Annotated in this window: 54 protein-coding genes, 1 tRNA gene and 1 pseudogene (1 of these 56 only partly in view); 31 read left to right on the forward strand and 25 right to left on the reverse strand. The window is 69.6% G+C overall.

The genetic code is table 11. From position 1 onward, the window contains the following. A pseudogene (locus tag HUS56_RS17135) lies at positions 1-285 on the forward strand (hypothetical protein); the annotation flags it as partial. Positions 286-426: 141 nt separating this feature from the next. Continuing rightward, positions 427-1,371, forward strand: a complete 945-nt coding sequence (locus HUS56_RS08040) for a phosphodiesterase (RefSeq protein ID WP_173922900.1) — start codon at positions 427-429, stop codon at positions 1,369-1,371. Between the two features lie 325 nt (positions 1,372-1,696). Here HUS56_RS08040 and HUS56_RS08045 read toward each other — a convergent pair whose 3' ends face one another. Next, entirely contained in the window at positions 1,697-3,316 is a 1,620-nt protein-coding gene (locus tag HUS56_RS08045; protein WP_173923152.1) for a stealth family protein, read from the reverse strand. Between the two features lie 277 nt (positions 3,317-3,593). Here HUS56_RS08045 and HUS56_RS08050 point away from each other — a divergent pair, with 277 nt between their 5' ends. From HUS56_RS08050 to HUS56_RS08065, 4 genes are all read left to right on the forward strand, one after another. Continuing rightward, positions 3,594-4,667, forward strand: a complete 1,074-nt coding sequence (locus tag HUS56_RS08050) for a phosphate ABC transporter substrate-binding protein PstS (protein ID WP_173922901.1) — start codon at positions 3,594-3,596, stop codon at positions 4,665-4,667. A gap of 111 nt (positions 4,668-4,778) precedes the next feature. After that, the gene (locus HUS56_RS08055; RefSeq protein WP_173922902.1) at positions 4,779-5,732 is read left to right on the forward strand and encodes a bile acid:sodium symporter family protein; all 954 of its coding nucleotides are present in this window, start codon (positions 4,779-4,781) and stop codon (positions 5,730-5,732) included. A gap of 48 nt (positions 5,733-5,780) precedes the next feature. Further along, complete coding sequence (locus tag HUS56_RS08060) at positions 5,781-6,587, forward strand: hypothetical protein (RefSeq protein WP_173922903.1); 807 nt, start codon at positions 5,781-5,783, stop codon at positions 6,585-6,587. 28 nt (positions 6,588-6,615) lie between these two features. After that, positions 6,616-7,113 (forward strand): FBP domain-containing protein, encoded by a 498-nt coding sequence (locus HUS56_RS08065; protein WP_173922904.1) that lies wholly within the window; start codon positions 6,616-6,618, stop codon positions 7,111-7,113. Positions 7,114-7,119: 6 nt separating this feature from the next. Here the strand turns inward: HUS56_RS08065 and HUS56_RS08070 are convergent, their stop codons facing one another. The 3 genes from HUS56_RS08070 to HUS56_RS08080 all read right to left on the reverse strand — a co-directional run bounded on the left by HUS56_RS08070 (position 7,120) and on the right by HUS56_RS08080 (position 8,660). Continuing rightward, a complete protein-coding gene (locus HUS56_RS08070; RefSeq protein WP_173922905.1) occupies positions 7,120-7,890 on the reverse strand; it encodes an SGNH/GDSL hydrolase family protein in 771 nt (256 codons plus the stop codon). Between the two features lie 47 nt (positions 7,891-7,937). Then, on the reverse strand, positions 7,938-8,132 hold the full coding sequence (locus HUS56_RS08075; RefSeq protein WP_173922906.1) for a DUF1918 domain-containing protein: 195 nt from the start codon (positions 8,130-8,132) through the stop codon (positions 7,938-7,940). Between the two features lie 78 nt (positions 8,133-8,210). After that, entirely contained in the window at positions 8,211-8,660 is a 450-nt protein-coding gene (locus HUS56_RS08080) for an SgcJ/EcaC family oxidoreductase (protein ID WP_217423963.1), read from the reverse strand. An 80-nt stretch (positions 8,661-8,740) separates the two neighbouring features. On the opposite strand from HUS56_RS08080, the gene HUS56_RS08085 reads away from it, so the two are divergent. Next, entirely contained in the window at positions 8,741-9,343 is a 603-nt protein-coding gene (locus HUS56_RS08085; RefSeq protein WP_173922907.1) for a PadR family transcriptional regulator, read from the forward strand. An 8-nt stretch (positions 9,344-9,351) separates the two neighbouring features. Here the strand turns inward: HUS56_RS08085 and HUS56_RS08090 are convergent, their stop codons facing one another. After that, on the reverse strand, positions 9,352-10,956 hold the full coding sequence (locus tag HUS56_RS08090) for a PucR family transcriptional regulator ligand-binding domain-containing protein (protein WP_254431358.1): 1,605 nt from the start codon (positions 10,954-10,956) through the stop codon (positions 9,352-9,354). A gap of 200 nt (positions 10,957-11,156) precedes the next feature. Here HUS56_RS08090 and gabT point away from each other — a divergent pair, with 200 nt between their 5' ends. The 14 genes from gabT to HUS56_RS08160 all read left to right on the forward strand — a co-directional run bounded on the left by gabT (position 11,157) and on the right by HUS56_RS08160 (position 26,738). After that, positions 11,157-12,515: a 4-aminobutyrate--2-oxoglutarate transaminase gene (gene gabT / locus HUS56_RS08095; RefSeq protein WP_173922908.1), complete on the forward strand. Its 1,359-nt coding sequence runs from the start codon at positions 11,157-11,159 to the stop codon at positions 12,513-12,515. A 103-nt stretch (positions 12,516-12,618) separates the two neighbouring features. Continuing rightward, positions 12,619-14,097 carry an NAD-dependent succinate-semialdehyde dehydrogenase gene (locus HUS56_RS08100; protein WP_173922909.1) on the forward strand — a complete coding sequence of 493 codons (1,479 nt, stop codon included), beginning with the start codon at positions 12,619-12,621 and terminating at the stop codon, positions 14,095-14,097. 275 nt (positions 14,098-14,372) lie between these two features. Next, positions 14,373-15,758: an NAD(P)/FAD-dependent oxidoreductase gene (locus HUS56_RS08105; RefSeq protein WP_173922910.1), complete on the forward strand. Its 1,386-nt coding sequence runs from the start codon at positions 14,373-14,375 to the stop codon at positions 15,756-15,758. A gap of 81 nt (positions 15,759-15,839) precedes the next feature. Beyond that, positions 15,840-16,334: a DUF937 domain-containing protein gene (locus HUS56_RS08110; RefSeq protein ID WP_173922911.1), complete on the forward strand. Its 495-nt coding sequence runs from the start codon at positions 15,840-15,842 to the stop codon at positions 16,332-16,334. A gap of 172 nt (positions 16,335-16,506) precedes the next feature. Further along, positions 16,507-16,953 carry a MaoC family dehydratase N-terminal domain-containing protein gene (locus tag HUS56_RS08115; RefSeq protein ID WP_173922912.1) on the forward strand — a complete coding sequence of 149 codons (447 nt, stop codon included), beginning with the start codon at positions 16,507-16,509 and terminating at the stop codon, positions 16,951-16,953. After that, positions 16,953-17,393 (forward strand): MaoC family dehydratase, encoded by a 441-nt coding sequence (locus tag HUS56_RS08120; protein WP_173922913.1) that lies wholly within the window; start codon positions 16,953-16,955, stop codon positions 17,391-17,393. Before HUS56_RS08115 ends, HUS56_RS08120 begins: the two co-directional genes overlap by 1 nt. A gap of 1 nt (position 17,394) precedes the next feature. Then, positions 17,395-18,606: a UDP-N-acetylmuramate dehydrogenase gene (locus tag HUS56_RS08125; RefSeq protein ID WP_173922914.1), complete on the forward strand. Its 1,212-nt coding sequence runs from the start codon at positions 17,395-17,397 to the stop codon at positions 18,604-18,606. A gap of 79 nt (positions 18,607-18,685) precedes the next feature. After that, the gene (locus HUS56_RS08130) at positions 18,686-19,546 is read left to right on the forward strand and encodes a PaaX family transcriptional regulator C-terminal domain-containing protein (RefSeq protein WP_173922915.1); all 861 of its coding nucleotides are present in this window, start codon (positions 18,686-18,688) and stop codon (positions 19,544-19,546) included. Positions 19,547-19,656: 110 nt separating this feature from the next. Continuing rightward, positions 19,657-22,026, forward strand: a complete 2,370-nt coding sequence (locus HUS56_RS08135; protein ID WP_173922916.1) for a DUF6351 family protein — start codon at positions 19,657-19,659, stop codon at positions 22,024-22,026. A gap of 272 nt (positions 22,027-22,298) precedes the next feature. Further along, positions 22,299-23,282, forward strand: a complete 984-nt coding sequence (locus HUS56_RS08140; RefSeq protein ID WP_173922917.1) for an ABC transporter substrate-binding protein — start codon at positions 22,299-22,301, stop codon at positions 23,280-23,282. 217 nt (positions 23,283-23,499) lie between these two features. Next, positions 23,500-24,267, forward strand: a complete 768-nt coding sequence (locus tag HUS56_RS08145; RefSeq protein WP_254431359.1) for an ABC transporter permease — start codon at positions 23,500-23,502, stop codon at positions 24,265-24,267. Further along, a complete protein-coding gene (locus HUS56_RS08150) occupies positions 24,264-25,088 on the forward strand; it encodes an ABC transporter permease (protein WP_173922919.1) in 825 nt (274 codons plus the stop codon). Before HUS56_RS08145 ends, HUS56_RS08150 begins: the two co-directional genes overlap by 4 nt. A 43-nt stretch (positions 25,089-25,131) precedes the next feature. Next, positions 25,132-25,890 (forward strand): ABC transporter ATP-binding protein, encoded by a 759-nt coding sequence (locus HUS56_RS08155; protein WP_254431381.1) that lies wholly within the window; start codon positions 25,132-25,134, stop codon positions 25,888-25,890. Continuing rightward, on the forward strand, positions 25,887-26,738 hold the full coding sequence (locus HUS56_RS08160) for a PaaX family transcriptional regulator C-terminal domain-containing protein (protein ID WP_217423964.1): 852 nt from the start codon (positions 25,887-25,889) through the stop codon (positions 26,736-26,738). The genes HUS56_RS08155 and HUS56_RS08160 overlap by 4 nt, the downstream gene beginning before the upstream one ends. Before the next feature lie 46 nt (positions 26,739-26,784). Here HUS56_RS08160 and menE read toward each other — a convergent pair whose 3' ends face one another. From menE to HUS56_RS08185, 5 genes are all read right to left on the reverse strand, one after another. Next, a complete protein-coding gene (menE, locus tag HUS56_RS08165; RefSeq protein ID WP_173922921.1) occupies positions 26,785-28,305 on the reverse strand; it encodes an o-succinylbenzoate--CoA ligase in 1,521 nt (506 codons plus the stop codon). Positions 28,306-28,399: 94 nt separating this feature from the next. Continuing rightward, on the reverse strand, positions 28,400-28,852 hold the full coding sequence (locus tag HUS56_RS08170) for a MaoC family dehydratase (RefSeq protein WP_173922922.1): 453 nt from the start codon (positions 28,850-28,852) through the stop codon (positions 28,400-28,402). Between the two features lie 28 nt (positions 28,853-28,880). Then, positions 28,881-30,077 carry an acyl-CoA dehydrogenase family protein gene (locus tag HUS56_RS08175; protein WP_173922923.1) on the reverse strand — a complete coding sequence of 399 codons (1,197 nt, stop codon included), beginning with the start codon at positions 30,075-30,077 and terminating at the stop codon, positions 28,881-28,883. Beyond that, a complete protein-coding gene (locus HUS56_RS08180) occupies positions 30,074-30,961 on the reverse strand; it encodes an amidohydrolase family protein (RefSeq protein WP_173922924.1) in 888 nt (295 codons plus the stop codon). The genes HUS56_RS08175 and HUS56_RS08180 overlap by 4 nt, the downstream gene beginning before the upstream one ends. Before the next feature lie 16 nt (positions 30,962-30,977). Next, the gene (locus HUS56_RS08185; protein WP_173922925.1) at positions 30,978-31,907 is read right to left on the reverse strand and encodes an SDR family NAD(P)-dependent oxidoreductase; all 930 of its coding nucleotides are present in this window, start codon (positions 31,905-31,907) and stop codon (positions 30,978-30,980) included. 93 nt (positions 31,908-32,000) lie between these two features. On the opposite strand from HUS56_RS08185, the gene HUS56_RS08190 reads away from it, so the two are divergent. Next, the gene (locus tag HUS56_RS08190) at positions 32,001-32,468 is read left to right on the forward strand and encodes a MarR family winged helix-turn-helix transcriptional regulator (protein ID WP_173922926.1); all 468 of its coding nucleotides are present in this window, start codon (positions 32,001-32,003) and stop codon (positions 32,466-32,468) included. Between the two features lie 76 nt (positions 32,469-32,544). Here the strand turns inward: HUS56_RS08190 and HUS56_RS08195 are convergent, their stop codons facing one another. The 7 genes from HUS56_RS08195 to HUS56_RS08225 all read right to left on the reverse strand — a co-directional run bounded on the left by HUS56_RS08195 (position 32,545) and on the right by HUS56_RS08225 (position 39,021). Then, a complete protein-coding gene (locus tag HUS56_RS08195; RefSeq protein WP_254431360.1) occupies positions 32,545-34,128 on the reverse strand; it encodes a phosphatase PAP2 family protein in 1,584 nt (527 codons plus the stop codon). 31 nt (positions 34,129-34,159) lie between these two features. Then, positions 34,160-34,561, reverse strand: coding sequence for an NUDIX hydrolase (locus HUS56_RS08200; RefSeq protein WP_173922927.1), 402 nt, complete (start codon positions 34,559-34,561; stop codon positions 34,160-34,162). Between the two features lie 61 nt (positions 34,562-34,622). After that, a complete protein-coding gene (locus HUS56_RS08205; RefSeq protein ID WP_173922928.1) occupies positions 34,623-35,249 on the reverse strand; it encodes a response regulator transcription factor in 627 nt (208 codons plus the stop codon). Next, complete coding sequence (locus tag HUS56_RS08210; RefSeq protein WP_173922929.1) at positions 35,246-36,397, reverse strand: sensor histidine kinase; 1,152 nt, start codon at positions 36,395-36,397, stop codon at positions 35,246-35,248. Before HUS56_RS08210 ends, HUS56_RS08205 begins: the two co-directional genes overlap by 4 nt. Positions 36,398-36,455: 58 nt before the next feature. Then, complete coding sequence (locus tag HUS56_RS08215) at positions 36,456-37,253, reverse strand: ABC transporter permease (protein ID WP_173923157.1); 798 nt, start codon at positions 37,251-37,253, stop codon at positions 36,456-36,458. Positions 37,254-37,255: 2 nt separating this feature from the next. Beyond that, positions 37,256-38,140: an ABC transporter ATP-binding protein gene (locus tag HUS56_RS08220; RefSeq protein ID WP_173922930.1), complete on the reverse strand. Its 885-nt coding sequence runs from the start codon at positions 38,138-38,140 to the stop codon at positions 37,256-37,258. Between the two features lie 80 nt (positions 38,141-38,220). Next, a complete protein-coding gene (locus HUS56_RS08225; RefSeq protein ID WP_173922931.1) occupies positions 38,221-39,021 on the reverse strand; it encodes a LysE/ArgO family amino acid transporter in 801 nt (266 codons plus the stop codon). A 71-nt stretch (positions 39,022-39,092) separates the two neighbouring features. Between HUS56_RS08225 and HUS56_RS08230 the strand changes: the two genes are divergently transcribed. Together HUS56_RS08230 and HUS56_RS08235 are read left to right on the forward strand one after the other, a co-directional pair. Then, complete coding sequence (locus tag HUS56_RS08230; protein WP_173922932.1) at positions 39,093-40,013, forward strand: LysR family transcriptional regulator ArgP; 921 nt, start codon at positions 39,093-39,095, stop codon at positions 40,011-40,013. 104 nt (positions 40,014-40,117) lie between these two features. Next, a complete protein-coding gene (locus HUS56_RS08235) occupies positions 40,118-40,300 on the forward strand; it encodes a CsbD family protein (protein ID WP_173922933.1) in 183 nt (60 codons plus the stop codon). 110 nt (positions 40,301-40,410) lie between these two features. Here HUS56_RS08235 and HUS56_RS08240 read toward each other — a convergent pair whose 3' ends face one another. Continuing rightward, complete coding sequence (locus HUS56_RS08240) at positions 40,411-40,626, reverse strand: dodecin (RefSeq protein WP_173922934.1); 216 nt, start codon at positions 40,624-40,626, stop codon at positions 40,411-40,413. Positions 40,627-40,851: 225 nt separating this feature from the next. Here HUS56_RS08240 and HUS56_RS08245 point away from each other — a divergent pair, with 225 nt between their 5' ends. Next, the gene (locus tag HUS56_RS08245; RefSeq protein ID WP_173922935.1) at positions 40,852-42,339 is read left to right on the forward strand and encodes an amidohydrolase family protein; all 1,488 of its coding nucleotides are present in this window, start codon (positions 40,852-40,854) and stop codon (positions 42,337-42,339) included. Positions 42,340-42,487: 148 nt separating this feature from the next. Here HUS56_RS08245 and HUS56_RS08250 read toward each other — a convergent pair whose 3' ends face one another. Together HUS56_RS08250 and HUS56_RS08255 are read right to left on the reverse strand one after the other, a co-directional pair. Further along, on the reverse strand, positions 42,488-44,119 hold the full coding sequence (locus HUS56_RS08250; protein ID WP_173922936.1) for an FAD-dependent monooxygenase: 1,632 nt from the start codon (positions 44,117-44,119) through the stop codon (positions 42,488-42,490). Between the two features lie 191 nt (positions 44,120-44,310). Next, positions 44,311-45,528, reverse strand: coding sequence for a pyridoxal phosphate-dependent aminotransferase (locus tag HUS56_RS08255; protein ID WP_173922937.1), 1,218 nt, complete (start codon positions 45,526-45,528; stop codon positions 44,311-44,313). Between the two features lie 87 nt (positions 45,529-45,615). On the opposite strand from HUS56_RS08255, the gene HUS56_RS08260 reads away from it, so the two are divergent. Further along, positions 45,616-48,663 (forward strand): hypothetical protein, encoded by a 3,048-nt coding sequence (locus HUS56_RS08260; protein WP_173922938.1) that lies wholly within the window; start codon positions 45,616-45,618, stop codon positions 48,661-48,663. A 12-nt stretch (positions 48,664-48,675) separates the two neighbouring features. On the opposite strand, the gene dgt is transcribed toward HUS56_RS08260, so the two are convergent. Next, on the reverse strand, positions 48,676-50,193 hold the full coding sequence (gene dgt / locus HUS56_RS08265; protein ID WP_173922939.1) for a dGTP triphosphohydrolase: 1,518 nt from the start codon (positions 50,191-50,193) through the stop codon (positions 48,676-48,678). Between the two features lie 8 nt (positions 50,194-50,201). After that, positions 50,202-50,645 (reverse strand): hypothetical protein, encoded by a 444-nt coding sequence (locus HUS56_RS08270; protein ID WP_173922940.1) that lies wholly within the window; start codon positions 50,643-50,645, stop codon positions 50,202-50,204. Between the two features lie 304 nt (positions 50,646-50,949). Here HUS56_RS08270 and HUS56_RS08275 point away from each other — a divergent pair. The 3 genes from HUS56_RS08275 to nusG all read left to right on the forward strand — a co-directional run bounded on the left by HUS56_RS08275 (position 50,950) and on the right by nusG (position 52,328). Then, positions 50,950-51,022 (forward strand) — tRNA-Trp (locus HUS56_RS08275). Between the two features lie 40 nt (positions 51,023-51,062). Beyond that, on the forward strand, positions 51,063-51,338 hold the full coding sequence (gene secE, locus HUS56_RS08280) for a preprotein translocase subunit SecE (protein WP_173922941.1): 276 nt from the start codon (positions 51,063-51,065) through the stop codon (positions 51,336-51,338). 63 nt (positions 51,339-51,401) lie between these two features. Beyond that, positions 51,402-52,328, forward strand: coding sequence for a transcription termination/antitermination protein NusG (gene nusG / locus HUS56_RS08285; protein WP_173922942.1), 927 nt, complete (start codon positions 51,402-51,404; stop codon positions 52,326-52,328). A gap of 56 nt (positions 52,329-52,384) precedes the next feature. Here nusG and HUS56_RS08290 read toward each other — a convergent pair whose 3' ends face one another. After that, a complete protein-coding gene (locus HUS56_RS08290; RefSeq protein WP_173922943.1) occupies positions 52,385-53,446 on the reverse strand; it encodes an IS110 family transposase in 1,062 nt (353 codons plus the stop codon). A 599-nt stretch (positions 53,447-54,045) separates the two neighbouring features. Between HUS56_RS08290 and rplK the strand changes: the two genes are divergently transcribed. Next, the gene (gene rplK, locus HUS56_RS08295; RefSeq protein ID WP_173922944.1) at positions 54,046-54,474 is read left to right on the forward strand and encodes a 50S ribosomal protein L11; all 429 of its coding nucleotides are present in this window, start codon (positions 54,046-54,048) and stop codon (positions 54,472-54,474) included. A gap of 149 nt (positions 54,475-54,623) precedes the next feature. After that, a complete protein-coding gene (gene rplA / locus HUS56_RS08300; RefSeq protein ID WP_173922945.1) occupies positions 54,624-55,313 on the forward strand; it encodes a 50S ribosomal protein L1 in 690 nt (229 codons plus the stop codon). Positions 55,314-55,378: 65 nt separating this feature from the next. On the opposite strand, the gene HUS56_RS08305 is transcribed toward rplA, so the two are convergent. Continuing rightward, positions 55,379-55,618 (reverse strand): hypothetical protein, encoded by a 240-nt coding sequence (locus HUS56_RS08305; protein ID WP_173922946.1) that lies wholly within the window; start codon positions 55,616-55,618, stop codon positions 55,379-55,381. A 99-nt stretch (positions 55,619-55,717) separates the two neighbouring features. Continuing rightward, positions 55,718-56,214, reverse strand: the 3' portion of a protein-coding gene (locus tag HUS56_RS08310) for an alpha/beta fold hydrolase (protein WP_173922947.1). Its footprint extends 283 nt past the window's final position; only the last 497 of its 780 coding nucleotides appear in the window; its start codon lies off the right edge, out of view — the gene reads right to left on this strand; it ends in the stop codon at positions 55,718-55,720.

Genomic DNA, 56,214 nt, shown 5'->3' on the forward strand with positions numbered 1-56,214 from the left:
ACGTCGGGCCCGCCTTCGCCCGCGCCGGCGTCCCCGGGCCCGCTGCCCCCGATCCCCCCCCCCCCGGCGCCGCCCGCCGAGCTGCCGCCGCTGCCGGCTCCCGGGTCCGAACCTGATTCCGGGCCCTCGCCGGCCGTGGCCCCGCCGACCGACAGCGCACCCGAGCCCGAGCCCGAGCTCGAGGCGGAACCCGAGCCCACGAAGAAGCCGGGTCGCGACACCGCCCCCGGTCAGCTCAAGAAGAAGAATCCGGGTGAAGTCGGCGGGACCGACGACGACGGCTGATTCCGGCACCGTCGCCATCGCGCCACGCGCCGTGTACAGCTTCGGCACATGCCGAGTTCATGACCCGTTCAGATTCACGTGTTCGGCTAGGTTGAGCCCGACGCCCGCAGCGCGTCAACCGCAACCGATGGGAACCCCCAAGTGACCATTCGAACGGCCGAGTACCCGAGGCCGGATCATTTCCTGCTCCACATCAGCGACACGCACCTGCTCGCGGGCGGGGGCCGGCTCTACGATCGCGTCTCGAGCGAGTACCACCTGCAGTCGCTGTTCGACGAATTCGAGGCTTCCCGAGCTCGGCCTGAGGCCATCGTCTTCACCGGCGACCTCGCCGATCGGGGCGAACCCGATGCGTACGACCGCATTCGCCGTATCGTCGACCCGGTCGCCGAGCGGCTCGGTGCCCAGGCGATCTGGGTCATGGGCAACCACGACGATCGGGCGGCGTTCCGACGCGGGCTGCTCGCGGATCGCATCGGCGCGCAGCGACCAGTCGATCGCGTCGATGACGTCAACGGGTTGCGCGTGATCACCCTGGACTCGACGGTGCCGGGCCACCACCACGGCGAGGTCGCGCCCGAGCAACTCGACTGGCTCGCCGAGGAGCTCTCGATCCCCGCGCCGCACGGCACGATCCTCGCGATGCACCATCCGCCCGTGCCGAGCGTGCTCGACCTCGCCGTGTCGGTGGAACTGCGGGATCAGGCGGAGCTCGCCGAGGTGGTCGAGGGCAGCGACATCCGTTCGATCATCGCCGGGCACCTGCACTACTCGTCGACCGCGACGTTCGCGGGGGTGCCGGTCTCGGTCGCGTCCGCCAGCTGCTACACGCAGGACCTCAACGTGCCGGTGGGCGGTACGCGCGGTCGCGACGGCGCCCGGGCGTTCAACCTCGTGCACGTGTACCCGACGACGGTGCTGCATTCGGTCGTGCCGCTCGGCTCGTTCCCGGCGCTCGACTTCATCGACGCCGACGAGAGCGCCCGTCGGCTGCTCGCGTCGGGCGTTCGCATCCCCGATGCCGCGACGCCGGCGGCGCCGAAGGAGCCGCCCTTCACCATGCCGATCCCCGTGCTCGCCGGCTGACGCCTACCCCGTCATCGAGGAGCGCCCGGCGCCAGCCCGGTCGTCGAGTAGCGCCCGGCGCAGCCGGACGCGTATCGAGACGTTGCCCGAGGATCTCGATACGCGTCGCCTCCGGCGGCGCTACTCGATCACCGCCGGGCGCGCATCAGGGATCTCGATACGCGTCGCCTCCGGCGGCGCTACTCGATCACCGCGCGGCGCAGCCGTCGCCTCCGGCGGCGCTACTCGATCACCGGGCGGCGCAGCCGTCGCCTCCGGCGGCGCTACTCGATCACCGGGCGGCGCAGCCGTCGCCTCCGGCGGCGCTACTCGATCACCGGGCTTCCTACGCCGTGAGCTCGGGCACGGATGCCGCTGCGTCGTCGTCGTCCGCGGCATCCGCGACCGTCTTCTCCCACGGCGCCGGGAACGGGAAGTATCGCTCGAGGAAGTCGGTGACGGCCGCGGTGCGTTCCTCGACGGGGATCTCGGGACGGCTGCCGTCGTTGAGGCAGAACATGTCCTGGTCGCGGCGCTTGAGCAGGCGCCGCATCGCGGGCAGGGCCGAGCGCAGCGTGGTCTCGATGTACTTGACGCGGGCGTCGGTCTGCACGACGGCGCGCCCGGTCAGCAGCCCGTAGTAGTGGTACAGCGAGTTCGTCACCGAGATGTCGGTGGCCGAGCGGAAGGCGCTCGCGGCGGTACGGCGGAACTCCTCGGGGAAGGCCGCCTCGAGCTCGGCCATGACGCTGCGCCGCAGCGGGGCCGCGCAGTGCTCGAGGTGCCGGGTGGTGATCTTGCCGAATCGCTCGCGCAGCAGCGCGCGGTTCACGCGTGCGGCGTTCTCGAATCCGCTGCGCATGGGGTGCGTCTCGCCGAGCCCGATGCGGGTCGTCGCCTCGACGAACTTCGTCACGCCGCCGGGTGAGAAGAAGAGGTCGGGCGACACCGGCCGCCCGAAGAACATGTCGTCGTTCGAGTAGAGGAAGTGCTCGGCGAGACCGTCGATGTGATGCAGCTGGCTCTCGACGGCGTGCGAGTTGTGCGTGGGCAGCACCGAGGGGTCGGCGAACATCTCCTCGCTGCGCACGATGGTGACCTTCGGATGCTTGCCCAGCCACGCAGGTGCCGGCGAGTCGGTCGCGATGAAGATGCGGCGCACCCACGGCGCGAACATGTGCACCGAGCGCAGGGCGTACTTCAGTTCGTCGATCTGCCGGTACCGCGCCTCGGAGTCGTCGCCCTCGCCGACGACGTAGTGCTGCATGCGCTTCGCCCGCTCGCGGAGGAACTCATCGCTCGAGCCGTCGACCCAGGAGAACACCATGTCGATGTCGAAGTCGATGTCGCTCGCGAGCGGCGCGAACATGTTCTGGAGCGTCGGCCACTCGCGGCCGTGCAGGTGCACGGTGTCTTCCAGCGCTTCGGAGCGGGGGAGCGTGCGCCGCATGAGGGCGTTCTCGACGGGCGCCGTGATCATGTCGTCGCCGAAGCGCCAGAGTTCGAGCTGCACGCCGGTCTCGGGGCCGTACCGAAGCCGGCCGACCGGCTCGATGCGCGGACGGTAGAGCCGCACGACGCTCGCCTTGCGGTGCGCCGACAGCCGCCCATCGGCGAGGAGCACGGGGTGCGACTCGGCGGCGCGACGCGGCAGCAGGGTCGTGGAGTAGAACGGCTCGTTCGCGAACGCCGTTGCGAATGCACGGGCGATCGCCTTGCGGTCGGAGCGGTCGACGGCGATGACGAGTCGGTCGTCGTTCCCGCGGACGAGCAGGAAGCGGATGCCGGCCTCGTCGAGTGCCTCGCCGATGGCGCGCAGGTCTTCGACCATCGACTCGTGCGGTGTCATGTGGCCGTTGCGCAGGGCGTACTGGCCCTTGCGGATGACGAGGTCGTCGCGATCGAACCGAAGGGCGTTGGCTCCGGATGCCACGAGCACGAGTTCGGCCGCATCCGCGAGGCGCATCGGGGGAGCGGCGGTCGGCTCCCGTCTCGCGAACGCGTTGCCGTCTTGGGTGTGCCGATCGGCGGGTCGATCGCGGTCGGGACTCGTCACGGAAGGGTGGCCTCCAGGGGTCGGGGCGGTCGAGAAGGTGCCGCGAAGTGAGCGACCCTTCAATTCTACGAGGGAACCGCTCGGGCCAGCGTCGTCGTCCAGCCTCGGTCATCCGGGGTCGACGGACGGACCCCGTGCGCCGATCCAGCCCCCGCCCGACAGCGTCCCAGCGGCTAGCATCGAGGACATGCCCGCCCGACGCGCCCGACCGGCGATCGCCGTCGTCGTGGCGGTGACCTTGCTGCTCGCCGGTTGCGCCGTCAACGAGCAGGGCGACGCCGTGAGCGACCTGTCGGGCACCCTCGATGGTGCCGGTTCGTCGGCCCAGGGCGCCGCGCAGGACGCCTGGATCGCCGGATTCCAGCGCGCCAACGGCAGCGTCACGGTGAACTACGACCCGTCGGGCTCGGGTGCGGGGCGCGAGCAGTTCATCGTCGGCGCCGTCGGCTATGCGGGGAGCGACACGGCACTCACGATCGCCGAGACGGCCGGCGAGCTCGAGAAGTGCCGACCGGGTTCGGGCGCCGTCGACCTGCCCGTGTACCTGTCGCCGATCGTGCTCGCGTTCAACGTCGAGGGCGTCGACCGGCTGCAGCTCGACGCGGCATCCGTCGCCGGGATCTTCTCCGGCGCGATCGAGCGGTGGAACGACCCCGAACTCGTGCGCCTGAATCCCGATGTGCCGCTGCCCGACGCCCGCATCACGGCCGTGCACCGCTCCGACGACTCGGGGACGACCGAGAACTTCACCGACTATCTCGCCGAGGCCGCGCCCGAGGCCTGGCCGCACGAAGCCGACGACGCGTTCCCGTACGAGGGCGAGGCAGCCCAGGGCAATTCCGGCATCTCCGGCGTGCTGCGCGACGGCGTGAACGTCATCGGCTACCTCGACGCATCACGTGCCGAGGGACTCGACGTGGCGAGCCTTCGGGTCGGCGACGAGTTCGTCGCCCCCGATGCGGCATCCGCGGCGGCCGTCGTCGACGTGTCCCCGATCGAGCCGGGGCGCGACGAAGGCGACCTCGTGATCGACGTCGACCGCGCCACGGGGGAGCCGGGCGTGTACCCGCTCGTGCTCGTGAGCTACGTGATCGCGTGCCGTGAGTACCGCGACGAGAACGAGGGCGAGCTCGTGCGCGGCTTCCTCGAGTGGGTCTCGAGCGAGGAGGGCCAGGATGCCGCCGCCGAGGACGCGGGCTCCGCACCGATCTCCCCGGCACTGCGCGACCGGGTGCAGGCCGTCGTGGCCGACATCCGCTGAAGGCGACGCAGCCGCACGCACGAGGCGGCACCGTGGAGCCGGGGTCGGATCCCCTGATCGAGGGACTCCGCGGCCATTCCCACGCGGCCCGGGATGCGCCACACTGAGCGCATGGGATCAGCGTTGACCACCATCGGATTGCCCGTCGCCCTCGGCATCATCATGTTCGGGTTGGGCCTCACGCTCACGCCGCGCGACTTCGCGCGGGTGGCACGGCATCCCAAGGCGGTGATCGTCGCCCTGATCTGCCAGGTCGTCGTGCTTCCGGCGCTGTGCTTCGCGCTCGTCGTGCTGTTCCGGCTGCCGCCCGTGCTCGCCGTCGGCATGCTCCTGCTGGCGGCGTCGCCCGGCGGCACGACGGCGAACCTCTACAGTCACCTGTTCCGCGGTGATGTGGCGCTCAACATCTCGCTGACCGCGATCAACTCCGTGCTCGCCGTCTTCACCCTGCCGCTCATCACGAACCTCGCGATCGCGTACTTCCTGCCCGGCGACGACAGCCTGGGACTGCAGCTCGCGAAGGTGCTCGAGGTCTTCGTCATCGTGCTCGGCCCGGTCGTGCTCGGCATGCTCGTGCGGTGGTGGAAGCCGTCGTTCGCCGACCGCATGGACCGGCCCGTGCGCATCGCTTCGGTCGTGATCCTCGTCGTGGTCATCGCGGGGGCCATCGCGTCGAACCTCGACCTGCTGCTCGAGAACGCGGGCCGGCTCGCGGGCGTCACGGTGGTGTTCTGCGTGCTGAGCCTGACGGTCGGGTACGTCGTGCCGCGACTGCTGCGCGTCGACCGTCGCCAGTCCATCGCGAGCTCGTTCGAGATCGGCATCCACAACGCGACGCTCGCGATCGTGATCGCCCAGACGGTGATCGGCAGCGTCGAGATGAGCCTGCCGGCGGCGGTGTACGGCGTGCTCATGTTCTTCGTCGCGCTGGCGTTCGGGTTCCTGATCCGCGGTCGCGGCGCGAGCGAGGCGACGGATGCCGCGACCGCCGAGGCCCTGACGGATGACGCGGCGATGGATGGCGCGGCCGACACCACCCGATCGGACGCGCCGCGCGAACGGTGAGCGCCCGCGGCGGACGAGCGCCCGACGACCGCCGAACGAGGAGAGGAGATGGGGACCGGACCCGAGGACCCGCTGGTGCGCCGCCGCGACGAGTTGCGACGCATCGTGTACGGCACGCGCGGCGAGCCGTCGCCCGACGTCGTGGAGGAGCTCGAGCGGGTCGAGGATGAGCTCGCCCGTGCGGCCGGCGCCCGCGACGTCGAGCCGGGTCGGGTCACCCTCGGCGGGCGCGCTGCCCAGCAGCACCACGACCTCGCCGATCGGGCACCCGCCGCGCCACGCGCATCGGTGCAGAGCGACGCGCCTCTGCGCTCGGAATCGCCGAGCGAACCGTCTCATCCCGCGGAGGTTCCGGAGTGGGAAGGGCCGGGCGCGCGACGCCGCCGCCCCTGGCTGAAGTGGGTGCTCGCGGCATCCGTCGCCGTCGTCGGCATCGCGCTCGTGGTCGGACCGGTCCGCGACCTGCTGTCGCCGCCGCGCGGGCTCGACGTCTTCGACCGCACCCAGACCGAGGAGGAGCAGGATGCCGCCGACCAGGTCGCGACCGGTGCTCGCCTCGACCCGTACGAGCCCGAGGGCCTGCGGTCGCTCGGCAGCCTGTTCGGGTACCAGTTCTGGACGTACCTCGACGGTGATCGGGTGTGCCTGCTCTCGCAGCGGCAGTACTTCTTCTCGTGGGAGGAGACCTGTTCGACGGTCGACGAGTTCCGGGTGCAGGCGCTCTCGAGGCGCATCTCGACCGACGACATCCGCCAGGGCGCCCGCCCGCCGCGCTGGCAACCGGGCGACGTGATCGTCGTCACGTGGGGTGCGATGTCCATGGAACTCGAGTGGGAGGTCGAGCCCCGTTCGTAGACTGGGAGGGACGCACGGGAGGACACGCATGCAGCCGTTGGTCGAGAGCGACATCCGGGAGTCGTTCAAGAACGCGACCGAATCCGAGCTCGCCCAGATGACCCTGCCGCTCGACTTCCCCCTCACGGAGTGGGCACTCCTCGACGCGTTCGCGTGGCGCGACCCGCGCATCGCCGCCCGCGGCTACCTCGTCACCGAGCTGGATGGGGAGCCGGCAGGTGTGGTCCTGCGGGCCGCCGGGGTGAACGGGTCCCATCATCGAGCGGCGATCTGCAACATCTGCCATACGCATCAGCCGGGGGATCAGGTGCTGCTGTTCTCGGCCCGGCGAACGGGAGCCGCCGGCGAGCGTGGCGACAGTGTCGGCACCTACATGTGCAGCGACCTCGCCTGCCAGGAGACCGTGCGTCTCGGCCGGCCACCTGCGCCGTCCGAGGTGCTGCCGAGCGTGAAGGAGATCGAGCGCATCGAGGCGGTCGCACAGCGCACGCGCGCGTTCGTCGCCGACGTCGTCGGTTCGGCCTGACGCGCGTCAGCGCGCGGCATCGGGGGCCAACGGTTCGAGTGTCGCGCGTTTCGCGACCCGGCCGTCGCCCGATGAGCGACCGGTGAGGCGCCGGCCGATCCACGGCAGCACGAACTCCCGGTAGTACGCGGCGGTGTTGCGGCTCCGGACGCCCGGCGGGGCGGCCGCCACCTCGGCCACGCCCCAGTCCTCGGGCACCGGCACGCCGATCGCGGTGAGCACGTTGCTGGCGACCCGGGCGTGCCCAAGCGAATTGAGGTGCAGCTTGTCGGGCGACCAGTATCGGATGTCGCGCAGCCCGCGGTCGTTGAAGTTGTCGACGAACGTGACGCCGTCGAGCTCGGCGAGGTCGCGGAGCGCCGCCGTGAGCCGTACCCCACGCGCATCGAAGACCCGGCCGAGCGGCAGGTGGTCGGTGGGGTTGGCGCCGCTCAGCATCAGCACGTGGATGCCCTCGTCGCGAATGCGATGCACGGCGTGGCGGAATCGGGCGGCGACGAGATCTTCGGGCATGCGGGGCCGGAGCATGTCGTTGCCGCCGCCGTTGAAGCTGATGACCTCGGGCCGGAGCGCGATCGCGGCCTCGAGCTGCTCGTCGACGATGGGCCCGAGCTTGCGGCCGCGGATCGCGAGATTCGCATACCCGATCGGCTCACGGGCAGCGAGCGCGAGGCCGAGCGCCACGAAGTCGGCCCAGCCGCGAACGCGGCCATCGGGCAGCTCGTCGCCCACGCCCTCGGTGAAGCTGTCTCCGATCGCGACGTACGAGTGGAACATGCGTCAACGCTAGCGCGACGGATGCCGCGGGGTGCCCGCCAGGCGACTCAGCGCGCCTGGTGCTCCCGCTCGAGCTCGCAATCGGCCCCGGGGTACAGCAGCGTCTCGTGCCCGTCGTCGAACTTCACGAGGTACGGCGGCCCGCCGTTCTCGCCGCGGACCTCGAGGATCTCACCCCGTCGGTCGGTCTGCCCGACCTGCTTGCCGTGGATGACCAGGCGATCGCCGGTGGCTGCTCGCATCGTTGCTCCCTCCCGATCGTTCCAGCGTACGCAAGGGCCCGCTGGTGGGGAAGGGGGTCGGATGCCGCGGCCGCGCGGTCAGGCCGTGCCCCGGTCCGCCAGCCGGTTCATCGCGATGAACAGCCGGTTCTTGCGCGTGTTCTGGAATGCGGCGCAGCGCCAGGTGTCGCCGTCGCGCACCATCACGAAGGTCTGCACCTTGTCATGGCGAATACGCGAGCGCCTGCCGAGGCCGCCCTCGGTGAGCACGATCGCGAGGTCGGGACTCGGGAAGCGGAGGTCGAGCACACGTAGTGACATGCGGCTGCCGCGCTGCCACTTCTCGAACACGGAGACGTGCGATCGGCGGATCGCCTCACGCCCGAGGTAGGTGAGCCCGACGTAGATCACGTAGCTGGCGTCGTCGGTGAACTCGGCGGCATAGGCGGCTGCGTCACCGCGGCCCCATGCTGCGCGCATCCGATCGAGCGCGTCGAGGACGCCGGCGCGGTCGGTCTCCGACGGTGGGGACATCTTGCGTGTGTTCATGACGTCGACTCTTGCATGCGTGACGCACTAATGCAAGATGCACTAATGAAGCTCGCAACAGTAGTGGGTACGCTGGTTCCGTGACGAGCCGGGACCAGCTGCAGCGATCCGACCGCGATCTGCCGGCGCTCGCCGTGCTGGCGCTGCTCGCGCAAGGACCTCGACACACCTATGACATGCACCGCTTCATGGTCGACACCCGCAAGGACTTCATCGTCGGCCTGCCCCGGAGCCTGTATCACGCCGTCGACAGGCTCGAGAAGTCGGGTCTCATCACCGAGGCCGGTATCGAGCAGTCGGCGGGCCGTCCCGACCGCGTGCGCTACGCCATCACCGACGCGGGTCGCGCCGACCTGCGCCGAAGGGTCGCGCTGCTGCTCGCCACGCCGGAGCCCGACGCCACCCTCGCGTATGCCGCGCTCTCGTTCATGGGCGTGCTCGGCCTCGACGAGGCGGTGGCCGCACTGCGCTCGCGCGTCGCCGCGATCGACCTGCGGCTCGCGCGGCTCAGGGGCGATCTCGCTGAAGCGCACGGTGTTCCTCGCATCCTGCTGGTCGAGGCGGAATTCGAGCAGGCCAGGCTCGCCGCCGAACGGCGCTGGACAGCCGGGCTGCTCGACGAGCTCGAGTCGGGCGCGCTGCCGTGGCCCGACCTCGCTGCGATGCCGCGGCCGGGCGGGTAGCAGGCACGTCAGTCGACGGCGAGAAGGGCGGCCCAGAGGTCGGCCCGGGCGTGGAAGCCCGACAGGTCGCGTCCGAGGAGCCGTTCGGCGAGCGCGATCCTGCTGCGTACGGTGTGCCGGTGCACGCCGAGCGCCTTCGCGGTCGCGTCGTACTGGCCGCCGTGTTCGAGCCACGTGCGCGTCGTCATCAGGAGCGCGGTGCCCTGCGCGGCGTCGTGATCGGCGATCGGCGCGAGCGTCGCGAGGGCGACGGCCCGGGCGTCGGTGCGCGCGAGAAAGGCCAGCACGCCCTGTCGGCTGATCTCGTCGAACGCCACGACGCCTGCGCCGGCCTCGCGCGCCCGCTCGAGCGCACGCCGCGCCTGCTCGTGCGCGAGGGCGATCCCATCGACCTCGACGGCGTCGGACACGCCGACCGGCACCTCGAACTCGGCCGCGAGCTCGTCGGCGATCGCGACATCCGCATCCTCGAGCACGACGACCACGGTGTCGTCGTCGCGTCCGTAGAAGAGCCGGCCGCCTCGTTCCTCGACCCGGAGCTCGAGCACCTCGGTGAGGCGATCGACGTACTGGGCAGGGGCATCCGTCACCGCGATCCGCAACGGCGGCTCGGGAAGCGGTCCCCACATCTCGGCGGCGACACGCTCGGCCAGCGACACGTCGCCGGCGAGGATGCTGCTCAGTAGGCCGGTGCGCAGGTGCCCACGAGCACGGTCGAGGTCGCGGTGCTGCTCGAGCGCGAGTCCGGCGAGGGCGATCACGGACGTGACGACCTCTCGGCCCGCCTGATCGAGCTCCGCCGAGTCGCCGAGGGCCAGGACGCCTCGCAGGGCGCCGCCCGAGCCGAGCGTCTGGAGCGTGAACCGTTGCGGTGACCCCACTGATTCGCCGGCGACGAGGGTGCGGCTCGCACGCTGTCCGCGGCGGAGCATCGATCGCGCCTCGCCTACGACCTCGCCGAGGGCGGGTTGGTCGAGTCCGCCGTCGGGCGCCTCGCGATCGAGTGTTCCGGAGGCATCGATGAGACCGACCCAGGCGCCGATGCGTCGCGACAGTTCGGAGAGCGTCGCCGTCAGTCCGTCGGGCCGGAGCGCGGCGAGGGAGATCGCGCGCTGCGCGGAGAGCGCCCACGACTGGCGGGCGTGTGCTTCCTCGGCCAGCAGGTCGGCGACGAGACGGGCGATGGCGATGAACGGCGTGCGGTAGGGCACCTCGAAGAGCGGGAGTCCCTGTTCGGCGCACGCGCGGATGAGCGGCTCGGGCGTCCCCGCGCGGATCACCTCGGTGCCGAAGCCGAGGGCCGCGATTCCAGTCTCGCGCAGGCGCCTGACGTAGGCGTCGGCGAACGCAGCGTCGGGTTCACCGCCGTCGGGTTCACCGCCGTCGGGGTCTCCGCCGTCGGGGTCTCCGCCGTGGGCGCCTCCGTCGAACTGCGTGCCCGTCGTGAGGAGGACGTGGCCCGCGTCGAGGAACGGCGTCGGGTCGGCGAGGTCGGAGCTGTGCACCCAGGTGACCGTCGCGGCGAGCGCATCGGCGGGTAGCTCGACGGCCGGAGTGAGCAGGGCGAGAGCGAGATCGCGGCTCTGGAGCAGGGTCTGCACGGTCGGCTGCACGTGGCCTCCTCGTTTCGCTGAGCTCGTCGAAGTGGACCTGTGCCGACTCGGCGCGCTCCCTTCCACAGGCCCAGAGAGCGATCTGTACATGACGTCCATGAACCCGCACATGAGTGTACACGCGGGCGCTGAGGCATCCGCTCGACCACGTCCTAGCATTGCGGCATCCGTCACCCCCGTCACCTCGCATCGGAGCAGCAATGACCCTCGTCGACAGCCCGGCCACCGTCATCGGCGGGCCGGCCCTCAGCCAGAAGCGCCGCCTCGTCACCGCCATTCCCGGCCCGCGATCGCAGGAGCTCATGGCGCGCAAGGCCGAGGCCGTGGCCGCGGGCGTCGGCACCACGATCCCCGTCTCCGTCGTCGCGGCTGGAGGCGGCGTGCTCGTCGACGCCGACGGCAACTCGCTCATCGATCTCGGCTCGGGCATCGCCGTCACCGGCGTCGGCAACGCCAACCCGCGTGTCGTCGAGGCCGTCACCGCGCAGCTCAACGCGTTCACCCACACGTGCTTCACGGTCGCGCCGTACGACTCCTACGTCGCCGTCGCCGAGCGGCTCAACCAGCTCACGCCCGGCGATCACGTCAAGCGCTCGGCCCTGTTCAACTCGGGAGCCGAAGCCGTCGAGAACGCCGTCAAGATCGCGCGCCACCACACGAAGCGCCAGGCGGTCGTCGCGTTCGACCACGCCTACCACGGCCGCACGAACCTCACGATGGGCCTGACCGCGAAGAACATCCCGTACAAGAGCGGCTTCGGCCCGTTCGCGTCGGAGGTCTACCGCGCGCCGCTCTCGTACCCGTATCGCGACGGCGGCCTCTCGGGCGCCGACGCGGCTGCCCGCGCCATCCTGCAGATCGAGAAGCAGGTCGGTGCCGAGAACCTCGCCGCCGTGATCATCGAGCCCATCCAGGGCGAGGGCGGCTTCATCGTGCCGGCCGAGGGCTTCCTGCCCGCGCTCGTGAAGTGGGCGAACGAGAACGACGTCGTCTTCATCGCCGACGAGGTGCAGACCGGCTTCGGGCGCACGGGCGCCTGGTTCGCCAGCGAGCACGAGGGCATCGTGCCCGACCTCGTCGTCACGGCGAAGGGCATCGCGGGCGGCCTGCCGCTGTCGGCGGTCACCGGCCGCGCCGAGATCATGGATTCCGCCATGGCCGGCGGGCTCGGCGGCACCTACGGCGGCAACCCGCTCGCCTGCGCCGCCGCCCTGGCCGCGATCGAGTCGTACGAGGCGGACGGCCTCATCGAGCGGGCCCGCGAGATCGGCGCAGTGCTGATCGGGCGCCTGAACGCCCTGCGCACCGGCGACGCCCGCATCGGCGACGTGCGGGGACGCGGCGCGATGGTCGCGATCGAACTCGTCCACCCTGAGACGGGTGAGCCCGACGCCAGGCTCACCGCTGATGTCGCGGCGTACGCGCACGCGAACGGGGTCCTCGTGCTGACCTGCGGCACGTATGGCAATGTCATCCGGTTCCTGCCGCCGCTCACCATCTCCGACGAGCTGCTCACCGAGGCGCTCGGCGTCGTCGCCGACGCACTGAGGGCGGAATGACCAGTGGCTGGCGCGCCGACGAGGCGAAGTCCAGACTGGAAGAGCGGATGCTGAACGCCTGGGACCCGACCGACCGCCCCCACCACACGAACGGAACGCACTGATGACCGACACCCTGCAGACCACCAAGGAAACCGAACTCCTCGACCGCGTCGCCGACGGGCTCTTCATCGCCGGCGAATGGGGCCCGGCCGAGGGCGGCAAGACCTTGACCGTCTCCGATCCATCGACCGGCAAGACGATCAAGGAGATCGCCGACGCGTCGCCGGCCGACGGCATCCGCGCCCTCGACGCGGCCGTCGCCGCACAGGAGTCCTGGGCTGCGACTCCGCCGCGCGAGCGCGGTGAGCTGCTCCGCCGCGCGTTCGATCGGCTCCAGGAGCGCAAGGAGGACTTCGCGCTGCTCATGACGCTCGAGATGGGGAAGCCGCTCGTCGAGGCCCGCGGCGAAGTGGCCTACGGCGGCGAGTTCCTTCGCTGGTTCAGCGAGGAGGCGGTTCGCATCACCGGGCGGTACGGGCTCAACCCCGAGGGCACGGGTCGGATGATCGTGTCGCAGCGACCGGTCGGTCCGTCGTTCTTCATCACGCCGTGGAACTTCCCGCTCGCGATGGCCACGCGCAAGATCGCGCCCGCACTGGCCGCCGGATGCACCGTGGTCATCAAGCCCCCGGCCCTGACGCCGCTCACCACGATCGCGTTCGCGCAGCTGCTCGAAGAGGTGGGTCTGCCCAAGGGTGTCGTCAACGTCATCTCGACGAGCACCTCGTCGAAGGTGTCGAGCCCCATCATCGCCGACCCGCGGCTTCGCAAGCTCTCGTTCACGGGTTCGACCGAGGTCGGCCGCAGCCTCATGCAGCAGGCGGCGCAGGGCATCCTCCGCACGTCGATGGAGCTGGGCGGCAACGCGCCTTTCGTCATCTTCGAGGACGCCGACCTCGACAAGGCGGTCGACGGCGCGATGATCGCGAAGTTCCGCAACATCGGCCAGGCGTGCACCGCCGCGAACCGCTTCATCGTGCACGAGTCGGTCGCCGACGAGTTCGCGAAGCGCGTTGCCGAGCGGGTGCAGTCCATGCGCGTCGGACGCGGCACCGAGGACGGCATCAACGTGGGCCCCCTCATCGACCAGAACGCCGTCGACTCCACCGATGAGCTCGTGCAGGACGCGGTCGGCCTGGGCGCGACCGTGCTCACCGGAGGAACCCGCATCGACGGCGACGGTACCTTCTACGCGCCGACCGTGCTCGCGGGTGTTGCGGCGGGCAGCCGCATGCTCAAGGAGGAGATCTTCGGGCCGGTGCTCGGCATCACCACCTTCGCCGACGAGGATGAAGCGGTGCGTCTCGCGAACAACACCGAGTACGGCCTCATCTCGTACGTGTTCACGCAGGACCTCGCTCGCGGCCACCGCATGATCGAGCGGCTCGCCACCGGCATGATGGGCCTCAACACGGGGCTCGTCTCGAACGCGGCGGCGCCATTCGGCGGCGTGAAGCAGTCGGGCATCGGTCGTGAGGGCGGCATCGAGGGCATCCACGAGTACCTCGACACGAAGTACACGCTCATCCCGCTGAGCTGAGCACCGGTGGTCGAGGCGCGACCGCCGGAGGCGGACGCGTCTCGAGACGCACCGGTGGTCGAGTAGTGACCGCCGGAGGCGGACGCCTATCGAGACCGAACCGGTGGTCGAGTAGTGAGCGCCGGAGGCGGACGCGTATCGAGACAGAACCGGTGGTCCAGTATTGACCGCCGGAGGCGGACGCGTATCGAGACCGAACCGCTGCGTCTCGATACGCGTCGCACTTCGCGCGACGCTCCTCGACGACCGGCTGTCACGTACAGGAAACTGGAATCATGGAGCGGATCGACTGCGACGTCGTGATCGTCGGCGCCGGGGCATCCGGCCTCACCGTCGCAACCCGGCTGAAGGATGCCGGTCGCTCCGTCATCGTGCTCGAGGCACGAGACCGCGTGGGCGGACGCCTCTGGACCGACGTGATCGACGGCGCCATGCTCGAGATCGGCGGTCAGTGGGTCTCGCCCGACCAGGATGCCCTCATCGAGACGCTCGACGAGCTCGGCCTCGAGACGTACCCGCGCTACCGCGATGGCGTGAACGTCTACATCGGCCCCGACGGCGAGGTGAAGAAGTTCGAGGGCCAGATCTTCCCGGTGCCCCCGGCGACGGAGCAGGAGATCCTCACGCTCATCGAGAAGCTCGACGCCCTCGTGGCGGAGATCGACCCCGATCGTCCGTGGGATCACCCGGATGCGAAGGACCTCGACGAGATCTCGTTCGCGCGCTGGCTCGAGACGCAGACCGACGACGAGGAGGCCCGCGAGAACGTCGGCATGTTCATCGCCGGCGCGATGCTCACGAAGCCGGCGCACGCGTTCTCGGCCCTGCAGGCGCTGCTCATGGCGGCGTCCGCCGGCTCGTTCTCGAACCTGGTCGACGCCGACTTCATCCTCGATCGCCGCGTCGTCGGCGGCCTGCAGCAGCTGCCGCTCCGCCTCGCGGAGCGGCTCGGCGGGGCCGTGCGGCTGGGCCAGCCGGTGCGAATCGTGCGTTGGACGCAGCCCGCTGATGAGCGACCGGATGCCCCGGGGCCGCGCGTCGTCGCCGTGACCGACACGTTCGAGGTGCACACCCGACACGCCGTGCTCGCCGTGCCGCCCATCCTCATCGACCGCATCTCGTTCGAGCCGCCGCTGCCGCGCCGCCAGCACCAACTCCACCAGCACCTCTCGATGGGCTTCGTGATCAAGGTGCACGCGGTGTACGAGACGCCGTTCTGGCGTGGCGCGGGCCTGTCGGGCACGGCGTTCAGCCCGTACGAGCTCGTGCACGAGGCGTACGACAACACGAACCACGACGACCCGCGCGGCACGCTCGTCGGCTTCGTCGCCGACGAGGCCGCCGACGAGGTGTTCCAACTGAGCTCCGAGCACCGGAAGGCGCGCATCCTCGAATCGCTCTCGCGCTACTTCGGAGATCAGGCGCTGCATCCGCTGGTCTACTACGAGAGCGACTGGGGCTCCGAGGAGTGGACGCGCGGCGCCTACGCCGCGAGCTTCGACATGGGCGGGCTGGCGCGGTACGGCAGGTTCCTGCGCGAGCCGGTCGGGCCGATCCACTTCTCGTGCAGCGACATCGCGGGCAAGGGGTACCAGCACGTCGACGGCGCCATCCGCGTGGGCCGCGAGGTCGCCGACGAGATCCTCGCCGCCGACGGCTGACGCGCTACCGCTCGCGACGCCCGCCCCGGTACCGTGAGCAGCGGAGCGTCCGACGGGGGCGCGGATATGGGGGAGATCAGCATGGCTTCACTCGATGACATCAAGCGCAGCCTCCCGCTGAGCGACATCGCGGCGCGGCTCGGCGTCGACGAGGCGACCGCGAGCAAGGCGGTCGACGATGCCCTTCCCGCCCTGCTGGCGGGTATGGGCGCCAACGCGACGGATCCGGCCGGGGCCGCATCGCTCGAGCGAGCGGTCACCTCGCACGACCCGTCGCTGGTGGAGGGCGGCGTGAATCTCGCCGATGTCGACGAGGGCGACGGCCAGAAGATCGTGCGCAATGTGTTCGGCAACAACACCGACCAGGTGGTGCAGGCGCTCGACGCCAAGGAATCGAAGGAGGGAACGGGCGGCAACCTCATCGGCAATCTGCTGCCGATCCTGGCGCCGATCGTGCTGGCCTTCCTCGCCAAGCAGTTCTCGAAGAAGCAGCAGGCGCCGGCCGAGTCGGAGGCATCAGAGGGCGGCGGCATCGGCGACATCCTCGGCGGGCTCCTCGGCGGCGGCAAGCGCTGAGCTGACGAGGGTCTCGATACGCGTCGCCTGCGGCGGCGCTCCTCGACCACCGGGTGTCGGCGGCGGCGGCGCTCCTCGACCACCGGGTGTCGGCGGCGGCGGCGCTACTCGACCACCGGGTGTCGCCTGCGGCGGCGCTACTCGACCACCGGGCCGCGCATAGACTGGCCGGGTGCCTGTGAATCCCGAGCTGCAGGGGCGGGTGTTCCCGCCCACCGAGCCCTACCTCGTCGGCCGTGAGAAGGTGCGAGAGTTCGCCCGCGCGGTCTTCGCGACGAACCCGCTGAACCTCGACCCCGAGGCAGCCCGCGCAGCCGGCTACGACGACGTCGTGGCGCCCCCCACGTTCGCCGTGGTCATGCAGGAGAAGACGCTCGCGCAGCTGCTCGCCGAACCCGACGCGGGCATCGACTTCTCGCGGGTCGTGCACGGCGACCAGCGATTCACGTCGTCACGTCCGATCGTGGCCGGCGACCTGCTCACGGCGACCCTCACGGTCTCGAGCGTGAAGACGCTCGGGGCGCACTCGATGGTGACGGCCGAGTCGTCGGTGACGGATGCCTCGGGTGCCCACGTCGTGACCGCGGTCTCCACCCTCGTCGTGCGAGGGGAGGACTGATGGCCGCGGCATCCGCCTCCGTTCCGTCGTTCGATGCGCTCGAGGTCGGCGACCTCGTCGCCGAGCGGTCGTTCGAGCTGACTCGCGACTCGCTCGTGCGGTACGCCGGGGCATCCGGCGACTTCAACCCCATCCACTACCGCGACGACGTCGCACGCGAGGTGGGACTGCCCGGCGTGCTCGCACACGGCATGCTCACGATGGGCTTGGCCGTGCAGCCCGTCGTCGACTGGGCCGGCGACCCCGGGCGCGTCGCCGACTACCAGGTGCGCTTCACGCGCCCGGTCGTCGTCGACCCCGAGGCGGGGGCCGTCGTCTTGGTCGTCGCCAAGATCGGCCAGCTCGACGCCGACGCCCGGGTGGCACGCGTCGACCTCACCGTGACGTTCGACGACCAGACGGTGCTCGGCAAGGCACAGGTTCGGGTGTCGCTCGGCTGACATGGCAGAGACGTCCTTCTCCGAGCTCACGACGCTGCACGTCGGCGGCCCGATCCGTCGACTGGCCACCGCGACGACGGATCGCGACCTCGTCGAGCTCGCCGGCGAGGCGTGGTACGGCGGGGAGCCGTGGCTCGTGCTCGGCGGCGGCTCGAACCTGCTCGTCGGCGACTCCGGGTTCGACGGCACGGTGATCCGGGCTGCGAACCGCGGCATCGAGGTGGTGTCGAGCGACGGCGCCGCGGCGTCCCTTCGACCGGCTCAGGGCGGCGCCGTGCGCGTCCGCGTGCAGGCAGGCGAGAACTGGGACGACCTCGTCGCCTGGACGATCGAGCAGGGCTACTCGGGCTTCGAGGCACTGTCGGGCATCCCCGGTTCGGTGGGCGCCGCGCCCGTGCAGAACATCGGCGCCTATGGGCAGGAGCTGTCGTCGACCCTCGTCGCGATCGACTTCCTCGACGAGGGAGCGGATGCCCCGCGGCGCATGACCGCCGACGAGCTCGAGCTCGGCTACCGCACATCGGTGCTGAAGCGGGGCCTGCGCGGCATCGTCGTCGCGGCCGAGTTCGACCTGCACGACACCGCCGTCGAGCGTGCGGTGCTCGGCGAGGCGCTGGGCCGGCCGATCGCGTACCCGCAGCTGGCCGACGCCCTCCGTGTCGACCTCGGCGATCGCGTGCCGATCTCGCGGGTGCGTGAGGCCGTGCTGGCCCTCCGGGCGTCGAAGGGCATGGTGCTCGATTCGGCCGACCAGGACTCCGTGAGCGCCGGTTCGTTCTTCACCAATCCGATCGTGACCGAGCGTGTCGCGCGCACGCTTCCGGGCGATGCCCCGCGCTGGTACGTCGAGGAGGAGGCACCCGACGAGGTCATCCCGCTCGACGGCGGGCTCGACGAGTCCCCGCTCGAGCAGTTCCGCGCGCTCGAGGACTCCCTCGCGGCATCCGAGACGGCGACGGATGCCGCGGTGACCGAGCCGCTCGTGAAGCTCTCGGCCGCGTGGTTGATCGAACAGTCGGGCATCCGCCGCGGGTTCGCACTGCCCGGGTCGCGCGCCGCCATCTCGACGAAGCACACGCTCGCGCTCACGAACCGCGGAGGCGCGACCGCCGAGGAGGTCGCGCAGCTCGCGCGCTTCGTGCAGAGCCGGGTGAGCGCGGAGTTCGGTATCGTGCTGCAGCCCGAGCCGGTGCTCATCGGCGTGGAGCTCTAGGCGGCCTCAGTTTGCCTCGCATAGGTCCCGGGTCGCTCGAGCGTGCCGCACGCTCGCCGCTGCTGCCAATATGGTGCACATGAGGCTCGCCGACGACGGCATCCGCCGTGTATCGCCGGTTCGGCAGGTGCTGACGATCTTCGGCGACTACTGGTGGCACGTGGAGGAGCCGATGCCGACCGGGGCGCTCGTCGCCGCGCTCGCAGACCTGGGTGTGAAGGAACCGGCCGCGAGAGCGACCTTGACTCGCATGACGCGAACCGGGCTGCTGACGGTCGATCGCGCCGGCCGGCGGACGGTGCACCGACTCACCCAGCGGGCCGTCGGGATCGTCGACGAAGAGGCCGAGTGGCTCGACTCATTCGGCGTGGAGGAGTCCCCTTGGGACGGATTCTGGAGCGTGCTGGCATTCTCGATCCCCGAGTCGCAGCGCGCCACGCGCCACCTCGCCCGCTCGCGCCTCAGGTGGCTCGGATTCGCGCCGCTGTACGACGGCCTGTGGATCTCGCCCGGCGACCGGGCATGGGAGGCGATGGCGCAGCTGCGCGAACTGGACGTCAAGGACGTCACCTCGATGCGCGCCAGCCTGCATACTTCGATCGAAGGTGGGCCCCAGACGGCGTGGGACCTCGACGCCGTCGCCGAACAGTATCGCGAATTCGCTGACGCGCTCGACCTCGCGGTTCCCTCGCTGAGCGCGACCGAGGCCTTCGCGGAACGCACGCGCCTGATGCTCCGCTGGCAGGCGTTTCGCATTCTCGATACCGGAATGCCCTCCGAGCTCCTTCCGTCGGGCTGGCCCCGGGTGGCCGCCCGGCGTGCGTGGGCGCACCGGTACAACGAGCTCGGCGATGCCGCGGAGGCGCGCCTGCGGGAACACGTGGGAGGCATCGCCGAGGAGCTCTCGCGGCTGGTCACCGCACGCCGGTTGGTGGAATGAGGACCTTGAGTGGACTTTTCATTGACGATCGTTACTCGGAGTTCTACTCTGTGGCAAGGGCGGTGGCAAGGACGCTCCGTCCGGTGACGACGACGTCGACGGAGGATTCAATGAAGAGTTCGAGGACAGGCCCAGTCGCGATGGGGGTGCTCGCCACGGGTGGCGCACTCATCGCAGGGCTGCTGATGCCGATGGCCAGCCAGGCCGCGCAGCCGGTGACGATCGAGGTGCTGTCGGGGCGCTCCGACACGGTCTCGGGTGGAGACGCCCTCATCTCCGTGACCGGCGCGAGAAGTGACTTCCGAGTCCTCGCGGCCGGAGTGGATGTGACGGATGGCTTCCGATCACTCGGCGACGGGCTCGTCGGGTTGGTGGAGGATCTACCGCTCGGAGCGAGTGCGATCCAGGTGACGAAGAAGAACGGACAGGTGCAGGCCGAGCTCGAGGTCGAGAACCACCCGATCACCGGACCGGTGTTCTCGGGCCCCCAGCATCCGATGTACTGTACGGCGTCGAATGCGCCGTGGAACCTCGGCCCGGTCGATGAGGACTGCCATGTCGAGAACCCCGTCGTGAGCTACCGCTACCGCACGACGAGTGGCCAGTTCGCGAACTACCCGACCGACGGCTCGACCCCAGCCAACGTCGCCAGCACCACCGTCGACGGTGTCACCGTGCCGTACGTGGTACGGATCGAGCGGGGCACGATCAACCGCGCGGTCTACGAGACGGCGATGCTCCACGAGCCCGGATCACCCGAACCCGCGCCCTGGCAGAGCCCTCCCGGGTGGAACGGCAAGCTCGCCTACACCTTCGGCGGCGCGTGCGGCGTCGGGTACTGGCAGGGTACGAGCACCGGCGGCGTGCAGAACGACCTTCTGCTCAGCCGTGGCTACGCCGTGGCTTCCGCCACGTTGAACGTCTACGCCCAGAACTGCAACGACGTCACGAGCGCCGAGACCGCGATGATGGTCAAGGAGCACCTGATCGAGCAGCTCGGGCCCGTGACCTACACCATCGGCTCGGGTGGTTCTGCCGGCACGATGCAGCAGTTGCTCCTGGCGAACAACTACCCGGGCATCATCGACGGCGTGCTCGGAGAGATCGGCTATCCCGACGAGCGCTCGACCACCATCGGCGGGCATGACTGCCGCGCCCTGCTGAACTACTGGAACTCGGCGGCCGGCGCTGGGTGGACGAATGCCCAGAAGGTCGCGGTCACCGGGCACGCGACACCTGGAACGTGCAACGGCTTCACGTTCTTCGACGGCGTGGACGACCCCAACCGCGGCTGCGCGGCCGCGATCCCTGTCGCCGACCGCTGGTCGCCGACCAACCCCGACGGGCTGCGCTGCACGATCGCAGACATGGTCAAGAACGTGTACGGCACGGATGCCGAGGGCCGTGGCCTTCGCGTCGAGCCCGACAACGTCGGTATCCAGTACGGCCTGAACGCCGTGCGAAGCGGTGAGATCGGGGTCGAGCAGTTCGTGTCGCTCAACGAGCGTGTCGGCGGTATGGACGTCGATGGCGTCCGCACCGCCGAACGATCCGAAGCCAGTCTCGAGGCGATCGAGCGGGCGTATGCCACCGGTCGGATCAACATGATGACGGGCGGGCTCGAATGGATCCCGGTCATCGAGATCCGCAACTACACGGATCCGACGGGCGATTTCCACGAGCGGTATCGCTCCGCGATCATCCGCGAGCGGATGCTGGACGCACACGGGAACGCGGACACCCACGTCAGCTGGACGGGGGCGAACATCGGCGCGAACACCACGCAGATGCGGGTGGCGGCCCTCGACCAGCTCGAGGACTGGCTCGACGCCATCGAGGCTGCCGGCGGCCCGGGTGACCGTGCGCGCACCGTCGAGGCTCGCCCGGCGAACCTCGTCGACGGGTGCTTCGACGCCCAGATGGCCTTCATCCCGGAGGTGCTCGACTACGACGATCCGTCGACGACGTGCAACCAGCTGTATCCGTTCCACTCGCAGCCGCGGGCGGAGGCGGGGATGCCGCTCATCGCCGATGGGATGAAGTGCGAGCTGACCGAGCCCGTGCGCGGCGACTATCCCGCGATGACCGATGAGCAGTGGAACCGCCTGTCGGCCGTCTTCCCGACCGGCGTCTGCGACTGGTCGCAGCGCCCCCAGGGCGTCACCGAGCTCGAGGGCACCTGGCTCGACTTCGGCGCGACCGAACGGGTGGATGCCTCGGCTCCGGTCGTCGAGGGGAAGCCGAGGGTCGGTGAGGCCCTCACCGCTCGGATCGACGTCCCCGACGGCGCTGAAGTCGCCTACCAGTGGGTTGCCGGCGGGACGCCGATCGAGGGAGCCGTCGACGCGACGTTCGCGCCGACGCCAGACCTCATCGGTGTCAGGATCCAGGTGCGTGCCACGGTGTCCGCTGACGGCTACGTCAGCAGGACGCTGATGTCCGACCCGACCAACAAGGTGGTGAGCACAGGCAAGCCCTGACCGGTGCTGCGACGCTGTCCGTCGCGGGGGCACGGTGTGGAGTTCCCACGAGCGTGCGCCCGCGGCGGATACGTGTATCCGGCGGAGACGGGCATGGTGACGATATTGCATCCTTTTGTGACGGGCGTCATGAAACGCTTGACAATGGCGATCAGAGTACAAGACGATGAACTCGTCAACGCAGCGGCGCGCGACCCGCTGGGCGACCTCCGTCACCCGACTGCGCCGGCCTCGTTGAACTCCCGCCCGCATTCCCGAAGAGAGGCCAGTCAATGAAGAAGGCTCTTACCGCAGTCGCACTCGGTGCTGCGGCCATGCTCGCCCTGAGCGGTTGCACCGATTCCGGTGCCGCCACGACCTCTGCCCCGACCGAGACCGCCGACTCCGGCGAACTCCGCTCGGTCCGCGTCGCCGCGCTTCCCATCGCCGAGACCGGCGCACTGTGGGCGGCGATCGACGAGGGGATCTTCGAGGACCACGGCATCGAAGTCGAGGTGGTTCCCGCCCAGGGCGGCGCCCAGGCGATCCCAGCGCTTCTGAGCGGCGACATCGAGTTCGCCATCGGGCAGCCGTTCGGACCGTTCCGCGCCGACGTGCAGGATCTCGGCGTGGTCATCATCGGCGACTACGCCGACAGCCTCGCCGAGGGCAAGGATGTGAACGCCGTCGTCTCCCTCGCCGACTCCGGCATCACCGGTCCGGCCGACCTCGCCGGCAAGCGCGTGGCCGTGAACAGCATCGGCGCCGCGGGAGACGTGACGATCATGAAGGCCGTGCAGGACGCCGGTGGCGACCCGACGACCATCCAGTTCGTCGAGGTCGCATTCCCCGACGCGCAGGCGCAGCTCGAAGCCGGTAACATCGACGCCGCGTGGGTTCCCGACCCCTTCATGTCGAACATCGTGAACGGCGGCGGCAACCTCGTGGTGCACCCGTACCAGGCCACCATCCCAGGGCTCACCGTGCTGACGACGATCACCACCCGGGAGCTCATGGATTCCGATGCCGAACTGGTCTCGGACTTCGCTGCTGCGATGGCCGAAGCACTCGACTGGGCCATGGGCAACGAGGAGGCGGTCCGCGCGGCCATCGCCACCAACATGGAGATCCCCGAGGAGGCGGCAGCGGGTATCACGCTGCCGACGTTCACCTCGGAGATCAAGGTGTCGGACCTCGAGGAACTCGCCGCGCTCGCCGTCGAATTCGGCGTGCTCGACGCCGAGCCCGATTTCGACCGGCTCGTCCAGCAGCAGTGACCCCTCGAGGTCACTGAGCGCACGCGAGCACCGACAAGTGGGGGTGGGATGTCTCGGCTCGAGGCATCCCACCGCCCCCGTCGCACGGAAGAGAACCATGCAATCAGCTGCCACCCCCGTTGACTCGGGCGCGCTCGGGCACGCTCCGTCGCCCGAGCCGCCGCCGCCCGCCGGCGCCGCCCAAGGCCGTCTCCGAAGGGCGCGCCGACGGCGAACGATGCGAAAGGTGCTGCTCGGCGTCGCGGGGATCCTCGGTTTCCTCCTCACCTGGCAACTCATCCCGACACTCGGCATCCTCGACCCGCGATTCTTCCCGACCGCGACCGACACACTCGGACGCTTGGCCGAGGACCTGCGCGACCTCGAGTTCTGGCGCAACATCGGCCGCACGATGACCACGTGGGCGATCGGTCTCGCCATCGCGACGGTGCTCGCGACCGTGCTCGGCACGATCATCGGACTCGTGCCGTTCCTCCGCCGTGCCACGCACACGACGGTCGAGTTCCTCCGCCCGATCCCCTCGGTCGCGCTGATCCCGCTCGCCATCCTGATGTTCGGCATCCAACCGCAGGCCGCGCTGCTCATCATCGTGTTCGCGAGCTTCTGGCAGGTCTTCGTCCAGGTGCTCTACGGTGTCGCCGACGTCGATGCCGTCGCTCGCGACACCGCCCGCAGCTTCGGCCTCTCGCGGGGCTCGCGCATCGTGCACCTGGTCTTCCCCACGGCGCTGCCCTATCTCATGACGGGGATCCGCCTCGCGGCGACGGTCGCGCTGATCCTCGCCGTGACGGCCGAGATGTTCATCGGCAACCCGGGCCTGGGCCGTGCGATCATCTTCGCCCAGTCCGCTGGAGACTACGTGCAGGTCTACGCGCTGGTGATCACGACCGGACTGCTCGGGCTGCTCGTCAACCTCGTCTTCCGCTTCATCGAGCGCCGGTCGCTGTCGTGGCACCAATCGGTCCGGGGGGATGAGGTCCTGTGACCCTGCACACCAGCACCATCGTCGTGCCCCGCTCCACGGCCCGTGCATGGGCGAGGTTCGGCGAGAACCTCGGCTACGCCATCGGCCTGCCCATCCTGCTCCTGGTGATCTGGGGCGTCTGGGCTTCTGCGTCGCCGGCCGCGTTCTTCCCGAGTCCCCTCATCATCTTCGACGCCTTCGTCGACACCTGGGTCGGACCGGCGTTCGTGACGGACGTCCTGCCCAGCCTCGGCCGCCTCGCCGTCGGCATCGTGCTCTCGGTCGTCCTCGGCGTCGTCGCCGGCACCCTGATCGGACTCGTGCGGTGGTTGCGGGAACTGCTCGAGCCGATGCTCGAGTTCTTCCGGGCGATCCCGCCGCCCGTTCTCATCCCGATCGTCGCGGTGCTGCTCGGCCCGACCGACAGCATGAAGATCACGGTGATCGTAGCCGGATCGGTGTGGCCCGTCCTGCTCAACACGATCGACGGCGTGCGGTCCACCGACAGCGTGATGACCGAGACGGCGCACTCCTTCGCGCTCACACCGTGGGAGCGCATCCGCTACCTGGTGCTGCCCGCCGCGAGCCCGAGGATCATGGCCGGCACACGGCAGTCCCTGTCGATCGCACTGATCCTCATGGTCATCTCCGAGATGTTCTACTCCTCGTCGGGGCTCGGCTATCGCATCGTCTATTTCCAGCGGAACTACCTCATCGCCGAGATGTGGAGCGGCATCCTGCTCCTCGGTCTCATCGGCGTGCTGCTCGCGGTGATCTTCGGGTTCGTCGAGCGGCGGGTACTGCGCTGGTACCACGGAATCAAGGAGGTGGAGCGTGCCTGACACGCTGCTGAAGGTCGAGCACCTGAAGAAGGTCTACGAGTCGATGACGGGCAACGTCGAGGCGATCGGCGATATCAGCTTCGAGATGGAGCCGGGAGAGCTCGTGTGCATCGTGGGGCCATCCGGGTGCGGCAAGACGACGCTCCTCAAGTGCATCGCGGGGCTCCTCAAGCCGACCGCGGGCCGCGTCCAGCTCGACGGCAAGGCTGTCGTCGCACCGCCGCCGAGCATGGCCTTGGTGTTCCAGGAGTACGGTCGGAGCCTGTACCCCTGGCTCACCGTACGAGGGAACGTGGAGCTCCCGCTCAAGCACAAGAAGCTCTCGCGCGCGGAACGGGACCGACTCATCGACGACGCCCTCGTTGCGGTCGGTCTCGAGCACTCCGCGAAGAGCTACCCGTGGCAGCTCTCGGGAGGCATGCAGCAGCGCGTGGCGATCGCCCGTGCGGTGGCGTACCAGCCCGAGGTGCTCATCATGGACGAGCCGTTCGCCGCGGTGGACGCCCAGACGCGTGCCGACCTGGAGGACCTCGTGCGGGCCCTGCACCGGGAGCGCGGCATGTCGATCCTCTTCGTGACCCACGACATCGACGAATCCGTGTACCTGGGCGAACGCGTCATCGTGCTCTCGAAGTCGCCCACCTGGGTGCAGGAGGACCTCGCGATCGACCTTGCCGCGGAGCGAGACCAGATCACGACGCGTGCGCTGCCCCGGTTCACCGAACTGCGGACGCACGTCTACGAGCAGATCCAGCGCGCCAAGCGGGGCGAAGCGGTTCGGCCGGGGGCCACGGCTGCGTGACGGCCACGACGGAGCTGATCGCGCTCGGCGGCGCGTCTGCCGAGGCATCCGTGCTGACACGGAAGCCACGGCAGCTCCTGCTCGCCTTCTTCGGCGAGTACGTCTGCGACCGATACTTCGAGCCGTTGCGCGCCGGCGTGCTGCTCGGCGTTCTCGAGGGCGCCGGCGTGGCGGCGTCGGCCGTGCGGACGAACCTCGATCGCATGGTCCACAGCGGCATGCTCGAACGACGGCGCCTCGGACGCGAGATCGCCTTCGAGCTCACACCGCACGGCAACGAGGTGCTGCGCGACGCCTCGAGGCGCGTCAACGGCCCGGCTCCGTTCGATCCGCAGGGTGAGGGATGGACGCTCGTGACGTTCTCGGTCCCCGAGGACATGCGCACGCTCCGCCACCGCCTGCGCGCCGCACTCACCTGGTCGGGCTTCGCCCTGCTGCGCGACGGGCTGTGGATCGCACCCGGAGCGGTCGACCTGGTGTCCGTGCTGGACGCGGCGGTGCCCGACCTTCCGCCGGGGTCGGTGAGCGCGTTCTCCGCGTCGGAGCTCGACGGCTTCCCCATGGCAGAGGTCGTCCGGGTGGCGTGGGACGTCGAGCGCATCCGTGCCGCCCACCACGAGTTCATCGCCCATTGGGATCGGGATCACGAGACGTCCGACCTCCCGCCGCTGACCGCACGGACCCTGCTCGTCGCCGACTGGCTCGCGCTCCTTCGCGTCGACCCCCGACTTCCCCGGCAGTACATGGGAGGCGATTGGCCGGCTGATCGGTCCACCGAGGTCTACACGACGCGGCACCGCGAGCTCGCCTTCCCGGCCGTTCGGGAGTTCGCTCGCCTCGTCGGCTGAACGGGCGCGGCGTTCATCGGCTCGCCGCGGACCCGACCGGCGACGTTCAGCCTCCGAATCGCGCCCGCAGGTCGGCCTTCCGCACCTTGCCGGATGCGGTGCGCGGCAGCTCGTGGACGACCTCGACGTGCTTGGGCAGCTTGTAGCGCGCCAGCCTCCCCTCCAGGTGCGAGCGCACCGCGTCGGTGTCCACGGATGCCCCGTCGCGTACCGTGATCGCGGCCCACGGCACCTCGCCCCAGCGATCGTCGGGCACTCCGAAGACGGCGACACCCGTCACGCCCTCGATGTCGGCGATGAGGTTCTCGACCTCGGCGGGATAGATGTTCTCGCCGCCCGAGATGATCATGTCCTTGAGTCGATCGGCGATGAAGAGATACCCGTCGGGGTCGAGGTAACCGAGGTCGCCGGAGCGGAACCAGCCGTCGGTCGTGAAGGCCGCTGCAGTGGCGTCCGGGTTCGCGTGGTAGCCATGGAACACGTTGGGACCTGAGATCTCGATCTCGCCGACGGTTCCACGAGGCACCATCGCACCGTTCTCGTCGGCGATGCGGATGTCGGTGAAGAAGTGCGGCAGGCCTACGCTGCCCTGCTTCACTCGGGTCATGCCCGGTGAGAGCGAGGTCGCGCCCGGCGAGGTCTCGGTCATCCCGTACCCCTGCGTGAACGACAGCCCGCGCTCCTCGTACGCGTTGAGGATGCGGGTGGGTACCGCCGAGCCGCCGCAGGTCAGCGTCCGCAGGCTCGAGAGGTCGGTGCTTGCCCAGTCGGGATGGTCGGCCATGAGCTGGTACGTCGTCGGCACTCCCGAGAGCATCGTGATGCCGTGACGCTCGATCTGCGCGAGGGCCCGTCGGGGCTCGAAGCCCTTCTCGAGCACCATGGTGGCGCCCTTGAGGATCACCGGGAGGGCGCCCATGCCCAGTGACGCGACGTGGAACAGCGGCGAGATCATGAGGGCGACGTCGGTCGAGGTGACGTCGTAGTCGACGATGCAGTTCACCGCCACCCAGGTGAGGTTTCCGTGCGTGAGAACGGCTCCCTTGGCCTTGCCCGTCGTTCCCGAGGTGTAGATGATCGCCGCCGGGTCATCGAGCGCGACCTCGGCGTCGGCGTGGCCGGCTCGGGTGCTCCGGAGCAACCGGGCCAGTCCCGGTCGCTCGACCGAGCCCTCGCCGGTCTCGATGTGATGGGCGATGGCGCCCTCGTCGACGACGGCGGCGATCCGCTCAGCGAATTCGCCGTCGTGGATGAGCACCCGCGCTCCCGAATCGTGAAGGACGTGCGCGATCTCGGGTGGGGCGAGCCGCGTGTTCACGGGAACGAACACTGCACCGAGCTGCATGGAGCCGAACATCACCTGGATGAACTGCGGGCTGTTCTCGCCGAGGTACGCGACGGTGTCGCCCTTCCGGATGCCACGCCGCCAGAGCAGCGCGGAGACCCGGTCGGCAGCGTCGGCCAGTTCGCGGTACGTCATCACCTCCTCGTCGAACACGAGCGCGCGCGCGTCGGGCGTCTTGAGCCGGCGCTTGGCCATCCACGAGCCGAGTCCGTGGTTGTGCATCGTTGGGGTCTCCTCATCGTCGAGGGGTCGAGGGAGGGAACTGGTGGGAAGGGCCTGCGGGGGCGGCATCGGTGCCGGGCCCACGCCGCCCCCGTCACGCGTAGAAGCGGTAGAGGCCGCGGGCGACGACCGCCGGCTTGTCGGCGCCCTCGATCTCGATGGTCTGGTCGACCGCGAACTGGTAGCCGCCGCGCACCTCGGTGACCTCGTCGATGACCGCGTTCATGCGCACCCGGGCGCCGACCTTGACCGGCGAGACGAACCGCACCTTGTCCAGGCCGTAGTTGACGCGCGTGCTGACGCCGGTGACGTCGAACAGCTCGGACCAGAACTTCACGGTGAGCGAGAGGGAGAGATACCCGTGCGCGATGGGTCCGCCGAACGGTCCGCCGGCCGCTCTCTCGGGGTCGACATGGATCCACTGGTGGTCGTCGGTGGCGTCGGCGAAGCGGTTCACGCGGTCCTGCGTGACCTCCAGCCATTCGGTCCAGCCGAGGTCGGTGCCGCCGAGGCCGGCGACGTCGTCGTACGCGACGGTGGTGGTCATGATGCTGCCTTTCGGTGGAGTGAGCGATTCAGGTGAACGCGGACGAGCCGGTGACGGCCCGACCGACGATCAGGGAGTTGATCTCATGGGTGCCCTCGTACGAGTACACGGCTTCGGCGTCGGTGAAGAACCGGGCGACCTCGTGCTCGAGCAGGATGCCGTTGCCGCCGAGCACCTCGCGGGCGAGTGCCACGGTCTCGCGCGCCAGCCGGGCCGTCTGCATCTTGGCGAGGGCCGAGTTCTCGTCGGCCCATTCGCCCCCGTCCTGCCGCAGTGACAACTGCACGACCAGGCCGAGCGATGACGTGGAGTTGCCGAGCATTCGGGCGATCTTCTCCTGCACCAGCTGGAAGGCGGCCAGCGGCCTTCCGAACTGCCGGCGCTCGCGCACGTACCGCACGGCCGCCTCCAGCGCTCCGGCCTGGAGCCCGGCCGCGATCCACGCGACATCGGAGCGCATGGCGCGCAGGATGCGCGACACGTCGTGCCATCCGTTCACGCGCTGGAGGCGCGATTCCTCGGGTACGCGCACGCCGTCGAGTCGGATCATCGCGTTCTGCATCGGCCTCAGGGAGACCTTGCCGCCGATTGCCTCGACGGTGACGCCGCGTCCGTCGGTGGGGACGAGGAACGCCTTGACCGCATCGTCGTCGACGTCGCGTGCGAAGACCGCGAGGACCTCGGATGCCGCCGCACCGCCGATCCACTTCTTCGCACCGTCGAGGATCCAGGCATCCCCGTCGCGCCTGGCCGTCGTGGCGAGTCCCCGGGCGATGTCGGAGCCGTGTTCGGGCTCGGTCAGCGCGAACACCCCGCGCAACCCGAACGAAGCGATGCGCGGATCGAGCTCGGTGGCCTGAGCCGGCGAGCCGCCGAGTGCGACCGTCGACCGGAACAGCCCGGACTGCGCGTTGTAGAGCGTCGCGACCGACACGTCGGTACGGGCCAGGACGTAATTGCGGAAGCCCGAGAACATGCTCGACGTCGCTTCGGACGCGTCGACGCCGACGGGCCGCATCAGGTCGAGGGAGATGAGCGCCTCGAGGATCTCGGCGGGCATCGACGCAGTCTCCCAGGCCTCGTCGAGCATCGGCCGGATGTCGCGGTCGAGCACGGCCTGCAGGCGACCGAGGGCGGCGCGCGCCGGGTCGCTCAGGTGCGTCTGGGCGAAGCCGTACGGATCGAGGCCGAACGTGGGGTCGGCCGTCAGCGTCGGCGTGCTCACTGCCGGAGCCCCAGCAGGCGCGCGGCGTTGTCCTTCAAGATCGCGGGCATGACCTCGGGCTTCAGAGAGGTCTGCTCGACGTCGCGCATCCAACGCTCGGGGGTCAACAGGGGGAAGTCCGACCCGAACAGGACGCGCCGCTTCAGGATCGAATTCGCGTGGCGGATCAGTTCGGCCGGGAAGTACTTCGGACTCCACCCCGACAGGTCGATCCACGTGTTGCGCTTGTGCGTCGCGATGGAGAGCGCCTCGTCCTGCCACGGAACCGACGGGTGCGCCATGATGATCTGCAGGTCGGGGAAGTGAGCGGCCACCGGATCGAGGAGCATGGGGTTCGACAGGCCGAGGAGCAGGCCGCGGCCCCCGGGCAGACCCGCGCCGATGCCCGTCTGGCCGGTGTGGAACAGTGCCACCATTCCCGCGTCCTGCAGCAGCTCGTAGAGCGGCCGGTGCGCCTCGTCGGACGGGTCGAACCCCTGCACGGTGGGATGGAACTTGAAACCGCGAACGCCGTGATCCTCGATGAGTCGCCGTGCGAGGTCGACCGCCTCGGGGCCGCGGTTCGGGTCGACCGAGCCGAACGGGATCAGCGCGTCGTTGTTGCGCGCGGCGCCCTCGGCGATGTCGGCGCTCGACAACGCCGGATGCGCGAGCTGCGTCTGCGCGTCGACGGTGAACACGACCGCCGCCATCCGCCGCTCGCGGTAGTACTCCGCGATGGAGTCGAGGTCGGGACGCGGTCCGTCGGTGCTGAAGTACTTCGACGCCGCCTCGACGAGATCGGGCGGCAGCGATGCGTTGCCGTGGCGATCGACCTCGACGTGAACGTGGACGTCGATGGCGGTGATCGCGTCGAGGTCGATTGCGGGTTCGTAGCGGCTCATGGGCGGACGGCTCGACTCACCGCGCCGGTGCGGGGCGCTGCAGCTCCTCGGGCAGGGGCGGGAAGTCCTCGCCCACCGACTGCAGTTCGCCGACCGCCTCGGCGAAGCCGGTCTCGAGTGCCTCGTACGACCATCCGCCCGCGTGGTACGCGGTGGCGACGGGAACGGGGTGCGACCACAGCTGGATGCGGTCGCCGCCGACGCCGATCGCCTGGCCGGTGACGTTCGCTGCCGCGTCGGAGGCGAGGTAGGCGACGAGGCCCGCGACGTCTTCGGAGGTGCCGAAGCCGAGGTCGTGCCGGAAGAAGTCGGGCATCGGCTCACCTCGCTCCTCGGCCTCGACCGCCGCGGCGAAGTACGGCACGGTCGCGGTCATGACGGTCGCGGCGACCGGGATGACCGCGTTGGCGGTGATGCCCGCACGCTTCAATTCCATGGCCCAGGTGCGCACCATGCCGACGATGCCGGCCTTGGCAGCCGCGTAGTTCGTCTGCCCGAAGTTGCCCCGCTGGCCCGTGGGGGAGCCGATGCAGATGATGCGGCCGCCCTCGCCGGACGCGCGCATGTGCGACACCGCTTCGCGAACGCAGGTGAAGGTGCCGCGGAGGTGAACGTCGATGACGGTGTCGAAGTCGTCGTCGCTCATCTTCCACAAGACGGTGTCACGGAGGACGCCGGCGTTGGTGACGAGGATGTCGAGACGGCCGTAGGCGTCGAGGGCGGCCTGCACGAGCTGCTGCGCGGTCGCGGTGGGGCCGACGGGCGCGACCACCGCAACGGCCCTGCCACCCCCGGCCTGGATGGACGCGACGGCCTCGGCGGCCATGTCGGGGTCGACATCGTTCACGACCACCGCGGCGCCGCGACGCGCGAGCTCCTGCGCGTAGGCGAGACCGAGGCCGCGCCCGGAACCGGTGACGATGGCGACTTTGCCCTGCAATGACATGCGTGACTCCTTCTGTCCCCACCCATTGAAGAGGAATTCCATTGAAATTGTCAATCATTTATTTCGTCCACGGAATCGGCTACCATCGACGCCATGCCGAAGCCCACCGACGCCGTCGTTCCCGCCCCGGCGTCGCCCGCGCCGGCTTTGACCGACGACCTGAGCTTCCTCCTCGCGCGGGCCAACGCGATCTCCCTCGCCGCAGGGAATGCCGCGCTCGCCGTCCACGGCCTGAAGGCCAGGTCCTACTCGGTGCTGGTGCTCACGACCGGTGATGCGCGTCCCTCACAGCGCGAGATCGCCGAGTTCCTCCGGCTCGACCCCAGTCAGGTGGTGAGTCTGGTCGATGACCTGCAATCTCGCGGCCTGGTGGAGCGCCGTACGGATCCTGCCGACCGGCGAGCCAACGTCGTCGTCGCGACGGATGCCGGTCGTCGCCTCGCCTCGGTGGCGCGTGGGTCCGCACGGGCCGCCGAGGAGCAGGTGCCCCGGCAGCTCACGCCCGACCAGCGGCAGACGCTCGCCGCACTGCTCAGGGTCTTGGCCTTTCCCGAGACCTGAGTCCCACCTCCCGGGTCCCGGGTTGCGAGTGGCGCCAACCGTTCGCACCTCCGTCAGGCGAACATGGCCGGGGCGGTCAGCGCGACATCGCCGGCCGGTAGACGTCGAGCGCGGCCGGCTCGATGGTGATCCTCGTGCGGTAGCCCGGACCGGGGTGGTCGGCGGATGCCTCGGACGACGCCTCGAGCGCCACCTCGCCGGCGTGAGCGAACCCGGGCGACTGCCCCTGCCGCGGGCGGACGATCACGTCGAGCGACGTGGCGGTGAACATGTCGATGCGCTGCGGGAGCAGCCGGAGCCACCGGAGCACGGCGCTCGTGCGCCGCCCGAACGCCAGCGACGCCGCCGCGCGCACCCTCGATCCGGCATGCAGTACGCGCACGTCGAGCACGCCGCCGTCGAGCCGGCGTCGCTGCAGCGGAGCCGCGGTGCCTGGATCGTTGGGTCCGACGCCGACGAACAGCGACCAGACGCGTGCGCGACGGCCGTCGACCACGACGGTCACCGGCTCCGACCGCCGCAGCACGCGCCACGCCGCGATGATCCCGGCGATCCACTTGCCCCAGCGGCCCTCGAGCTGTTCGCGTCGGACGACGAAGTCGGCGTAGACGCCGACCGAGGCGGTGTTCAGCACGGTGATCGGATCGCCGTCCCCGAAGGTGAGCTCTGCGACATCCGTTCGCACGCCCTCGCCGCGTTGCAGCGCATCGATCGCGAGATCGACGGATGCCGCGCCCGCCGAGCGTGCGAAGTGGTTGAACGTGCCGCCGGGCACGACGAGCAGGGGGAGTCCCGCCTGCCGCGCCAGGTGGGCGACGGTCGAGACCGACCCGTCGCCACCGCACACGCCGATCACCCTCGGTGGCTCGGGCCGGGCGAGCGCCGCTCGCACCGCGGCTCTCGGATCGTCGTCGGCGTCGAGCACCCGCACCTCCGCGAGCGGCAGGCGATCGGAGATGACGCGCAGCGGATCGGCGCGCACGACGCTCGTGCCCGACGACCGGTTCACGACGATGAACACGCCCTCGCCCTCGGTCGAGGCGGGCAACGCCCGGTCGTCGCCGGTCGGCGGCGGCAACTCGGGCTCGTCGGGATGCGGCGGCACGACGACCGCGCTGATCCCCGCGACACCGACGCCGAGCGCGAGGCCCCCGACCACGTCCGAGAGCCAGTGCGCGCCGACGTGCAGGCGGGAGTATCCGACCCCGAGCGCAACCGGCGCGATCGCCGCGCCGATCTTCGGGCGCTCGAGCGCCACTCCCGCGGCGAACGCCGCAGCACTCGCGGAGTGCCCCGAGGGGAACGAGGGCGTGATCGGCGGCTTCGGCAGTCGCCGCCCGATCGGCACATCCGCCAGGAGCGGGCGATCGCCACCGAACACCTGCTTGGCGATGAGGTTCGTGAGCGCGCTCGCGCCGAGCAGCGACGCGAGCCCACGCACGCCTGCGCGTCGCCTCCGCGTCACGATCAGCACGCCGGCGAGCGTCCACCACAGCACGCCGCGGTCGGCGAAGCTCGTGAGCTGCGACCAGAAGCGGTCGACCATGGGATGCGTGTGCCGCCGGTTCACGAACCGGCCGGTCGCGGCATCCGCTCGTCGTACCCAGCGCGGAAGGATCCGGGTGCGTCGCACGGCGACGCGCAGATTCGTCAGGGCCACGCCGTCAGCGTAGGCCCGGCGATCGGCTGCGTCACGGGGTTGCGGTGACGCCGAATCGGCGCAGCCAGTCGAGCAGGCCGACGGTCAGCGACAGGGTGGGAAGCTCGTCGGGGGCGAACCACCGGGCGTCGGCAGCGTCGTCGGCCGCGCGGAGCTCGCCCGAGACGACCTCGGCCAGGAAGTCGTGCGCCTCGAACACCGTGCCGTCGGTCGACGGCAGCTCGACCACCCCGAGTTCGCGCACCACGCGAACGGTGAGCCCGGTCTCCTCGAGCACCTCACGGGCGGCCGCCTGTGCGTGCGTCTCGCCGGGCTCGACCCGTCCGCCCGGGATCGACCAGCGCCCGCTCTGCGGCTCGTGGCCGCGCAGGACGAGCAGCACGCGGCCCGCGGCATCCGTCACGACCGCGCCGGCGGCCTGAATGCGTCGCATGGTGCGAGCGTAACCGGCAGGTGGCGCAGGCTCAGGCGATTCGGTCGGAGACCGCGTGCCCTCAGAGCAGCCCGAGCTCCATGGCTCGCGTGACGGCGCGCGTGCGGTCGCCGACCTCGAGCTTCTCGAAGACGTGCAGCAGGTGTGTCTTGACGGTGGCCTCGCCGATGAAGAGATCGCGGGCGATCTCGGGGTTCGAACGACCCTCGGCCACGAGTCGCAGCACCTCGCGCTCGCGCGGCGACAGCGAGGGCGTGTCGGATGCGGCGCCCTGCCGCACCCGCGACACCAGCTTCGCCGCGATCGACGGCGCAAGCACCGTCTCGCCGGCGACCACCGAGCGCACGCCCGCCAGGATCTCGTCCTCGGGTGCCGCCTTCAGCAGGTACCCGGAGGCTCCGGCCTCGATCGCGCCGAGGATGTGCTCGTCGGTCTCGTAGGTCGTGAGGATGAGCACCTTCGCCTGCGGTCGATCCTCGAGGATCCGCGCAGTCGCCTCGGCGCCGTCGAGGCCCGGCATCCGGAGGTCCATGAGCACCAGGTCGGGCTCCAGCTCGACCGCCAGCCGTACCGCCGCCACGCCGTCGGCAGCCTCGCCGACGACCTCGATGTCTTCCGCTGCCGACAGGAGCCCCACGATGCCGGAACGGACGATGGGGTGGTCGTCGGCCACGAGGACACGGATCATGCTCCGAGCTCCTTCTGCCTCATCGGCACGGTCGCCCGCAGCACGGTGCCCTTCGTCTCGCCGGGCTCGAGGCGCAATCGTCCCCCGACGAGGGCGAGGCGCTCCCGCATGCCGCTCACCCCGAATCCCGAGTCCTCGTCGGCACCCGCCGGGCCGATGCCGTCATCGGTCACGGTGAGCTCCACCTCGCCCTCGCGCGCCGCGACCTTCACCCGGGCGGATGCCGCCTGCGAGTGCTTGCGGACGTTCGCGAGCGCCTCCTGCGTGCAGCGCAGCAGCACGACCTGCAGGTCGCGGTCGAGCGGCAGCTCGTCGACCTCCGTGATAACGCGCACCCCGGTCTCGCGCTCGAAGCGCTCGCCGAGCCGGACGAGCGCGTCCTCGAGATCGGACTCGACGCGCACGGGCGCGTTGGCCGCGACGAGCGCACGCGACTCGCCGAGCGCCTCGCGGGCGGTCTGCTCGATGAGCGCGATCGTCTCGGTCGCGGCATCCGTCGGTTCGATCTCGCGGGCGGCTCGTTGGGCGAGCAGCACGAGCCCGGTGAGGCTCTGCGCGAGCGTGTCGTGGATCTCGCGGGCGAGCCGCTCACGTTCGCTGGTGACGCCGGCATCCCGGTGCATCGACGCGAGCTCGTCCTGGGCCGCCTCGAGCTCGGCGAGCAGTCGGGCGCGCTCTTGGCCGTACTCCTCGATCCGCGTGATCCAGAGGCCCAGCGCCAGGCTGAACGCGAGTGAGAGCACCGCGATGGCCGCTGCGACCAGGATGTTCAGGAAGTCGCCCCACGCCCAGTAGCCCACGAACACGCCGACCGCGACCATCACGTTGGAGATGATCGCGGTGCGCATCCCGGCCGCGGCCACCCACACCAGCGGGTAGGCGAGCGCCTGCAGGAACGAGAGGAACGGCTCGAACGAGATCCCGATCCCGACGATGACGGCGAGCGCCGCCGCATGGACGAGATCGAGCGGGGTGCTCGGGCGGCGAACGAGCCGCCGCCCGAGCAGCGCGTAGAGCACGAGCAGCGCGGCGATCGACACCCATGCGCCGTAGTCCGTCACGCCGTAGGGCGGATCGATGGCGAGCATCCCGCCGGCGACCACTGCGATGCCGATGACCGCGGCATCCCACCATCGCACGTTCACCATGGCACTACTCTCGCACCGGATGCCGCGTCAGCTCGTCGCCGGGCCCGAGGCTCGCCGCTCAGGCATCCCGCCGGATCCAGCGGAAGGTGAGCCGGCTCAGCACCAGGCCGATGACCAGCCAGATCGCGAGGGCGATCGCGACGCCCGGGAGGTTCCACGACTCGTTCTGTTCGAGCACCTCCCACCCATCGGGCAGGAACACGTACCGCATGCCCTGGGCGATCCACTTCAGCGGGAAGAGGCTCGCGAAGTTCTGCAGCCACTCGGGAAGCATGTTCCACTGCAGGTACACGCCCGAGATGAACTGCAGGAGCAGCACGATCGGGATCACCACGGCGGTCGCGCTCTTGCCGCTGCGGGGAACGGCTGAGAGGGCGATCCCGACGAGCGCGCTCGTGACGAGGCCCAGCACGAACACCCATGCGAACGTCAGCCACTTCTCGGGCTCGGTCGGCAGCTGGATGCCGAGCACGAGCCAGCCGGCGAGGATCAGCAGGCCGACCTGCAGCACGCCCGTCACGAACACCTGGCCGATCTTGCCCAGGAAGTAGCTGATCGGTGACAGCGGAGTGCCGCCGAGCCGCTTCAGGGTGCCGTTGCTCTTCTCCATCGCGATGTCGACCGCGAGGTTCTGGACGCCCGAAAGCAGGATGCCGGCCGCGATCATGGCCGGCAGGTAGTACGCGCCGACCGAGATCTGCGACCCGGGCGGGCCGATCTCACCCGAAGCGCTGAACGCCGCACTGAAGATCGCGAGCATCACGAACGGGAACGCGAACGTGAAGAACAGCGTGTCGGGGGAACGGAAGTAGGTCTTGGTTTCGTAGCCGATGCGCGATGCACCGAGCGTCAGCATGCTCACGCGAGCACCTCCTCGGATTCGGCAGCGGGATCGACGCTGCGTACGAGCTGCAGGTAGACGTCTTCGAGGCTCGGGCGGATCACCTCGAGCCCGTCGGGTTCACGGCCGAGTTCGGCGACGACGGATGCCACGAGCCGGCCGGGCTCGTCACTGCGACGCTCGTGGACGAATCCCGAGGCGTCCCGCCAGCGAACGACGGGAACCCTGGCCTCGGAGCCGCCGATCTCGTGGACGCCGCCCATCGCCACCAGCCTGCCGCCTGCGATCACTCCGGCTCGATCGGCGAGCTGTGCCGCCTCCTCGAGGTAGTGCGTCGTCAGCAGGATGGTGGTTCCCTCGGCTTTCAGGCGGCGGATGAGCTGCCAGAAGTGCTGCCGTGCCTCAGGGTCGAACCCGGTGGTGGGCTCGTCGAGGAACAACAGCTCGGGCCGTCCGACGATGCCGAGCGCCACGTCGACGCGTCGTTGCTGTCCGCCCGAGAGCTTCGCGATGCGCGTCTTCGCCTGGGGTTGAAGCCCGACGGCGGTGATGACCTCGTCGACATCGCGCGGGTCGGGGTAGAAGCCGGCGAAGTGCGCGAGCAGCTCGGCGACCGTGAGGAGTCCGGTCTCGCCCGTCGACTGGAGTACGATGCCGAGCCGGGCCTTCCAGTCCAGGCCGCCCTTGGCGGGGTCCGTGCCGAGCACGCTCACCGCGCCGCTCGTGCGAGTGCGGTATCCCTCGAGGATCTCGATCGTCGTCGACTTGCCGGCTCCGTTCGGTCCGAGCAGGGCGAAGGTCTCACCGTGCCGGATCTCGAAGCTCACGTCATCGACTGCAGTGGTGGGGCCGTAGGTCTTGCGGAGGTTCCGCACGCTGACGGCCACGTCGTTCGTCGTCATGATTCCACCGTGGCAGCGCCGGCGCCGGGGCGGCAGCCGTGGATCGTCGGATTTCCGCCCTCCACCGATCGGTGGATGCGTCAGTGCGGAAGCACCAGCGAGACGCCGAGCGCGATCATGACGACGGCGATCCCGCCGTCGAGGATCCGCCACGCGCGCGGGCTGCCGAGGAGGCCGCCGAGCAGCCGTGCGCCGTACGCCAGGCCGAAGAACCAGAGGAGGCTCGCGGCACCGGCGCCGAGCGCGAAGGCCCATCGTTGGTCGCCGTGCGTGCTCGCCACCGATCCGAGCAGGAACACCGTGTCGAGGTACACGTGCGGATTGAGCCAGGTGAGTGCGAGACACGTTGCGATGGCCGCCCCGAGCGATGATCGCTGGTCGAGGAGCGCCGCCGAAGGCGACTTCTGCTGGTCGAGGAGCGCCGCCGAAGGCGACTTCTGCTGGTCGAGGAGCGACGCCGAAGGCGACTTCTGCTGGTCGAGGAGCGACGCCGACGGCGACTTCTGCTGGTCGAGGAGCGCCGCCGAAGGCGACGCGTCTCGAGACCCCGAACCCCCATCTCCCCGGCCGGCAGCTCCGACGAGCGCCGCACCCGTCGGCCGGATCGCGCGTCGGGCCGCGAGAAGCCCGTAGATCACGAGGAACGCCGCTCCTGCCCAACGCACCACCTCGACGAGCCAGGGCACCGCCTGCAGCACCGCACCGATCCCCGAGACCCCCACGACGATGAGCGCCAGATCGCTCAGCGCGCAGATTGCGGCGACGGCGAAGACGTGCTCGCGACGCAGGCCCTGGCGCAGCACGAACAGGTTCTGCGCGCCGATCGCGATGATCAGCGAGAACCCGAGCCCGAGGCCCGCGACGACGACGGTGAGTGGCACGCGTTCACCCTACGAGCGCCCGATCCTGCAATCCAGCTCAAGATTCTTCATTCCCATTAGCATGGCTGCAGATGGAAATTCCGTTCGACCTCGCCCGCACGCTCGCCGTCGTCATCGACGAGGGCACGCTCGACGCAGCTGCCCGTCGACTGCGACTCACGCCGTCGGCGGTCTCCCAGCGCATCAAGGCGCTGGAGCACCAGCTCGGACGCGTACTGCTCGTGCGCAGCAAGCCGGTTCGAGCAACGGATGCCGGAACCGCCGTCGTCCGTCTCGCGCGTCAGCTGGCGCTGCTCGAGCACGACGCGCTCATGGAGTTCGGCGTCGACGCGCCGTCAGATCGTCGCGTCTCCATCGCCTTGGCGGTGAACGCCGACTCGCTCGCGACCTGGTTCCTGCCCGCGCTCGCGCGCGTGTCGGAGCGGCATCCGATCGTCTTCGACCTGCACCGCGACGACCAGGATTTCACGGCGGGATTCCTCGAGTCGGGCACCGTGATGGGCGCCGTCACCTCGCAGGCGGCGGCGGTGGCCGGATGTCTCGTCCGCCCGCTCGGGCTCATGCGCTACCAGGCGGTCGCGGCGCCGGCGTTCGCCCGTCACTGGCGGCTCGACCACGGCGACGGCCGCGAAGGCCTCGCCGGCGCGCCGGTCGTGGACTTCGACCGTCGCGACGACCTGCAGCGTGACCACCTCGTCGCCCGCGGCGTCGACCCCGACCTTCCGCCTCGTCACTACGTTCCGGCGTCGAACGACTTCGCCGCCGCGATCAAGCTCGGGTTGGGCTGGGGAATGCTTCCCGGGTTCCAGTGCGACGCCGAGCTCGAGCGCGGTGAACTCGTGCGTATCGGCGGTGCACCGATCGACGTGCCACTGTACTGGCAGCAGTGGAACCTGCGCTCGCCGCTCCTCGACGCGATCGCCCACGAGCTCGCGGTCGAGGCCCGTCGAGCGCTGCGGAACCCGCACGTGCAGCAGGAATCCGACGCCTAGCGTCTCTCTCGGAATCGGGCAACCCCCTGCACGTCAGCGGCATACGCGACGTTCACTGGAATCAGGAAAGGGCAGACCGCCCCCACTCGGGAAGGAGTCCGATCATGGGTGTCGGAGACCGCATGGAGAACACTGGCGAAGACCTCAAGGGCAAGGCGAAGGAAGCCTGGGGCGACGCCACGGACGACAAGCGCATGGAGACCGAGGGCAAGATCGATCAAGCCAAGGCCGACATGAAGAACAAGGTCGAAGACGTGAAGGACGCACTCAGCGACGACAAGCGCTGACCGGCTCGCGAATCGGCTGATTCGCGCCGCCCCTGCGGGGGCTCACGGACGAACGCCCGCCGGCCGGGGAGGGGGACCTCCCGGTGGCGGGCGTTCCTCATGCGCGTCGGCTAATCGGGATCCTCGATCTTGAACCCGATCTTCAGCGTGACCTGGAAGTGGGCGACGGCACCGTCCTCGAGCTCTCCTCGCACCGAGACCACCTCGAACCAGTCCATGTTCCGAATGGTCGCGGCGGCGCGCGCGACGCCATTGCGGATCGCGGTGTCGGTGCTGTCGGGCGACGTACCGACGATCTCGGTGACGCGATAGGTGTGGTTGCTCATCCGACCCTCCTCCGGCGCGGGGACGCCGTCGTCCCCGCTGTGCCGACGTTACCCCACGACCCGATTGCAGGGTATGCCTGCTCCGCCCTCGACACTGAACAACACTGGACTCCTTGTTCAGTAACGCTTAACATGAAGGGGTCACCCGACCGGGACAGCAAGCCGCGATGACGCGCCCCGAGACGTTCGGGATGGCGATGGGAATCAAGGAGGATGAACACAGCCATGACATCACTGCAGCCGGGCCAACCCATTGTGTTCCGTAACGGCATCGTGCTCACGATGGACGATGCCGACACCGTCCTTCGGGACGGAGACGTTCTCGTGGTCGACGGAAGGATCGCCGACGTCGGAGTCGGACTGACGGTGCCCGACGGCACGTTCGAGATCGATGCGAAGGGCGGCATCGTGTTGCCGGGCTTCGTCGACACCCATCGTCACATGTGGCAGACCGCGATGCGCGCCTACGGCGCGGACTGGACGCTGACCCAGTACTTCGTCTGGTACTACCTGCAGCACGGAATCAAGTTCCGCCCCCAGGACTACGCCGCCGGCAACCTCATCTCAGCGCTCGACGCGATCGAGTCCGGGGTCACGACGACGCTCGACTGGTCGCACGGGCTGAGCTCGATCGAACACGGCGAGGCCGCCTACGACGCGCTCGCGAGTTCGCCGGGCCGCTATGTCTTCGCATACGGGAACATCCACCAGTCGCCGTGGGAGTGGACGGCGGATCCCGCCATCCAGTCGCTGCTCACGCGTGCACGTGACGATTCACGGCTGTTCGGGGCGCAGATCGCGTTCGACGTGCCGAACCAGGACGAGAACTTCCCCGAGCTCGCCGCATATCGCGTCGCCGAGGAACTCGGACTGCGGGTCACGACGCACGCGGGCGTCTGGGGCGCGACGAACGACTGGGGCATCAGGAACGCGTACGACGCCGGCGTCATGAAGGAGGGCTACACCTACGTGCACGCCGCCACCCTGACCGACGAGTCGTATCAGAAGATCGCCGCGACGGGCGGCAACGTCTCATTGGCGACCGAGTCCGAGGACACGTGCGGCCAGGGCTACCCGCCGATCCACAAGCTGCGCCAGTACAGCATCCCGGCCTCCCTCTCGGTCGACACCTCGGTGTGGGTGAGCGCCGACCTGTTCTCCGCGATGCGGGCGACGATCAATGCCGACCGAGCGCTGGAGCACCTCACGGCGCACCGACTCGAACCGGCCCTGACGATCACGCATGTCCAGCTCCGTGCGAAGGATGTCGTGCGGATGGCGACCCGTGGCGGGGCCGAGGCGCTCGGCAAGGGCGACCAGATCGGCAGCCTCGAGAAGGGGAAGCTCGCCGACGTCATCCTCCTCAAGAACGACGACTCGCCGACGTGGGCGCCGCTCATCAACCCGTGGGGTCAGGTCGTCTACCAGTCGCAGCGAGGCGATGTGCACACCGTGCTCGTCGGCGGCGAAGTGGTCAAGCACGAGGGCAAGCTCACCGCCGGCGATCTCGAGGGCACGAAGCGCAAGCTCGACGAGACGGTGTCGTACCTCGAACAGGAGGTCGGAGACGACTGGGAGGCCGGCCAGTACCCCGAGATTCCCGAGACCGAGGTGCTGTACAACCCGTACCAGTACAAGAAGGGCGAGGGTGCACCCGACGCGGACGGCGAAGCGGCACAGGACGCGGAAGAGGAAGGCGCCCAGGTGGGTTGACGCCGCCGATCGACTGAAGCCGCCACTCGTCGTCCCCTCGAGTGGCGGCTTCGTGCTGGAGGACGAGCGCCGAGCTGTTCATGCGGTCGAACCACGAGTGCTGCGCGCCACGGCGGGTCGTCGCGGCGCGCAGCATCCCTCGGGCGGGTCAGGCCGTCGCCGACGGCACCTCGTTCCGGGCGAGGATGCGGTGGAGCGCGCCGTCGAGCTCGCCCTCGGCGTGGGCGGTCGCGTCGGCTCGCCACGCCACCACGCCGTCGGGGCGAACGAGCACCGCCCCGGTCGGTGCGATGCCGTACGCTGCCTCGAACTCGCCGTCGGCCGCGACGAGGTCGCCGTCGGCCGCCACCCGGTATGCCGTGACCTCCGAGCCGAGGGCCCGGCTCGCGGCATCCTTCCAGGCCTGGCCTTCCGCCCCCGCGAGGAGCACGAAGCCGCCCCCGAACACGTCGAGCGTCGACACGCGTCGACCGTCACGGTCGACCCAGAGATGCGGCGCCCGTGCGCCGAGCGGGGCGCCCGGCTCACGCGGGTTCTGGGTCACGGGCTTCTCGGACGGCACCGAGTCGACGATCGCCTCGGACGCGTACACGGGGCCCAGCTCGATGGCGACGTCGTCGAGCGGCTCCTCGATGTCGTCCTTGCCCAACGTCGGGTCGACCCGCAGCACGTAGCGCGAGTACGCCTGCTCGGAGGTCATCTCGCCGGCCGGACGTCGCTCCTGCTCATAGGACGCCAGCAGGTCCTCGCCCGCCTTCCCCTGCAGCACCGCGGCGAGCTTCCACGCCAGGTTGTGGGCGTCGACGATTCCGGTGTTCCCTCCGAAGCCGCCCGTGGGCGGCATGACGTGCGCGGAGTCGCCGACGAGGAAGACGCGGCCCTTCTGGTAGTGCTCCGCCCAGCCGGCGGATGCCGCCCACTGCTGCACGCTCTCGATCGTGATCGGCAGGTCATCGGATGCGCCGAGCGCGGTGCGCACGTACCGCACGCACTGCTCCGTGTCGGCGTTCGCTCCGACATCCGGGATCTTCTCCCCGTTCTCGTCGAGCGCGGAGAAGACGACGAGGAATCCACCGTCCCGGGTGATCGCGTAGCGGAAGAAGCCCAGCAGGCCGGGCTGGTTGACGTAGATGACACTGAGGTTGCGGTCGCCGATGAGGGCATCGATGTCGGCCTTGAAGTAGATCGTGATGCAGTTCGCGAAGTCGCCGCGACCGAGCATCCGTATGCCGAGTTGCTCGCGGATCGTGCTGTGCGCGCCGTCGGCCGCGATGAGGTAGGCGGATCGGACGAGTTCCTCCTCGCCGGTCCCGCGATTGCGGATGACGGAGCGGACACCCGTCTCGTCCTGCTCGAAGCTCACGAGCTCGGTCGAGAACCGATGCTCGGCGCCGAGGCTCTCCGCCTTCTCGCGCAGGATCGGTTCCAAGCCGATCTGCGTGATGAACAGGCGCGGCTCAGGGCTCAGGTGGTCGACGCCCTCGTTGACGTTCTTCTGGAAGTACACCAGCTCCTTGCCGCCGAGTGCTTCGACCGCCATGATGGCGCCGTTCTGCACGAACTCGAGCGCTGCCGCCTCGCGGACCACGTCGCCCAGATCGACCTCACGGAAGATCTCGGTCGTGCGTTGGTGCAGCATGGCGGCCCTGGGATGGATGGCCGTGCCCCGGTGCTTCTCGACCACGAGGCTCTTCACACCCTGGGACCCGAGCAGCACCGAGGCCGTCAGTCCGATCAGGCTTCCTCCGGCGATGAGCACCGGAACTTCGATTTCGTTCACCGTACCTCCTTGGACAGTTCCCGGATATCGCAAGCGGTGACGCTCGGCGGTATGCCGAGGAAAGACAGCTGTCACCAAAATGTGCAGTGTCGCTGAATGACTATGTATGCATGGTCCTCCGGCTGCCCCGAAGTGTCAAGGCTCACTAAACAGGCCGAGCCCGGCCGGTGCCTCCGAAGGCGTGGGACCGATCAGGAGAACAGCGTCTGCAGCCGCTGCACGCCCTCGAGCAGTGGCGCATCGCCGAGCGCGTAGCTGAAACGCAGGTACCCGCTGGGACCGAACGCCTCGCCCGGCACGGCGGCGACCTCGGCCTGCTCGAGCATGAGATCGGCGAGTTCGAGGGAGGTCGTGGGGGTGACGCCGCCCCACTCGCGACCGAGCAGGGCCGTGACGTCGGGGTACACGTAGAACGCGCCCTGGGGGACGGGCACCGTGACGCCGTCGATCCGGGACAGTTCGTCGACGATCACGCGTCGACGCCGATCGAACGCCTGCCTCATCTCCTCGACGGCGTCTTGGGGGCCCGTGAGCGCGGCGATCGCGGCGCGCTGCGAGATGTTGGACACGTTCGACGAGAGGTGGGACTGCAGGTTGGCGGCGCCCTTGATGACATCGGCGGGGCCGACCATCCAGCCGAGGCGCCATCCGGTCATCGCGTAGGTCTTCGCCACTCCGTTCACGAGGATGGTCTGGTTCGCGAGCTCCGGCACGGCCTCGACGATCGAGACCGCCCGCGGTGCTGCGCCGCCTGGCGCGTCGGCGTAGGTGAGGTTCTGGTAGATCTCGTCGGTCACCACCCAGATGCCGTGCTCGAGCGCCCACTCGCCGATCGCCTTCACCTGGTCGGGCGGGTAGACGGCGCCGGTCGGGTTCGAGGGCGACACGAACAGCAGCACCTTCGTGCGGTCGGTGCGCGCGGCCTCGAGTTGGTCGACCGTGGCGAGGTATCCCTGATCGGCTCCCGCGAACACGTCGACCTGGGTGCCGCCCGCGAGCTTGATCACCTCGGGGTAGGTCGTCCAGTAGGGCGTGGGAACGAGCACCTCGTCGCCCGGGTCGAGCAGCACCTGGAAGGCCTGGTACACCGCCTGCTTGCCGCCATTGGTGACGACGACCTGGCCGGGAGACACCTCGAGGCCCGAGTCGCGCAGCGTCTTGGCGGCCACCGCCTCACGAAGCTCGGGCAATCCGGCGGCAGGCGTGTACCGATAGTTCTTCGGGTCGCGCGTCGCCGCGAGCGCCGCCTCGACGATGTACTCGGGCGTCGCGAAATCGGGCTCGCCTGCGGCGTAGGAGATGACCGGGCGGCCCTCGGCCTGCAGCGCCTTGGCCTTGGCGTCGACCTTCAGCGTTGCGGACTCGGCGATGGCGGCGATGCGGGCGGAGAGGCGGGCGGGTTCGGTCACGCTCACAGCCTAGGGCGAGCGGATGCCGCGGGACAGCCGATCCCGAACTGGGACATTCGTCCCCCTTCTGCTACGCTGCGCCGCGGGATGACGCACCCCCGACGACCCCTGCGCGCCGGGGGGGCGCTCCTGGTCCTGCTCGCTCTCGGCGCGGGGCTCGCGTTCCTGCTCACCGATGCGCTCGGCATCCGGTCGGAACGGTCCGAGATCCCCGCCGAGACGCTCATGGCTGCGCCCCAGGCGCCCATCGCGTTGCCCCCGGCGTTCGCGACGGTGACGGCACCCGCATCGACTCGGGTGGGCATGGCGGTTGATGAGCTCCGCGACGCCGTCGCCGCCGCGGGCGCCACCGACGGCACCGCCACGCTCGACGTGGTGCTCGAGGGCAGCGGCGAGACCGCGGCATCCGAGGGCGAAGACACGTACCGGCTCGAGGGGACGCCTGACGCGCTGCGTGTCGTCGCGGCATCCGAGGCGGGTGCGGCCCTGGGTGTCTACGACCTCGCCGCCGCCGTGCGCGACGGCCGTCCCGTCGACGATCGCCTCGGCGAGGTCGTCGAATCCGAGCTCGGATTCCGCATGGTCGACCTCGGTGCCGTCGGCGTCACGGTCGACGAGGACGAGTGGGCCGCTGGCGACGACTACTCGCACAACTCGAAGGCGTTCGCCGACGTGATCCTGCCCGATGCGCCCTACATCGACGAGACGGCGCTCGCGCTCGCCCGCGCGGACTTCGAGGCGTACGTGCGGCACGTGCTCGCCGAGGGCTACAACGCGATCGCCATCCCGGGCCTCGTCGAGTACCTGACGTTCTCGGAGGTCGGGGACGGCGACGACGTGTACGGACCCGACGACGAGCACGTCGCCCGCGCTCATGCGATGCGCGAGGCGTTCGGGCCGATGTGGGAGTTCGCGCACGACGCGGGCCTGCGCGTGTTCTATCGCACCGACATGCTCACGCTCACCACGCCGCTCGAGGCGTACCTCACCGAGCGGTTCGGCGGACTGGCCACCGACGATCCGAAGTTCTGGGACGTCTACGCAGCCGGACTCGACGAGCTCTACGAGGCGATGCCGTACGTCGACGGCGTGCTCATCCGCATCGGCGAGGCGGGCCGCGTCTACGACCTGCCCGGCTGGGACTACTACTCCGAGCTCGCGGTCACGACGGTCGACTCGGTCCGCGCGATGCTCACGGCGTTCACCGAGCAGGCCGATCGTGCCGATCGCGAGGTGATCTTCCGCACCTGGAGCGTCGGCGTGGGCGCCGTCGGGGACATGCACACGAACGACGACTCGTATCGGGCGGTGCTCGATGGCATCGCGTCCGACCGTCTCATCGTGTCGACGAAGTACACGCTCGGCGACTTCTACAGCCACCTCCCGCTCAACCACACGCTGGAGGTCGGCGACCACCGCCGCATCGTCGAGTTCCAGAGCCGCCGCGAGTTCGAGAACTTCGGCGCGTTCCCGAACGACCTCGGCGTGCTCTATCAGGAGGCGCTGCAGCGGTTCATCGCCGCGAACCCGAACCTCGAGGGCATCTGGACCTGGACCCAGGATGGCGGTCCGTGGCGCGCCGGCCCGCTCTCGCTCGAGCTGAAGGCCGGCTTCTGGCAGCTCTACGAGCTCAACACCGAGCTCGCCGTGCGCCTCGCGCGTGACCCCGGTGCCGACCCCGCGCAGCTCACGGCCGATTGGGCACGCCGCTGGTTCTCCGACGACCCCGCCACCGTGCAGGCCATCGGCGAGGCCATGGCGCAGTCTCGCGAGGCGATCGCCGCGGGCCTCTACATCGGCCCGTTCGCGGATCGTCGGGTCTTTGCGATCGGCCTCGAGCCGCCGCCCATGATGTGGATCTTCGAGTGGGACATCGTCACTGGCGACAGCGCGGTGCTCGACGTGATCTACGACGTCAGCCGCGATGAGCTCGACGAGGCCATCGCAGGTGGCGACCTGGCGAGTGCGGCCGTCGAGCGCATGCGCGAGGCGGTGACTGGAACGGATGCCGCCACCTGGCGCGATCCTGCGCTGCGCACCGCGTTCCTCGACACGCTCGAGTACCAGGCGTCGACCTACGCGATGCTGGGTGATTACCGCGAGATGTTCCTACGCCAGGCGCAGTGGCACGACACGGGGGAGCAGTCGGCGCACGACGCATGGGATGCCGCGCGGCGCGCGTTCGAGGCATCCGCCGCCGCGCACCAGGCCGCCTACGCGGGCGACCCCTACTATCCGGCGTACAACCTCGTCGCGGCGCAGCTCGGCGTGGACCGCGCCGAGCGCGACCTGCCGATGGCGTGGGCCGCCCGCATCCTGCTCGTGCTCGTCGCCGCCTGGATCGCGTACGGCATCGCCGCCGGGGCTGCGCGTGCCGGCTGGCCGGGCGCCCGTGCCGCACGCGCGCTCTGGGTCGGCGCCACCCGTCCGTGGCGCGCCGCGGAGGCGACCGAGGGACTGACGCGTGTCGACCGCGCGCTGGTGGTCGGCGTGCCCGCCCTCGCGCTCGTGGCGAGCCGCGGCATCCAGACCTGGTTCCTCGCGCCGTCGCACCTCGCGGTGTCGCTCGGCGCGTGGGCGGTGTTCGTGCTCGTGCTGCTGTTCGCGCTGCGCAGCCGGTCGGCGTGGCCGGTGCTCGCCGCGGTCGGCGGCGCGGCGATGCTGCGCGTCCTGCTCCTGCTCGTGGTCCTCGCGCCGACCGGGCCCGGCGGCTACTGGTTCCACTTCTGGACCGACCCGCTCGCGCGGTCGGCATACGTCACCGTCGCGTTCGCCGCTTTCGGCTGGGTGATCGTGGCGGGTGCCTGGGGGCTCGCCGGGCAGATCGGCGTCCGACGCGCCGTCGCCACGGTGGTCGCCGCGGTCGGCGCCGTGCTCGCGATCATCGGCGCGATCATCGGTCTGATCGGCCTCGAGGCCGCGCTCACGCTCTGGAACGACGAGATGGCCCTGCTGCCGTGGGGTCTCTCGCGCATCCTCGGCATCAGCGTGTACCTCGACATCCCGGCCGACACGGCGTGGTGGGTCGCAGGGGCCGGCGCAGTGCTCGTCGTCGTCGGTTCGCTCGTCGCGCTGTCCGGCGGACGCCGGACGGCCAATGCCGGACGGTCGGCAGGGCTGCCCCTGAGCACATGATCAGCCGCGGCCTCAGAGGTTCTGGCCGATGTCCCAGAGCCGATCAGGCCGGCCGTCGATGGCCTCCGACACCGCGAGCGCCTGGTCATCGGAGAGTGAGGCGACGTAGTCGATCACACCCCGGCCGATTCCCATCCGCAGGGCCTCCGACCTGTCGGGCACGGGCGCACCCTCGGACCCGGCCGCACGGATGCGCTCGTACCCGTCAGTCGCGATCTCGACGAGTTCCTTCAGTCGCTGCGGCACGCGATGGCGGTCGTATTCGTCGGTGATCCAGGCCGTGAGGCCCTTCACCGCGCGGGTGAGCACCCGACTGAGCCCGCGCTGGTACATCACGATGTCGGCACGTTCCAGGATGAAGTGGCGGTGCACGAACTTCAGCACCTCGACTTCGTGCCACGCGAGCCGGTCGAGCGTGAGCGGTCCCGTGCGCGCCTCGCCGGGCGGAGCCGGAACGACCGAGGTCTGCAGGTGGCTGATCCAGCGGTTCGTGAACGACGACAGTGCTCGCTCGGATGCGATCGAACCGTCGAACGGGGTCGCCAGGAGCCCGTCGACGAGGTCCTGCGCGACGACCCCCACGGCTTCTGCGAACGCATCGTCGTCAGCCGCCCACGCGTCGTTGCGGTGGAACTTGCGCCGAAGGCCCTCGAGCGCGGCGCCGGGCGGCGCCGAGCGCAGCGACAGGGCCTCATCGCCGAGCCTGCGCAACTCGGTTGCTCCGTCGACCCATCCTCGGAACTCCCGCGCCACGGCCCCTTGGCTGAGCAGTCCGGCGCGGTAGAAGTCGTCGACGTCGTGGATCGAGTACGCGATGTCATCGGCGATGTCCATCACGGAGCACTCGAGCGACTGCTCGTACTCGGGCAGCCTGCTGCGGGCTTCGGCGAGGTCGACGGCGTCGAGGTCATAGGCCGAGAACTTCACGATGTCGACACCGCCGCCGACGCGCCGCATCCCACGCGGCAGCGGGCCCGAGCCCAAGGCCTGCACGTCGACGAACCGAGTCCACGGATACTTCGCGACCGCCGCACGCACGGCCGCCGTGAGGTTCAGGCCGTGCGGCGCGTTCTCGGTCACGTCGAGCGTCGCGAGGATGCGGTACGTCTGCGCGTTGCCCTCGAACCCGTCGGCGAGGCCGAGCGTCTCGCGGGCGAGCCGATCGAGCACACGCTCGCCGAGGTGACCGAACGGCGGGTGTCCGAAGTCGTGCGCGCTCGCCGCGGCCTGCACCACGACCGCGTCGCAGCCGAGCTCGGCGGCGAGCGGGTGCGCCGGTGACGCGGCATCCGTCAGCGTGATCGCGATCGCGCGTGCCACGGCCGTCACCTTGATCGAGTGGGTGAGCCGGTTGTGGATGAGGGGCCCCGCCTGCGGCTGCGCGATCACCTGCGTGACGGCGGACAGCCGGGAGAAGTACGGCGAGAACCGGATGCGCTCGAGATCGAGGCGGAACTGCGAGTGCTCGCCGGTGACCTCGACGCTCGATCGCGGTTCCGGGACCCGTCGCGTCGCCCGCCCAGCCTGCATCGGCGCCGTCAGCGCAGAGCCGCCTTCAGCTCGTGGCCGTGCACGGTGAGCGCGTAGATCACGAGGACGTCGATCGCGAGCACGATCAGCGACCACCACGGCTGCACGGGAATCAGGAACAGCTGCCCGATGGCGTTCAGGATCACGAGGATGATCGCCACCACTCGCGCCCACGTCGCCCCTGAGAACAGCGCGGCGCCGATCACGACGAGCAGGATGCCGGTGATCAGGTGCCACCAGCCCCAGCCTTGGATGTCGAAGACGAACAGGGCGCCCTCGGGGCTCACGAGGTACGCGCTGTCGGGTTGGGCGAGCGCGATGAATCCGTACAGCACGTCGAAGCCGCCGGCGACGATCAACATGATCGCCGCGAACACGCCCCAGCCGACCCATCCGGTGACGCGGGTGTCTCCGCTGACGCGGGCGTCGCCGCTGACGCGGGTGTCGCTCATGGGAATCCATCCTTCCGTACAACTGGGGACGCCCGGCGATCGCCGCGCGATGCTGCTGCGGCCACCGTAGGGCCCGCACGGATGCCGCGACATCACGCGAATCGGGTGAAACCGGCGCCTTCGGCGCCAGGTGCGGGGCATCCGCTGGTTTTACTCCGCCTTCGGCGTCGCATACACTTGGTGGGGTTGTTGAAGTCAGCCAAGCTTGTCTGCGCCTATTTTCGGGCTTGATCCCCTGAAGAACGACGCAGGTTCGTGCTGTCGGAAACACCCCGCGGAGCTCCCGGTACGCCGGTCGTTCCATAGGGCGGTGGCTCAATTGGTAGAGCAGCGGTCTCCAAAACCGCAGGTTGCAGGTTCGAGTCCTGTCCGCCCTGCGAGCCGGCAGCGAATGTCGGCCCATCGAAAGGTGTACAGGTGGCACGGAAGATCGTCGACGAACCCAGCGAGGATGTCGTCGCCAACGCGAAGCGCGAACGCGCGGCGCGGCGCAACCCCTTCGCACGGATCGCCCTGTTCATCCGGCAGGTCATCGCCGAACTGAAGAAGGTCGTCACGCCGACCCGCCGGGAGCTGTTGAACTTCACGGCCGTGGTGCTCGTGTTCGTCGTCATCATGATGGCGATCGTGTGGGGTCTCGACCAGCTCTTCAGCTGGCTGGTGCTGTTCGTCTTCGGAACGCCGGCGGGCTGATCCGGGCCGTTCGGTCCGAGGTCCGCGTCGGCGAAGGCGCACGAAGCAAAGGAATCGAGAGAAGTGTCAAAGTACGAGCGCGACGACGTCGACTGGGCCACCGCGGCAGAGCAGTCGTCCGAGGTCGACGAGGTCCAGGAGGGCGACACCGCGGAGCACGACGAGGAGTCGGTCGAGCCGGCCGAGCAGCGTGCGGTGCACGTCGTCGACGATGAGGGCAACGACGTCGACCTCGATGCCGTCCTCGATGCGATGGCCGAGGCATCCGACCCCGAGGCCGACGCCGTGATCGACGACGCCCTCGACATCGACTCCGCCGACGAGGCCGAGGCGGCATTCGAGGCGGTCGTCGAAGAGGAGGACACGGTCGTCGACCCCTACGAGGAGTTCCGCAACGAGCTGCGCTTCCTCCCGGGCAAGTGGTACGTCATCCACTCCTACGCCGGCTTCGAGCGCCGCGTGAAGGCGAACATCGAGCAGCGCCGTGAGTCGATGGCCATGGCCGACTACATCTACCAGGTCGAAGTGCCGATGGAAGACGTGGTCGAGATCAAGAACGGCCAGCGCAAGATGGTGACCCGCGTGCGGATTCCCGGCTACGTGCTGGTGCGCATGGACCTCAACGAGGAGAGCTGGTCGGTCATCCGCCACACTCCCGGCGTCACCGGGTTCGTCGGCAACGCGCACAACCCGACCCCCCTGCGCTTCGAGGAGGCCTTCGGCATGCTGAAGAGCCTCGTCGAGATCAAGGACGTCGCGCCCGCGAAGGGCGCGAAGGCAGGCGCCGCCGCCGGAGCAGCCCGCGCCATTCCGGCCGAGGTCGACTTCGAGATCGGCGAGACGATCACCATCAAGGACGGCTCGTTCGCGGGCCTTCCGGGCACGATCAGCGAGATCAAGCCCGAGAGCGGCAAGCTCACGGTGCTCGTGTCGCTGTTCGAGCGCGAGACCCCCGTCGAGCTGAGCTTCGACCAGGTCACCAAGCTGTAGCCCGTTCCGGTCGTCGAGTAGCGCCGCGCGAATTCCGGTCGATGGTCCTATGGATGTCAATTCTTGGTGAGGTCGGTTTTGAGGTCGTTGAAGACTTGGCGGGCGACGTAGCGTTTCAGGGCGCGGATGGTGTCGCGTTTTGAGAGGCCTTCGGTGAGTCTTCGGGTGATGTAGGCGCGGGTGTCGGGGTCGTTCTTCATCCGGCCGATGATGATCATGTGCAGCGCTCGGTTGGCTTGCCGGTCGCCGCCGCGGTGCAGTCGCATCCGGTGGGTTTGTCCGGACGATACTGGGACGGGTGCGGCTCCGCAGAGTCTGGCGAATGCGGCGTCGCTGGTGATCCGGTCGATGTTCTCGGCGGCGGTGATCAGGAACTGGGCGGTGGTGTGGACGCCCAGCCCGGGACGAGCGAGCAGAGTTGGTGCGGTCGCCGTGGTCAGGGCGCGTAGTTCCTGATCTGCGGCGGTGATCTCGTCGTTCAGGGCGGCGACGCGGTGACGTTTCAGGGCATGCTCGGCTGCGTGTGCCGGATCGGCGTACCGCCCGGTGTCGGGTTGGAGTGCGGCCGCGTGTTTCGCGATCGTGGGCAGGCTGAATCGGCGGAGTTGTTCCCGTAGCGGGGTGGGCGCGGTAACGAGGAGGTCCTTGATCTGGTTCAACGCCTGCGTGCGGGACTTCACCGCGGAATTCCGCACCAATGTCAGCATCCGGATCGATTCGATGACACCGGTGGTGTCCTTCGGGATCGCGGTCGCCATCCCGGCGAGGACTTTCTGCGCGGCAGCGATCGCGTCGCTGCGGTCGTCCTTGCCGCGTCGGGCGCGGGTGGCCTTGTCGGTGGTGTTCACTTGGAGGACGTGGATCCCTGCACCGGTCAGCGCCCGAGTCAAGCCGGCACCGTACGAGCTGGTCAGCTCGACCCCGATCCGGTCGATGATCCCGTACGAGCCGGCCCAGTCCACCAGTGCCTGGTAACCGGCCGGCGTCGCCGGGAACGCGGCGTCGCCTTCGAGCCGGCCGTTCAGATCAAGCACTGCCGCGTGATGGGTGTCCGTGTGCGTATCGACACCGACGACGACAGTCGTGCCCGGGACGGGCGCGTTCGGGGTGGGTAGCATGATGGGTGTCTCCTCTCGAGTGATCGATCGGATGACCGCACCGGGCCGGGCGGACAAGACATTGAAGAGTCGGCGGACAGGGTCCTATTAGGTCACATCCCACGCCCGGCCCGGTCTCCCGAACCGACGTGATCGACAAGCCCCGAGCAGGGCCGACAAATCGGCCGAATGACATCACAACGAGTCCGTCGAGTAGCAGGTCAGACCCAGTCCGAGACCGCCACCACCATTCTCAATGTCGAGTAGCGCCGCGCGAAGCGCGACGCGTATCGAGACGCGGTGAGCAGGTCTCGAGACGTCACCGGTCTCGATACGCGTGCCACTGCGTGGCTCGCTACTCGACCACCGGGGGTGCCACTGCGTGGCTCGCTCCTCGACCACCGGGCGTGCTGCTCGACCACCGGGCGTGCCACTGCGTGGCTCGCTACTCGACCACCGGGGCGTGCTGCTCGACCACCGGGCGTGCTGCTCGACCGCCGAACGTCCGCTACTATTGACAGGTTGTGCTCTCGCGCACGACGAGACCACCGCAGCCCGGATCCGCCGGAACCTGCGGGAGAGTGCCCCGATCGGGGCGTTCGAACAGAAAGAGAGAAATCATGGCACCGAAGAAGAAGGTCACTGGTCTGATCAAGCTTCAGATCAACGCCGGCGCCGCGAACCCGGCCCCGCCGATCGGCCCGGCCCTGGGTCAGCACGGCGTGAACATCATGGAGTTCTGCAAGGCCTACAACGCGGCGACCGAGTCGCAGCGCGGCAACGTGATCCCCGTCGAGATCACCGTCTACGAAGACCGCTCGTTCACCTTCATCCTGAAGACCCCGCCCGCCGCCGAGCTCATCAAGAAGGCCGCCGGCGTCGCCAAGGGTTCGGGTGTTCCGCACACCACCAAGGTCGGCAAGCTCACGCAGGCCCAGGTCCGCGAGATCGCCGAGGCGAAGATGGTGGACCTCAACGCCAACGACGTCGACGCGGCGTCGAAGATCATCGCCGGCACCGCTCGCTCGATGGGCATCACGGTCGAGTAATCGGCTCCCGCCGGGTCTCGATACGGCGCTTCGCGCCTACTCGACCACCGGACGCGGATGCCCCAACCGAGGCATCCGACCTTCAGAACTCTCATTCGTGGCAGCGCCCGCCAGGCGCAGATGACCACACTCTCTCAAGGAGAACCAACATGGCACAGAAGTCCAAGGCCTACCGGGCCGCGGCCGAGAAGATCGAGGCCGGCAAGTACTACACCCCGTCCGACGCCGTCGCGCTGGCGAAGGAGACCGGGTCGGCGAAGTACGACTCCACGGTCGAGGTCGCGCTGAAGCTCGGCGTCGACCCCCGCAAGGCCGACCAGATGGTGCGCGGCACCGTCATCCTCCCGCACGGCACCGGCAAGACGGCGCGTGTGGTCGTGTTCGCGACCGGTGCCGCTGCCGAGGCCGCGATCGCCGCGGGCGCCGACGAGGTCGGCGGCGCCGAGCTCATCGAGAAGGTGGCCGGCGGCTACACCGCGTTCGACGCGGCCGTGGCCACCCCCGAGCTCATGGGCCAGGTCGGCCGTCTCGGCAAGGTGCTCGGTCCGCGCGGGCTCATGCCGAACCCCAAGACCGGCACGGTGACGCCGAACCCGGCCAAGGCCGTCGAAGACATCAAGGGCGGCAAGATCGAGTTCCGCGTCGACAAGCACGCCAACGTGCACTTCGTCGTCGGCAAGGCCTCGTTCTCAGAGGACCAGCTCAACGACAACCTCAGGGCCGCCCTCGAGGAGGTCGTGCGCCTCAAGCCGTCGAGCGCCAAGGGCCGCTACATCCAGAAGGGCGCGGTGTCGACCACGTTCGGCCCGGGCATCCCGCTCGACGTGAACGCGATCTGAGCTCACTGCGGCATCCGAAGGGCCCGCCGGTTCACCGGTGGGCCCTTCGTCGTCGGTGCGCGGGCTCAGGCGCGGTCGTCGGGCTCGTCTGCGAGGTCGATCTCCTCGCCCGCGAGGTCGTTCTCGGCGAAGACGGGCTCCTGCTCGCGCGGTGAGCCGCCGGTCGGCCCGTCATTGCCGTCGCCCGCGCCGGCCCAGACCGTCTCACCGGCGACGGCATCATTCACCACCGTCTCCTCCCAGCGCTCCTCGTCCTCGATACCGAGATCGTCGTCGAGGCTGAAGTCATCGTCACGTTCGGTCATGGCGTCTCCTCCGGGTCGGGTTGCATCCGCCCAGTCAACGGTGTGCGGGTCCACGACGGAACGGCCTTGACAGGCTCGTGCGACCTCGCTCGACGTTCGTCACCGGCGATCCGCGAGGAACGCGGCGACACGGGCTGCGAGCTCGGGTCCGGCACAATCATGGCCTGCACCATCGATCTCGGCGAAGCGGGCGTCGGGCATCGCTGCGACGATCGCGAGCGACGCCGATCGTGGGCTCCGAGCGTCTTCGCTGCCTCGCACGACGAGGGTCGGCACGTTGATGGCGGGGAGCGCCTCACGCAGGTCCAGGCTGAGCGTGCGCAGCAGAACTCTCGTGGTCGACGGGCGCCAGTCGGCGAGCAGGCTGCGCGTGAGCTCCCGCCGCCGGGGGTCGGAACCGGGGGCGTAGACCGAGTCGAGGAACGACTCGGCCCACTCGTCGACCGGCGTCTCGATCGTGGCCTCGGCGGGGCGAATGCGCTCGGCGAGCGCCCCCGGGTCGCGGGATCCCGCCCATCCGGCATACGCGCCGACGAGCACGAGTCCGCCGATCGCGCTCGGGTGGTCGCGCGCCGCGACCAATGCGAGCACCGACC

Origin of the sequence: Agromyces sp. Marseille-P2726 (genome assembly GCF_902809835.1) — a bacterium.
In the GTDB taxonomy this organism is placed as follows: domain Bacteria; phylum Actinomycetota; class Actinomycetes; order Actinomycetales; family Microbacteriaceae; genus Agromyces.

Coding starts and splice junctions, on each gene's coding strand:
- gabT (WP_173922908.1), top strand. CDS start 11,157: ATGACCCTCGTCGACAGCCCGGCCACCGTCATCGGCGGGCCGGCCCTC.
- HUS56_RS08065 (WP_173922904.1), top strand. CDS start 6,616: ATGCAGCCGTTGGTCGAGAGCGACATCCGGGAGTCGTTCAAGAACGCG.
- HUS56_RS08220 (WP_173922930.1), bottom strand. CDS start 38,140: ATGACGACGAACGACGTGGCCGTCAGCGTGCGGAACCTCCGCAAGACC.
- HUS56_RS08140 (WP_173922917.1), top strand. CDS start 22,299: ATGAAGAAGGCTCTTACCGCAGTCGCACTCGGTGCTGCGGCCATGCTC.
- HUS56_RS08205 (WP_173922928.1), bottom strand. CDS start 35,249: ATGATCCGTGTCCTCGTGGCCGACGACCACCCCATCGTCCGTTCCGGC.
- dgt (WP_173922939.1), bottom strand. CDS start 50,193: ATGCAGGCTGGGCGGGCGACGCGACGGGTCCCGGAACCGCGATCGAGC.
- HUS56_RS08305 (WP_173922946.1), bottom strand. CDS start 55,618: ATGACCGAACGTGACGATGACTTCAGCCTCGACGACGATCTCGGTATC.
- HUS56_RS08215 (WP_173923157.1), bottom strand. CDS start 37,253: ATGCTGACGCTCGGTGCATCGCGCATCGGCTACGAAACCAAGACCTAC.
- HUS56_RS08235 (WP_173922933.1), top strand. CDS start 40,118: ATGGGTGTCGGAGACCGCATGGAGAACACTGGCGAAGACCTCAAGGGC.
- HUS56_RS08260 (WP_173922938.1), top strand. CDS start 45,616: ATGACGCACCCCCGACGACCCCTGCGCGCCGGGGGGGCGCTCCTGGTC.
- HUS56_RS08210 (WP_173922929.1), bottom strand. CDS start 36,397: ATGGTGAACGTGCGATGGTGGGATGCCGCGGTCATCGGCATCGCAGTG.
- HUS56_RS08055 (WP_173922902.1), top strand. CDS start 4,779: ATGGGATCAGCGTTGACCACCATCGGATTGCCCGTCGCCCTCGGCATC.
- HUS56_RS08135 (WP_173922916.1), top strand. CDS start 19,657: ATGAAGAGTTCGAGGACAGGCCCAGTCGCGATGGGGGTGCTCGCCACG.
- HUS56_RS08075 (WP_173922906.1), bottom strand. CDS start 8,132: ATGCGAGCAGCCACCGGCGATCGCCTGGTCATCCACGGCAAGCAGGTC.
- HUS56_RS08240 (WP_173922934.1), bottom strand. CDS start 40,626: ATGAGCAACCACACCTATCGCGTCACCGAGATCGTCGGTACGTCGCCC.
- HUS56_RS08045 (WP_173923152.1), bottom strand. CDS start 3,316: ATGCGCCTCGCGGATGCGGCCGAACTCGTGCTCGTGGCATCCGGAGCC.
- HUS56_RS08290 (WP_173922943.1), bottom strand. CDS start 53,446: ATGCTACCCACCCCGAACGCGCCCGTCCCGGGCACGACTGTCGTCGTC.
- HUS56_RS08105 (WP_173922910.1), top strand. CDS start 14,373: ATGGAGCGGATCGACTGCGACGTCGTGATCGTCGGCGCCGGGGCATCC.
- HUS56_RS08185 (WP_173922925.1), bottom strand. CDS start 31,907: ATGTCATTGCAGGGCAAAGTCGCCATCGTCACCGGTTCCGGGCGCGGC.
- HUS56_RS08110 (WP_173922911.1), top strand. CDS start 15,840: ATGGCTTCACTCGATGACATCAAGCGCAGCCTCCCGCTGAGCGACATC.
- HUS56_RS08170 (WP_173922922.1), bottom strand. CDS start 28,852: ATGACCACCACCGTCGCGTACGACGACGTCGCCGGCCTCGGCGGCACC.
- HUS56_RS08245 (WP_173922935.1), top strand. CDS start 40,852: ATGACATCACTGCAGCCGGGCCAACCCATTGTGTTCCGTAACGGCATC.
- HUS56_RS08190 (WP_173922926.1), top strand. CDS start 32,001: ATGCCGAAGCCCACCGACGCCGTCGTTCCCGCCCCGGCGTCGCCCGCG.
- HUS56_RS08200 (WP_173922927.1), bottom strand. CDS start 34,561: ATGCGACGCATTCAGGCCGCCGGCGCGGTCGTGACGGATGCCGCGGGC.
- HUS56_RS08060 (WP_173922903.1), top strand. CDS start 5,781: ATGGGGACCGGACCCGAGGACCCGCTGGTGCGCCGCCGCGACGAGTTG.
- HUS56_RS08120 (WP_173922913.1), top strand. CDS start 16,953: ATGGCCGCGGCATCCGCCTCCGTTCCGTCGTTCGATGCGCTCGAGGTC.
- menE (WP_173922921.1), bottom strand. CDS start 28,305: ATGCACAACCACGGACTCGGCTCGTGGATGGCCAAGCGCCGGCTCAAG.
- HUS56_RS08230 (WP_173922932.1), top strand. CDS start 39,093: ATGGAAATTCCGTTCGACCTCGCCCGCACGCTCGCCGTCGTCATCGAC.
- HUS56_RS08125 (WP_173922914.1), top strand. CDS start 17,395: ATGGCAGAGACGTCCTTCTCCGAGCTCACGACGCTGCACGTCGGCGGC.
- HUS56_RS08080 (WP_217423963.1), bottom strand. CDS start 8,660: ATGAACACACGCAAGATGTCCCCACCGTCGGAGACCGACCGCGCCGGC.
- HUS56_RS08130 (WP_173922915.1), top strand. CDS start 18,686: ATGAGGCTCGCCGACGACGGCATCCGCCGTGTATCGCCGGTTCGGCAG.
- HUS56_RS08100 (WP_173922909.1), top strand. CDS start 12,619: ATGACCGACACCCTGCAGACCACCAAGGAAACCGAACTCCTCGACCGC.
- HUS56_RS08050 (WP_173922901.1), top strand. CDS start 3,594: ATGCCCGCCCGACGCGCCCGACCGGCGATCGCCGTCGTCGTGGCGGTG.
- rplA (WP_173922945.1), top strand. CDS start 54,624: ATGGCACAGAAGTCCAAGGCCTACCGGGCCGCGGCCGAGAAGATCGAG.
- HUS56_RS08180 (WP_173922924.1), bottom strand. CDS start 30,961: ATGAGCCGCTACGAACCCGCAATCGACCTCGACGCGATCACCGCCATC.
- HUS56_RS08145 (WP_254431359.1), top strand. CDS start 23,500: ATGCGAAAGGTGCTGCTCGGCGTCGCGGGGATCCTCGGTTTCCTCCTC.
- HUS56_RS08270 (WP_173922940.1), bottom strand. CDS start 50,645: ATGAGCGACACCCGCGTCAGCGGCGACGCCCGCGTCAGCGGAGACACC.
- rplK (WP_173922944.1), top strand. CDS start 54,046: ATGGCACCGAAGAAGAAGGTCACTGGTCTGATCAAGCTTCAGATCAAC.
- HUS56_RS08155 (WP_254431381.1), top strand. CDS start 25,132: ATGACGGGCAACGTCGAGGCGATCGGCGATATCAGCTTCGAGATGGAG.
- HUS56_RS08070 (WP_173922905.1), bottom strand. CDS start 7,890: ATGTTCCACTCGTACGTCGCGATCGGAGACAGCTTCACCGAGGGCGTG.